This is a genomic window from Pseudomonas sp. MF6394 (assembly GCF_002018845.1).
Lineage (GTDB): Bacteria > Pseudomonadota > Gammaproteobacteria > Pseudomonadales > Pseudomonadaceae > Aquipseudomonas > Aquipseudomonas lactis.
This window is the reverse complement of sequence record NZ_MVOJ01000015.1, coordinates 57,672-115,342: the sequence shown is the minus strand read 5'-3', so window position 1 is coordinate 115,342 and position 57,671 is coordinate 57,672. Positions and strand designations below refer to the sequence as shown.

Annotated in this window: 51 protein-coding genes and 1 tRNA gene (2 of these 52 cut by a window edge); 28 read left to right on the top strand and 24 right to left on the bottom strand. The window is 59.8% G+C overall.

What is annotated here, in order from left to right:
- From rpoD to MF6394_RS33880, 4 genes are all read left to right on the top strand, one after another.
- A protein-coding gene (gene rpoD, locus MF6394_RS17210; protein WP_003194751.1) for an RNA polymerase sigma factor RpoD crosses the window boundary here: on the top strand, positions 1-1,463 show its 3' portion. 385 nt of this gene lie to the left of the window's left edge; the window shows 1,463 of its 1,848 coding nt (coding positions 386-1,848); its start codon lies off the left edge, out of view; it ends in the stop codon at positions 1,461-1,463.
- Between the two features lie 135 nt (positions 1,464-1,598).
- Positions 1,599-5,342: a bifunctional diguanylate cyclase/phosphodiesterase gene (locus MF6394_RS17205; RefSeq protein WP_078467130.1), complete on the top strand. Its 3,744-nt coding sequence runs from the start codon at positions 1,599-1,601 to the stop codon at positions 5,340-5,342.
- 15 nt (positions 5,343-5,357) lie between these two features.
- Positions 5,358-5,434 (top strand) — tRNA-Ile (locus MF6394_RS17200).
- A gap of 287 nt (positions 5,435-5,721) precedes the next feature.
- A complete protein-coding gene (locus tag MF6394_RS33880; RefSeq protein ID WP_127881594.1) occupies positions 5,722-6,219 on the top strand; it encodes a hypothetical protein in 498 nt (165 codons plus the stop codon).
- Positions 6,220-6,564: 345 nt separating this feature from the next.
- On the opposite strand, the gene MF6394_RS17190 is transcribed toward MF6394_RS33880, so the two are convergent.
- From MF6394_RS17190 to MF6394_RS17160, 8 genes are all read right to left on the bottom strand, one after another.
- Positions 6,565-7,089, bottom strand: a complete 525-nt coding sequence (locus MF6394_RS17190) for a hypothetical protein (RefSeq protein WP_078467128.1) — start codon at positions 7,087-7,089, stop codon at positions 6,565-6,567.
- Complete coding sequence (locus MF6394_RS34165) at positions 7,086-7,223, bottom strand: hypothetical protein (RefSeq protein ID WP_161952167.1); 138 nt, start codon at positions 7,221-7,223, stop codon at positions 7,086-7,088. Before MF6394_RS34165 ends, MF6394_RS17190 begins: the two co-directional genes overlap by 4 nt.
- Entirely contained in the window at positions 7,223-7,522 is a 300-nt protein-coding gene (locus tag MF6394_RS17185) for a hypothetical protein (protein ID WP_078467127.1), read from the bottom strand. Before MF6394_RS17185 ends, MF6394_RS34165 begins: the two co-directional genes overlap by 1 nt.
- Positions 7,523-7,832: 310 nt before the next feature.
- Entirely contained in the window at positions 7,833-10,178 is a 2,346-nt protein-coding gene (locus MF6394_RS17180; protein WP_078467126.1) for a phage/plasmid primase, P4 family, read from the bottom strand.
- On the bottom strand, positions 10,175-10,447 hold the full coding sequence (locus MF6394_RS17175; protein WP_078467125.1) for a hypothetical protein: 273 nt from the start codon (positions 10,445-10,447) through the stop codon (positions 10,175-10,177). The genes MF6394_RS17180 and MF6394_RS17175 overlap by 4 nt, the downstream gene beginning before the upstream one ends.
- Positions 10,444-10,761, bottom strand: a complete 318-nt coding sequence (locus tag MF6394_RS17170; protein WP_232527651.1) for a helix-turn-helix domain-containing protein — start codon at positions 10,759-10,761, stop codon at positions 10,444-10,446. Before MF6394_RS17170 ends, MF6394_RS17175 begins: the two co-directional genes overlap by 4 nt.
- Positions 10,762-11,397: 636 nt before the next feature.
- Positions 11,398-12,015, bottom strand: a complete 618-nt coding sequence (locus MF6394_RS17165) for a hypothetical protein (RefSeq protein ID WP_095020440.1) — start codon at positions 12,013-12,015, stop codon at positions 11,398-11,400.
- Positions 12,012-13,400 carry a tyrosine-type recombinase/integrase gene (locus MF6394_RS17160; RefSeq protein WP_078467123.1) on the bottom strand — a complete coding sequence of 463 codons (1,389 nt, stop codon included), beginning with the start codon at positions 13,398-13,400 and terminating at the stop codon, positions 12,012-12,014. Before MF6394_RS17160 ends, MF6394_RS17165 begins: the two co-directional genes overlap by 4 nt.
- Before the next feature lie 312 nt (positions 13,401-13,712).
- On the opposite strand from MF6394_RS17160, the gene MF6394_RS17155 reads away from it, so the two are divergent.
- The 9 genes from MF6394_RS17155 to pqqE all read left to right on the top strand — a co-directional run bounded on the left by MF6394_RS17155 (position 13,713) and on the right by pqqE (position 22,608).
- Positions 13,713-14,159: an Lrp/AsnC family transcriptional regulator gene (locus tag MF6394_RS17155; RefSeq protein WP_003194755.1), complete on the top strand. Its 447-nt coding sequence runs from the start codon at positions 13,713-13,715 to the stop codon at positions 14,157-14,159.
- A 147-nt stretch (positions 14,160-14,306) separates the two neighbouring features.
- Positions 14,307-16,010, top strand: coding sequence for a flavin monoamine oxidase family protein (locus MF6394_RS17150; protein ID WP_078467122.1), 1,704 nt, complete (start codon positions 14,307-14,309; stop codon positions 16,008-16,010).
- A 10-nt stretch (positions 16,011-16,020) separates the two neighbouring features.
- Entirely contained in the window at positions 16,021-16,815 is a 795-nt protein-coding gene (locus tag MF6394_RS17145) for a carbon-nitrogen hydrolase family protein (RefSeq protein ID WP_078467121.1), read from the top strand.
- A 48-nt stretch (positions 16,816-16,863) separates the two neighbouring features.
- A complete protein-coding gene (gene pqqF / locus MF6394_RS17140; protein ID WP_078467120.1) occupies positions 16,864-19,233 on the top strand; it encodes a pyrroloquinoline quinone biosynthesis protein PqqF in 2,370 nt (789 codons plus the stop codon).
- A 158-nt stretch (positions 19,234-19,391) separates the two neighbouring features.
- Positions 19,392-19,466 carry a pyrroloquinoline quinone precursor peptide PqqA gene (pqqA, locus tag MF6394_RS17135; protein WP_003194766.1) on the top strand — a complete coding sequence of 25 codons (75 nt, stop codon included), beginning with the start codon at positions 19,392-19,394 and terminating at the stop codon, positions 19,464-19,466.
- 71 nt (positions 19,467-19,537) lie between these two features.
- A complete protein-coding gene (gene pqqB / locus MF6394_RS17130) occupies positions 19,538-20,449 on the top strand; it encodes a pyrroloquinoline quinone biosynthesis protein PqqB (RefSeq protein ID WP_014720194.1) in 912 nt (303 codons plus the stop codon).
- Between the two features lie 11 nt (positions 20,450-20,460).
- Complete coding sequence (gene pqqC / locus MF6394_RS17125) at positions 20,461-21,213, top strand: pyrroloquinoline-quinone synthase PqqC (protein WP_047711927.1); 753 nt, start codon at positions 20,461-20,463, stop codon at positions 21,211-21,213.
- Positions 21,210-21,485, top strand: coding sequence for a pyrroloquinoline quinone biosynthesis peptide chaperone PqqD (gene pqqD / locus MF6394_RS17120; RefSeq protein ID WP_047711928.1), 276 nt, complete (start codon positions 21,210-21,212; stop codon positions 21,483-21,485). Before pqqC ends, pqqD begins: the two co-directional genes overlap by 4 nt.
- Positions 21,478-22,608 carry a pyrroloquinoline quinone biosynthesis protein PqqE gene (gene pqqE, locus MF6394_RS17115; RefSeq protein ID WP_019817403.1) on the top strand — a complete coding sequence of 377 codons (1,131 nt, stop codon included), beginning with the start codon at positions 21,478-21,480 and terminating at the stop codon, positions 22,606-22,608. The genes pqqD and pqqE overlap by 8 nt, the downstream gene beginning before the upstream one ends.
- Positions 22,609-22,613: 5 nt before the next feature.
- Here pqqE and MF6394_RS17110 read toward each other — a convergent pair whose 3' ends face one another.
- The 3 genes from MF6394_RS17110 to MF6394_RS17100 all read right to left on the bottom strand — a co-directional run bounded on the left by MF6394_RS17110 (position 22,614) and on the right by MF6394_RS17100 (position 24,688).
- Positions 22,614-22,772 (bottom strand): YqaE/Pmp3 family membrane protein, encoded by a 159-nt coding sequence (locus tag MF6394_RS17110; RefSeq protein ID WP_003194776.1) that lies wholly within the window; start codon positions 22,770-22,772, stop codon positions 22,614-22,616.
- A 93-nt stretch (positions 22,773-22,865) separates the two neighbouring features.
- The gene (locus MF6394_RS17105; RefSeq protein ID WP_034133912.1) at positions 22,866-23,183 is read right to left on the bottom strand and encodes a helix-turn-helix domain-containing protein; all 318 of its coding nucleotides are present in this window, start codon (positions 23,181-23,183) and stop codon (positions 22,866-22,868) included.
- A gap of 242 nt (positions 23,184-23,425) precedes the next feature.
- A complete protein-coding gene (locus MF6394_RS17100) occupies positions 23,426-24,688 on the bottom strand; it encodes an aspartate aminotransferase family protein (protein ID WP_057710294.1) in 1,263 nt (420 codons plus the stop codon).
- 209 nt (positions 24,689-24,897) lie between these two features.
- On the opposite strand from MF6394_RS17100, the gene MF6394_RS17095 reads away from it, so the two are divergent.
- A complete protein-coding gene (locus tag MF6394_RS17095) occupies positions 24,898-25,797 on the top strand; it encodes a LysR family transcriptional regulator (protein WP_032895007.1) in 900 nt (299 codons plus the stop codon).
- 226 nt (positions 25,798-26,023) lie between these two features.
- Here MF6394_RS17095 and MF6394_RS17090 read toward each other — a convergent pair whose 3' ends face one another.
- The 10 genes from MF6394_RS17090 to bioB form a co-directional block, all read right to left on the bottom strand.
- Positions 26,024-27,802 (bottom strand): acyl-CoA dehydrogenase C-terminal domain-containing protein, encoded by a 1,779-nt coding sequence (locus MF6394_RS17090; protein WP_078467119.1) that lies wholly within the window; start codon positions 27,800-27,802, stop codon positions 26,024-26,026.
- A 249-nt stretch (positions 27,803-28,051) separates the two neighbouring features.
- Positions 28,052-29,821 carry an acyl-CoA dehydrogenase C-terminal domain-containing protein gene (locus MF6394_RS17085; RefSeq protein WP_078467118.1) on the bottom strand — a complete coding sequence of 590 codons (1,770 nt, stop codon included), beginning with the start codon at positions 29,819-29,821 and terminating at the stop codon, positions 28,052-28,054.
- Between the two features lie 90 nt (positions 29,822-29,911).
- On the bottom strand, positions 29,912-31,201 hold the full coding sequence (locus MF6394_RS17080) for a GGDEF domain-containing protein (protein ID WP_069557410.1): 1,290 nt from the start codon (positions 31,199-31,201) through the stop codon (positions 29,912-29,914).
- Between the two features lie 317 nt (positions 31,202-31,518).
- Complete coding sequence (locus MF6394_RS17075) at positions 31,519-33,324, bottom strand: phenylacyl-CoA dehydrogenase (RefSeq protein ID WP_020302163.1); 1,806 nt, start codon at positions 33,322-33,324, stop codon at positions 31,519-31,521.
- 318 nt (positions 33,325-33,642) lie between these two features.
- Complete coding sequence (locus MF6394_RS17065) at positions 33,643-33,924, bottom strand: hypothetical protein (RefSeq protein WP_044271747.1); 282 nt, start codon at positions 33,922-33,924, stop codon at positions 33,643-33,645.
- A 107-nt stretch (positions 33,925-34,031) separates the two neighbouring features.
- A complete protein-coding gene (bioD, locus tag MF6394_RS17060; RefSeq protein ID WP_047711931.1) occupies positions 34,032-34,712 on the bottom strand; it encodes a dethiobiotin synthase in 681 nt (226 codons plus the stop codon).
- Positions 34,709-35,521, bottom strand: coding sequence for a malonyl-ACP O-methyltransferase BioC (gene bioC / locus MF6394_RS17055; RefSeq protein WP_078467116.1), 813 nt, complete (start codon positions 35,519-35,521; stop codon positions 34,709-34,711). The genes bioD and bioC overlap by 4 nt, the downstream gene beginning before the upstream one ends.
- The gene (locus MF6394_RS17050; RefSeq protein WP_078467115.1) at positions 35,514-36,245 is read right to left on the bottom strand and encodes an alpha/beta fold hydrolase; all 732 of its coding nucleotides are present in this window, start codon (positions 36,243-36,245) and stop codon (positions 35,514-35,516) included. Before MF6394_RS17050 ends, bioC begins: the two co-directional genes overlap by 8 nt.
- A complete protein-coding gene (gene bioF / locus MF6394_RS17045; RefSeq protein ID WP_069557412.1) occupies positions 36,238-37,419 on the bottom strand; it encodes an 8-amino-7-oxononanoate synthase in 1,182 nt (393 codons plus the stop codon). Before bioF ends, MF6394_RS17050 begins: the two co-directional genes overlap by 8 nt.
- A gap of 146 nt (positions 37,420-37,565) precedes the next feature.
- Entirely contained in the window at positions 37,566-38,621 is a 1,056-nt protein-coding gene (bioB, locus tag MF6394_RS17040) for a biotin synthase BioB (protein WP_014720209.1), read from the bottom strand.
- Between the two features lie 92 nt (positions 38,622-38,713).
- Between bioB and MF6394_RS17035 the strand changes: the two genes are divergently transcribed.
- The 5 genes from MF6394_RS17035 to rarD all read left to right on the top strand — a co-directional run bounded on the left by MF6394_RS17035 (position 38,714) and on the right by rarD (position 44,463).
- Positions 38,714-39,451, top strand: coding sequence for a ComF family protein (locus MF6394_RS17035; protein WP_078467114.1), 738 nt, complete (start codon positions 38,714-38,716; stop codon positions 39,449-39,451).
- 58 nt (positions 39,452-39,509) lie between these two features.
- Positions 39,510-40,274, top strand: coding sequence for a TOBE domain-containing protein (locus tag MF6394_RS17030; RefSeq protein WP_047711935.1), 765 nt, complete (start codon positions 39,510-39,512; stop codon positions 40,272-40,274).
- 79 nt (positions 40,275-40,353) lie between these two features.
- Positions 40,354-42,252, top strand: a complete 1,899-nt coding sequence (locus MF6394_RS17025) for a PhoX family protein (protein WP_057710288.1) — start codon at positions 40,354-40,356, stop codon at positions 42,250-42,252.
- A gap of 161 nt (positions 42,253-42,413) precedes the next feature.
- Positions 42,414-43,388, top strand: a complete 975-nt coding sequence (locus MF6394_RS17020) for a serine/threonine protein kinase (protein ID WP_003194811.1) — start codon at positions 42,414-42,416, stop codon at positions 43,386-43,388.
- 190 nt (positions 43,389-43,578) lie between these two features.
- A complete protein-coding gene (rarD, locus tag MF6394_RS17015; protein ID WP_044271758.1) occupies positions 43,579-44,463 on the top strand; it encodes an EamA family transporter RarD in 885 nt (294 codons plus the stop codon).
- A 222-nt stretch (positions 44,464-44,685) separates the two neighbouring features.
- Here rarD and MF6394_RS17010 read toward each other — a convergent pair whose 3' ends face one another.
- Positions 44,686-45,198 (bottom strand): glycine cleavage system protein R, encoded by a 513-nt coding sequence (locus MF6394_RS17010; protein ID WP_044271762.1) that lies wholly within the window; start codon positions 45,196-45,198, stop codon positions 44,686-44,688.
- Between the two features lie 362 nt (positions 45,199-45,560).
- Between MF6394_RS17010 and MF6394_RS17005 the strand changes: the two genes are divergently transcribed.
- Positions 45,561-47,738: a malate synthase G gene (locus MF6394_RS17005; RefSeq protein WP_044271764.1), complete on the top strand. Its 2,178-nt coding sequence runs from the start codon at positions 45,561-45,563 to the stop codon at positions 47,736-47,738.
- 275 nt (positions 47,739-48,013) lie between these two features.
- Here MF6394_RS17005 and MF6394_RS17000 read toward each other — a convergent pair whose 3' ends face one another.
- The gene (locus tag MF6394_RS17000) at positions 48,014-48,460 is read right to left on the bottom strand and encodes a response regulator (RefSeq protein ID WP_044271766.1); all 447 of its coding nucleotides are present in this window, start codon (positions 48,458-48,460) and stop codon (positions 48,014-48,016) included.
- 246 nt (positions 48,461-48,706) lie between these two features.
- On the opposite strand from MF6394_RS17000, the gene MF6394_RS16995 reads away from it, so the two are divergent.
- From MF6394_RS16995 to MF6394_RS16965, 8 genes are all read left to right on the top strand, one after another.
- The gene (locus tag MF6394_RS16995) at positions 48,707-50,629 is read left to right on the top strand and encodes a putative nucleotidyltransferase substrate binding domain-containing protein (protein ID WP_078467141.1); all 1,923 of its coding nucleotides are present in this window, start codon (positions 48,707-48,709) and stop codon (positions 50,627-50,629) included.
- A complete protein-coding gene (locus MF6394_RS16990; protein WP_044271768.1) occupies positions 50,626-51,333 on the top strand; it encodes a 3'-5' exonuclease in 708 nt (235 codons plus the stop codon). Before MF6394_RS16995 ends, MF6394_RS16990 begins: the two co-directional genes overlap by 4 nt.
- 100 nt (positions 51,334-51,433) lie before the next feature.
- Positions 51,434-51,952 carry an RNA polymerase sigma factor gene (locus tag MF6394_RS16985; protein WP_003194824.1) on the top strand — a complete coding sequence of 173 codons (519 nt, stop codon included), beginning with the start codon at positions 51,434-51,436 and terminating at the stop codon, positions 51,950-51,952.
- Positions 51,949-52,917: a FecR domain-containing protein gene (locus tag MF6394_RS16980; protein WP_078467113.1), complete on the top strand. Its 969-nt coding sequence runs from the start codon at positions 51,949-51,951 to the stop codon at positions 52,915-52,917. The genes MF6394_RS16985 and MF6394_RS16980 overlap by 4 nt, the downstream gene beginning before the upstream one ends.
- Positions 52,918-53,124: 207 nt before the next feature.
- The gene (locus MF6394_RS16975; RefSeq protein ID WP_078467112.1) at positions 53,125-55,563 is read left to right on the top strand and encodes a TonB-dependent siderophore receptor; all 2,439 of its coding nucleotides are present in this window, start codon (positions 53,125-53,127) and stop codon (positions 55,561-55,563) included.
- 62 nt (positions 55,564-55,625) lie between these two features.
- Positions 55,626-56,729, top strand: a complete 1,104-nt coding sequence (locus MF6394_RS16970; RefSeq protein ID WP_047711941.1) for a PepSY-associated TM helix domain-containing protein — start codon at positions 55,626-55,628, stop codon at positions 56,727-56,729.
- The gene (locus tag MF6394_RS34315; RefSeq protein WP_177345144.1) at positions 56,726-56,896 is read left to right on the top strand and encodes a hypothetical protein; all 171 of its coding nucleotides are present in this window, start codon (positions 56,726-56,728) and stop codon (positions 56,894-56,896) included. Before MF6394_RS16970 ends, MF6394_RS34315 begins: the two co-directional genes overlap by 4 nt.
- Before the next feature lie 106 nt (positions 56,897-57,002).
- On the top strand, positions 57,003-57,632 hold the full coding sequence (locus tag MF6394_RS16965; protein ID WP_078467111.1) for a glutathione S-transferase family protein: 630 nt from the start codon (positions 57,003-57,005) through the stop codon (positions 57,630-57,632).
- Here MF6394_RS16965 and MF6394_RS35030 read toward each other — a convergent pair.
- Positions 57,617-57,671, bottom strand: partial view of a hypothetical protein gene (locus MF6394_RS35030; RefSeq protein WP_161952166.1) — the final stretch only. Its footprint extends 128 nt past the window's final position; only the last 55 of its 183 coding nucleotides appear in the window; the start codon falls outside the window, past its right edge; its stop codon occupies positions 57,617-57,619. The genes MF6394_RS16965 and MF6394_RS35030 overlap by 16 nt on opposite strands.

The following is a 57,671-nucleotide window of genomic DNA, read 5'->3' as shown; positions in this document are numbered from 1 at the left end:
TCCGTGAAGTGATGGGCGCTATTGCGCACTTCCCTGGCACGGTTGACCACATTCTCTCCGAATACACCCGCGTCACCACCGAAGGTGGCCGCCTGTCCGACGTCCTGAGCGGTTATATCGACCCGGACGACGGCATTGCGCCGCCTGCCGCCGAAGTGCCGCCGCCTGTTGATGCGAAAGCCGCAAAAGCGGACGACGACACCGACGACGACGAAGCTGAAAGCAGCGACGACGAAGAAGAAGCCGAAAGCGGTCCAGACCCGGTTATCGCTGCCCAGCGCTTCGGTGCGGTTTCCGATCAAATGGAAATCACCCGCAAGGCCCTGAAAAAGCACGGTCGTGGCAACAAGCAGGCGATTGCCGAGCTGGTGGCCCTGGCTGAGCTGTTCATGCCGATCAAGCTGGTGCCCAAGCAGTTCGAAGGCCTGGTTGAGCGTGTTCGCAGTGCCCTTGAGCGCCTGCGTGCCCAAGAGCGTGCGATCATGCAGCTCTGTGTGCGTGATGCGCGCATGCCGCGTACCGATTTCCTGCGCCAGTTCCCGGGCAACGAAGTTGACGAAAGCTGGAGCGACGCACTGGCCAAGGGCAAGGCGAAATACGCCGAGGCCATTGGTCGCCTGCAGCCCGATATCATCCGTTGCCAGCAGAAGCTGACCGCGCTTGAGACCGAAACCGGCCTGACGATTGCGGAAATCAAAGACATCAACCGTCGCATGTCGATCGGTGAGGCCAAGGCCCGCCGCGCGAAGAAAGAGATGGTTGAAGCGAACTTGCGTCTGGTGATCTCCATCGCCAAGAAGTACACCAACCGTGGCCTGCAATTCCTTGATCTGATCCAGGAAGGCAACATCGGCTTGATGAAGGCGGTGGACAAGTTCGAATACCGTCGCGGCTACAAGTTCTCGACTTATGCCACCTGGTGGATCCGTCAGGCGATCACTCGCTCGATCGCTGACCAGGCCCGCACCATCCGTATTCCGGTGCACATGATCGAGACCATCAACAAGCTCAACCGCATTTCCCGGCAGATGTTGCAGGAAATGGGTCGCGAACCGACCCCGGAAGAGCTGGGCGAACGCATGGAAATGCCTGAGGATAAAATCCGTAAGGTATTGAAGATCGCTAAAGAGCCGATCTCCATGGAAACGCCGATTGGTGATGACGAAGACTCCCATCTGGGTGACTTCATCGAAGACTCGACCATGCAGTCGCCAATTGATGTCGCCACTGTTGAGAGCTTGAAAGAAGCGACTCGCGACGTACTGTCCGGCCTCACTGCCCGTGAAGCCAAGGTACTGCGCATGCGTTTCGGCATCGACATGAATACCGACCACACCCTTGAGGAAGTCGGTAAGCAGTTTGACGTGACCCGCGAGCGGATCCGCCAGATCGAAGCCAAGGCGCTGCGCAAGTTGCGCCACCCGACGCGAAGCGAGCATCTGCGCTCCTTCCTCGACGAGTGATACCAGAACCCCCGGCCCAGGCCGGGGGTTTTGCTTTCTACCGACCGCTTTCCACAGATTTACTGCCCCGCATCACCCCGCCCCCGCAATGCCCGTCTACACTCGAGACATTCCCCGTGCCATAACGAGACCGTTATGCCCAGATTGCCGACCGTGATACTGCTGTCGCTGCTGACCTGGACCGCAACGGCTGGCGCGTTGACTCTTACGGATGATGAGCGTAGCTGGTTGGCGGACCATCAGGAGCTGCGCCTCGGCGTGGACGCGTCCTGGCCTCCGTTTGAATATCGCGATGAAAATGGCCGATATCAGGGCCTGGCTGCCGATTACGTACGCTTACTCCAAGACCGTCTGGGCGTTCGAATCAAACTGATCGAACCAGTTAACTGGACCGCGGTGCTTGAACAAGCCCGCAATAACCAGCTCGACCTGCTGCCTGGCATCATGTCCACCCCCGAACGCCAGAATTTCCTGGCCTTTACACGCCCCTATCTCGACTTCCCCATTGTCATCCTGGCCCATGAAGGCGGCGCAAAACCACGCAGCCTCAAGGATTTGTACGGGCTGAAAATTGCCTTGGTGGAAAACTACGCGCCCCATGAACTGCTGCGTACCCACCATCCGGACCTGAATCTGGTGGCGATGCCCAACGTCAGTTCGACGCTGCAAGCCCTGGCCACCGATGAAGTGGATGCCGTAGTCGGCGACCTGGCCTCCAGCGTCTGGAGCCTGCGCCAACTCAAGCTCGACGGCCTGTACGTCAGCGGCGAAACGCCCTACCGCTACCAACTGGCAATGGGCGTGCCGCGGGATGAAAAAATCCTGGTGGGCATCCTGGACAAAGTCCTCGCCGACCTCAGCTCAGCCGAAACTGATGCGATCCAACAACACTGGGTCGGTAGTTTCACCGATCACCGCACCTTCTGGGCTGACCTGCTGACGTACGGCCTGCCAGCGGTGCTGCTATTGAGTACGGTGCTGGCAATCGTCATTCGGATCAATCGCCGGCTCAGCTCGGAAATTTCCCGCCGGGTCGCCCTTGAGCAAGAACTGCGAAGCAGCGAGTACCACTATCGCGGCCTGGTGGAGAGCTTGTCCGCCATCGCCTGGGAAGCAAGCATCAGCGATTTCACCTACAGCTACGTGTCACCCCATGCCGAAGACCTGCTCGGCTATCCCCGCGCTCATTGGCTGATTCCAGGTTTCTGGCGCAACATCATCCACCCCGCCGACCTGACTCGCGCCGAGGCCTATTGCTATCGGGAAACCCGTGCAAACCGCGATCACAGTATTGATTACCGAGTCATCACCGCTGATGGCCGCTGCCTGTGGGTACGTGACATTGTCAGCCTGATCGAACACGGCCATGAACCGGTGCTGCGCGGCCTGATGATCGACATCAGCGAAGCCAAGCGCACCGAAGAAGCCCTGCAACTGTCCGAGCAGAAATTTGCCTCGGTGTTTCAGCAGTGCCCCGACATTCTGGTGATTGCCCGGTTGTCTGATGGCTGCTTGCTGGAGGTCAACAAGGCATTCGAGGACCAGATTGGTCTACGCGCCGACGAGGTGGTGGGCAAAACCGCCCCCGACCTGAATATATGGGGCATTCAAGGGGGCGGCCCGGATTTGCTGCAACGAGTACAGACCACCAGCATCCGCAACCTGGAAATGCCCTTTCTGCGCAGCAATGGCCAGGCCTTTACCGGGCTGATCTCAGCCGAGCCGTTCCAACTCGACACCACCGAAGCCTTGGTGGTGGTGGTGCGGGACATCACCCAGCTCAAGGAAACCCAACAGCGACTGCAAACCTCCGAAGAAAAGTTTGCCAAAGCCTTCCATGCCTCCCCCGATGGCTTGCTGCTGAGCCGCCAGAGCGACGGCCTGCTGATCGAAGTAAACGAGGGTTTCAGCCACCTGACCGGCTTCACCAGCGCCTCTTCACTCGACCAATCAGCCCTGGACCTGGGCATCTGGGTCGACCTCAACGAACGCAAGCACATGCTCGAATTGATGCAGCGCGACGGTTTTGTCCGCGATTTCATCTGCCATATCCGTCGTGCCGACGGCCAGATTCGCCTGTGCGAAGTGTCCAGCCGCCCGCTGCCGATTGGCGACGAAGATTGCATGCTGACCATCGCCCGGGACATCACCGAACGCCAGTTAATGCAGGAAAAACTGCAGCAGGCCGCCACGGTGTTCGAAAGCACCGCCGAAGGCGTCTTGATCACCGACACACGGCAGAACATCAGCGCCGTCAACCGCGCCTTCACTGAGATAACCGGCTATAGCGAGGGTGAAGCCCTTGGTCATACCCCGCGTCTGCTTGCCTCCGGCCTGCATGACAGCGCGTTCTATGCGGCGATGTGGCACCAGTTGACGACCCACGGCCACTGGCAAGGTGAGATTTCCAACCGCCGCAAGAACGGCGAGGTGTATCCGAGTTGGCTGACCATCAGCGCCGTGCGTAACCGCGAACAATTGGTCACGCACTTCGTTGCCGTGTTCGCCGACATCTCCAGCCTCAAGCTGGCCCAGGCACGCCTCGACTATCAGGCCCACCACGACCCATTGACCGGCCTGCCCAATCGCACGCTGTTCGAAAACCGGCTGCAAGCCGCCCTCAACGGCCAGCAGGAAAGTGGCAAGCAGGGCGCGGTGCTGTTTCTCGACCTCGACCGGTTCAAACACATCAACGACAGCCTCGGTCACCCGGTCGGCGACCTGCTGCTCAAAGACATCGCCGTACGCCTCAAGGAGCAGTTGCGGGACGTGGATACCGTTGCTCGCTTGGGCGGCGACGAATTCATCATCCTGCTGCCCGGTTTGCAACAGGCCAGCGACGCCCAGCACTTGGCGAACAAACTGCTCGACTGCTTTACCCCGCCCTTCCAGGCCGGCGAGCATGAGTTCTTTATCAGCGCCAGTATCGGCACCAGCCTGTATCCACAGGACGGCACCGACGTGGCCACCCTGGTCAAAAATGCCGACGCCGCAATGTATCGCTCCAAAGCCAAGGGGCGTAACCGGGTCGAGCGCTATACCCGCGACCTGACTGCCCAAGCCAATGAACGCGTAGCGCTGGAGCACGAACTGCGCCGCGCCATCGAACGTGAAGAGTTGAGTCTGTATTACCAACCCAAACGCAGCCTGATCACCCAACAACTGATCGGCGCAGAGGCCTTGATCCGCTGGCATCACCCGACGCTGGGCGAGGTCCCGCCCGAGCACTTTATCGCCCTGGCCGAAGAGAACGGCACGATCCTGCAAATCGGCGACTGGGTACTGGAACAGGCCTGCCGACAGCTGCACGCCTGGCAAGCGGCTTTCGAGGACTTCGGCCCCCTGTCGGTCAACCTCGCAGGCGCGCAACTGCGTCATCCCAACCTGCTGTTACGCATCGAACAACTGCTGCGCGATTACCGCCTCGAACCCGGCTGCCTGCAACTGGAAATCACCGAAAACTTCATCATGAGCCAAGCCGAAGAGGCACTGGCGGTGTTGCACCAACTCAAGCGCCTGGGCGTACAGCTGGCGATCGACGATTTCGGCACCGGCTACTCGTCCCTCAGCTACCTCAAACGCCTGCCCCTGGACTTCCTCAAGATCGACCAATCCTTCGTCCGCGGCTTGCCCGACGACCCTCACGATGCAGCCATCGTGCGCGCCATCATCGCCCTGGGCCACAGCATGCAATTCACCATCATCGCCGAAGGCGTGGAAACCCCGGCGCAACAAGCATTCCTCGCGGCTGAAGGGTGCGAACAGATGCAAGGCTATATCGTCAGCCTGCCCCTGCCGCCGGAGCTTTTTGCCGCCAGCTTCCTTCGTACACGGCATGAGGATTTTTCGGATGGCACAGTGAACAAACCATCGTTATAATCCGCGACCTACTGAGGGCCTATAGCTCAGTTGGTTAGAGCAGGGGACTCATAATCCCTTGGTCGTAGGTTCGAGTCCTACTGGGCCCACCACACAAAACAAAGGCTTACGCTTAACGGCGTAGGCCTTTTTTGTTTTTTGACGAAAATTCTTAACGAATTGCTCAACGAATGCAGCCTGTGCCTATTCCCTGACAATTTGAGGGACCTCATTGATGGCACGTAGCCATTCTCGGAGCTATAATGGGAAAAAACGCAAAATCAGGGACGAAAATGACACCTCCTCCATTACTCCTGTTTCCTGCCTTGCCTAGCACTCTTGCTCGACAGGAATGTCTTCTACGCAGCAGTCACGACCACTTTAGTAACTGGAGTCGAATATGCTAAACCCTACGACCATATCATTGGCGATCATTGGCTTCGCACTTCTCATATATCTCCAGCACCAATTAAACCAAAATAATGGCCGCAAAGTAATAATCACCCTATGCGCCCTAGCAGTCTTATTCGCAGTATCGATAGGATGGGTCAAGCTCATATACAACAGCCCTGAAAATATTTCAAATAGAGCAGAAGTTCGCGCACAAGAAAAGAAAGAAAAAGATGCTGAAACCGCTCACAACATGTGCAACAACTCTATCTTGGCATACCTAACATCTAGAGACTTCGTAGAGCGCCGTTTAAAATCTCCAAGTACCGCTGAGTTCCCGTCATTCAGTGCCATACAATCAGTCTCACTAGGAAACTGCAAGTTTCAGGTGAGAGCCTACGTAGATGCTCAAAATGGTTTTGGAGCCACAACAAGGACACCATATCAAGCAACACTTGAATATATTCCTAAAGAACAATCATGGAAATTGTTAAATTTAGAAATCTAACAGGCATCTACGCCACCTTTTTATAGATATTAGGCCCACATCACGCCTGGATAAGGTGAGGCATCCCTGTTTGGCACCGGCTTAGTAGTCTGCGCAATGCCGCGCACCAGCGCGTTATAGCGGCTCTTCGGTCCACTCTTGCAGTGTCCCATGTGCGAAGTCAGCCAACCTCCGTGTTTCGCTAGCCAGCGCCTGGGCGGCATAGATTCAGCGGCCTCGATTGCCCATAGAAGTAGCTGTTCGTCGCTGGGTTGATCGTCATCTTCAAACTCGACTGCATCCTCAGGAACCATATTGTCCTGCACTCCTGGTATTGCCCGACCGGATTAGGATCGGGCGTCTAGATCAGATATGCCCAGCGGTTGCCAGCCCCATGCCCAGGTTCTGGCGAGTGCCAATCAGATTGTTCAGCGAGCTGACATTACCTAAGTCCAGATCCGTGATTTGCTCCAGCGCAGAACGAACACCAGCAAGCGTGACATAGCGCCCGGCTTCCTGAGCTGAATTGAAAGCTTTGGTGAACTCATCGGTATGAGCCTCGATCAACGGCTTCAACTTAGCGACCAAAGCGGAAATAGCCTTGCGATGATTTACTAGCCGTTCGATAGCTGCGATTGCATCAGCGACTTGCGCGGTGGCGGTATCCACTTTCGCTTGTTGCGCCTCGACTTCGGCCTGTAAGTGCAGGGCTTCCAGGCGAAGGTTTAGGCGTTTGGTTAGCCGGGCGGTGGTATCAATTTGATCCTCTAGCGCCGCCACGTCTTCACCAGCTCGGCAAGCTGACTCCCATTGTTCATTGAGGGACGCTAGCAACAGTTCGGCGTCGATTAGTTGCTGTTCATGCTGGGCGATCAATTCGACAGCGCTCATGCGCGGGCCTCCAGGCGAACCATGATGACCCCTAGGCTGGCCTCGATCAGAGCCATACGGTGCAGCAGGCTTTGCAGCAGATTGCGGTTACTGGTGCCCACAGGACGCCCAGGCTTACGGATTTCATCAGCCATTAGAAAGCTCTCCCGGAAAAGTACTCGTTAAAGTCAGGGGTGAGCTTTTCAATGATTGGCGCAGGTTGGGCCGCAAGTTTTGCTAATGCCTGAGCATTGCTTCCCATCCCTTTAGCTACTGTTTCTCCAAACTTATCGCTAACAATCTTTCGATTAGCCTCAATATTTTCTGATTTAAGGAAAGCCAGGTCCGACTTGATAGACGCAATGTCTTTTGTCAAACCTTCAAGAAGTCCAACCAATGATTCCAAGTCGCGAGGACTAAGCGAAGCTGAAGCGTTTACAAGCTGTCGAGCCATGTTGATTTACCTACATATAATTAATTAAGTCCGCTTATTATATCGCAAGTAAAAACACGCCTATTCATCTCTGGAATAACACCAAATATGCTTAGCTAGCTATCTATGTGGCGATATATCGGCCAGGATTTAGATAAGAATGTATGGCGTGCCGCGTGTGCCGGGTTTTTCGACATTCATTATCTTTCTGAAAAATAAATATTGATATTTCACTACTTATATTTTTTTGAAAGTTTGGGGTATCTCAGATAACCCGGCACAAGCGGCACACATTGCACAAAAGAAAAGGGGCCGCGATGGCCCCTTCTTGTTATTGCTGTTGAATGCTCCAACCTGGACGAATCTCCAGGCCACTTACATACTTCCCATGTCGATCACGTGTACGCCCGAAGCCTAGCCGCTCCAACCTATCTACAAAAGATTTCTGCTTAACCTTCTGACCGATACCCTGATCAGACGCCCAACTCGTGAACGTGTCATACAGCTTTTGAGATCCGACCTTCCCTAATGCGCTCCGCTCACACACATCATCGACGAACTGGGCCACCTGATCAGCCTCTAGGCGCCATTCCTCTTTAGCTTGGCGACTACTCTCAGGATCAGTAAACCCGCGCCCCAGTGCCTCGCTATAAGCAGCCAAAGACATGTTGAGAATGCCGGGAAGCTCAGCTAGCAGCTTCTCTTTGAGCATCGGGTCTGTCTGGCCCAAGCTGGCGTCGAACTTCCTGTTGAAGCGAATGACCAGAGCACGCCGGAACAAGGCATCGGAAAAGTCCCGCGTGTGCGGCATGTGGTTCGTACCAAACCAGCAAGTGGCATATGGGCGCATCACAAACGGGTCCTGGAACTTATGCTCAACCGTCGCAGGCTCGCCCGACACAATGCCCTTCAACGCCGCGTCAGCGATTATCTCACCTTCCCGGATCTCGGTAACAATGTTGGCTAGCTTCATATGCAGATGCGCACGAGAAAAAGCACGGTCGAACTGCGAAGGCTGCACACCGGATACATTCTCAGACCCTAGCAACGCCTCCAGCACCGACAACAGGACGGATTTACCGTTGCTGCCACCACCGATGAGCATAATGAATCGCTCATGCCTGCAATGCGTCATCAGCGTATACCCAAGCATTTCCAACAGCGCCCGCGCCTTGTCCTTACCATCGCTGTCAGGCTCGAAAATCTCACCCAGAAACTGAGAGAAGCGAGGTGCAGCGGCTTCAGGCTGGTACTCAATTGGAACTTGAGTGGTTCGATACTCCAGCTTGTTATGAGGCTCAAGCTCCCATTCACCCGTCAAATCATGCCGCACCAGAGCCCCAGACAGGCAATTCACAGACTCCGGGTCACCCAAGTTGAAGTCGTGGTCTTTGGTATAAATATCGGTTTTGAAAACATCCGCCACGTTATTAACCACGTTTGCTGTAATCGCGGTATGTGGTGCGAGCGCCGATTGAACCAACTGCTTTACCGCTCGATCCTCAGCAACCCTCCAGACACCACGCTCCAGCCACTCATAGACCAAGGGCCCAGTTGCCAGGATGTTATCTGACCCGACAGAGGCCAAAACACGCTGAGCCAACTCAAGATGATCCTCGTGATCGTCATCATTCGCAGCAGGCTTTAACTCGCGCAAAGCGCCCAGGGCGATTCCCGTTTGCTGCTTGATCACTCTGAGCAGTCGTTCACGCTCGATAGGGCTCCGGGACGAAGCCTCTGCCACGAGCCTTTCAATATCGGACGACTCGCTCTCTTCACTGAGTAATTTCACGTCCGCGCTGATTTCTGAATATAGCCGTAACGGGACTGGTGCATATCCTTTGCGGCGCGCCCCCTCAATCATTCCCGCCAGCTCTACACCCAATAGCGCCGACGCACGCTCTGCGCCTCGTTGTTTTGCCACTTCAGGAGCTACGGCAGAAAAAACCAGATGAATCAGTTGATCGTCGGCACCCTTTGCCACCAATCGCCCAACAATACGCAAAGCATTTTCGTGAACGCTCTCACCCTGCAATAACTCAGCTAACAGCTCTGTGTGATCACTGCTGCCACGCTCTCCAGATTCGTTAGCGGCGCTTCGTTGTGGCTCCTTGAACGTGCCCAGCCATTCCGAGAACTCAGCCCACGTGTAACGCTGACCGCCCTCATGAACAATGCTCGATCTTACCGGCTGAGCTTTTGTGTGGTTGAACCCAGGCAGACGCATTACACGCGGCAAGTCGTGAATGCTCTTGTCACTGTCTACTAGCGCAATCAACTTGCGCTGTGCGGCGTCAAACTCATTCAGCGGCACGCCATCAACGCACCAATAGGCATGATGCTTACCGGGTGACGACTCGACAATGATCGACGGGGAAAATGGGACAGCCGCCAACCTATCGAGGTGGTCGTCGATGATGTCGAAGTCCACATACAAGGCTCGGACGCGGGTAATGCTAGCGGCGTCATGCCCTCCCGCATTCACAACAGCGTATGCGCCCCACCCAGCAATATTTTTCGCCTGCAAGTCATACAAAGAGTTTGCCTTGCGTGCCCCTTGCATCGGGTGGATAGCTCGATAGTGCCAATCTTGCGGTTGCGAATCGGGGTCTAACAGCGCCAAGAATCGCAAAGCCTCATCAACGTCCGGCAACAGCTTTTGTGCAGTGATAGTCATTGCAAACCCCCATGGTAGCTGGCGATTATTTGCACACGTTCAGCCTCAATCAGACCGGCAAGCGCTTTGCCTGAATTGAAGGCAGCCACATAACGTCGATTGACCTCAACCACATCAAGTGGGGCGGACTTAAGAAGATCAAAAGCGTCCACGAAGACGCTAATTGCGAGCGCATCGTCGTTATCGTTAGCACTGATCAACGAGGCGTTACCGATCATTTGATACAGGCCTGCAAGGGCTTTCACTTGCGTGATTTGCTGAGCATTCATGCCACAAGCTCCTTTTGTTGAGCCAATCGAACCAACACGTAAACAGCAACACGCGGATGAATACGGCCGAAGCGATCAGAGAGGTTTCGACGCTGGGTCAAAATCTCGTGCCCTTGCTCTCGCAACTCAATCACACGAGCGGCTGGCATCATGACGCTATACCGATCTCGCAACTCAAAGGTGCTTGCGGGATGATCAATCAGCACGGCTAGGACACGCTGCCGTTGGGCATAGGCACTGGTAGCCTGAAGATCCATAGTTTTTTCAGGGCAATCCAAGGGCGCCCCCATATCGCAGGGTTGTTTAATCTCCATGATTAAGCCGCCTTTTGTTGCTTGGCGAAATACTGGGCTACTTGTTCGCGTGACCATCGAACGGCCCTGCCAATGCGAAGCGGTTGCGGAAAGTCAGACCGACTAGATACCCGCCACCAAGTGGTGCGACTCACAGCATAAAGCTTGCAGTAAAACTCTGCGGGGTGATGCGGAATGTTAAAATCAAGCATCGGATCTCCTTTGATCGCGAAGCCCGGAAAACCTGTTGACGGGGGGCCGTTGATTGCCTAACCTGCGTCATGTGGATACATGCTTTACCGGGTAAAACTAAAGTTATGTTTCGTTTTTCCCAAAATACGACTCCCCAAGACTAGACCTCTTGGGTTTCGTGTTTCTGGAACACACTCATTGTAACATGGGTAAAAACAGCCAAATTTCAGTTTAAAGTCACTCAACGACTACTCAGTCGCGCTTACTCGTAACTCCTTGATTTACTTAATCTAACGATCACTCGGTCAATTTATTGCGTGCGCCATATGTCGCATTTTTGACTTTGTCGTGTCGCATTAGCAGTAAGCCTCTGAACTATCACCTCCCTACACCCATCAGCGCGCTATGAACATGGGGAGATCTTATGGGACGCAAGAAGTCTTGGCGAAAGGGATAAATCGGCGACTAATCCCCCACAAGCAGACGCTCCAAATGAAGCTCCCAACGCGGATGTGCATGTAGGTGCTTCTTCCTTAGCTTCCAAATATCAGCTACCGACTTTGCCTCCATATTCAGTTGTGCGGCTAGAATGTCGCTTCCTGACTGCACACCTTCAGTAGCATCGTTGCGAGTGGGCTTTATACCGGCGCGCCTCAGTGCCTCCAGCGCTAGGCAAATCGTAAAGTTCCGCTTAAGGTCGGGCGGCTTGCCTTGTCGAGTTGGTCGTGGTCGTCCACCGCGCAGCACTTCAGCGATAAATACGCGGAAATACTCCGGTACCGGCTCCCCCCTCTCCACGTATGGAGCTGCGAACCGCGTTGCCTCATCCCATGCGTTCTGGTCGGTCTTAGCGGCCTCGATCAAATCCACGCCATCGACGTATGCACGCGTGACACCCTCAACTTTACGCCACGAGATAGACCGGACGTGCATCGGATAACCGTCCCAGTCCACGGGTTTACTAGGAAGAACACGGGAGAACATCGCCAGGACTCGGGCGGTAACTGCTACTGGGTCAAACGGTTGCTCTAGCAGCTTCTGGCGCTCTTGCAGGCGCGCCATTTCCTCAAATCGCCAGCTCATTGACGTACCACGCTACGTGTCGATAACTGCACCACTTCCGCACTCTGCGGCACTCCCGCCAACTCATCCAGATAGCGCGCCCACCTGTCTAAATCCACACGTTTTTCCGGTAGATAGTTCCACCGGTCATAGTGCTTTGCTTGCACACCTGACCGACCATGCGACAGTAACCATGCACGGCGCTCCTGATTCACCCCCAGCGCGGCTAGGTGCGTTTCGATGGTTGCGCGCAACGTGCGCCAAGTGAAACGGCGGGTCTCCCCCTTTGTCGAAAGCTGATCGCCAAGCGCTGAGAAAATATCTAGTGCAGTACCGGGTGTAATGCTGACTTTTCCACGCAGAGAGAACGGCCCAGGTGCTTTGCCTGCCTCTTGAAGCGCTAATAGCGGCGACAGGATTTCACAGAGTCGCTGAGTCATCGGCAACAGATGCTCACGCGGTGGAGTCCCTTTACCGCCCTTGAGGTCGATCAAGCGCATCACCTCACCATGTTCACCATCGTCGTAAAGGTCATCCCAAGTGACACGGCAAAGCATCTCTACCCGTTGCCCAGCTAGATAAAGCATTGCCCTTGCGATTGCACGGCGGCGCTCAGGCAAATCCTCAACGGCTAGAACAACCGCTTTCAATTCTTCCTTAGTCAGCGCCCAAGTGTTCGCCTGATTGGCGCCTTCAATAGTCGGCACATCACGCGCAGGATTTGTTTTGAGTCCGTATTGAACAGCGTCACCAGCACGAAGCGGGTTTAGGTCGCTCGCAAGCCCGAACGAAAACGCAGCTTGAAGGTAAGAGCGCAACTTATCAGCCTGCCGCTTCTTACCGTTGGTTGCTGAAGCCTTGGTCAAGCGCGTCCCCCGCCCTTTACTGGCGACTGATCGAGTCAGGCAGCGACGCAGGATGTTCGCAACATCGCTGGGTTCGACTTCCTTGGCCTTGCATTGCGACAATTCCAGGAATGGATCGAGAACATCCAGCTTTAGCGCTCCGCGCACAGCCCTGGCGCTGGACTTGCCCCTACGCTCCATATCGTCAACGTAGGCATTCAGCATTTGAGCCAACGTTCCCTGCCTTGCCTCAACATCCGCAGCACGTTGGGTTAGGCGTTGACGCTCATCTTCCGCTTTCTGATAGTCATCAATAGTCGGGAAGGCTCGAATCTCCAACGACTTCGCAGCGGCATAGGCTCGCCACTCAACCAGCGTTTTTTCGGAATAGTTCCCCAGCTTTAGCCGCTCCTGCTTTTTCTCTCGGCGCAGACTCAGATAGACCAACACGCCAGTAGCTCGGCGCTCAAAGAGAAGAGAACCCGTCCCTTTCCCTTCTAAGGCCTCAGAAAGCGTGGTTTTCAATGCTGTTATCTTGCTGTGAACCAGTTTCTGCGCCATTTTCAGCCCTATTCCTTTCTTAACGAATTGCTCAACGAATCATAGCAACTCTAGAGGATTTCAGGAAACAACGAGAAACGTAAAATCAAGCTATTAGCCCTATAAATAGGGACTTTCATATTTCACGAGGTAGCTCCAGATCACTAATCTTGTGACTCATAATCCCTTGGTCGTAGGTTCGAGTCCTACTGGGCCCACCACACAAGAAAGCCGCGCATTGCGCGGCTTTTGCGTATCTGGCCGAGTGATTTTTTCCGCAGGGCCAAGCCTGTAACATGCCTGCTCACTGCCCTCTCGCACTGGAGCTCCCCCTTGCCCGCCCTAGACGAAATCGACCGCCAACTGATCGCCGCCCTGCAGCTCAACGCCCGTGAAAGCGTGGCCATGCTCGCCCGGCAGTTGGGCATCGCGCGTACCACCGTCACGTCGCGTCTGGCCCGCCTGGAAAAAACCCAGGTCATCACGGGTTACGGCGTGCGCCTGGGCCAGCGCGTTGCGGATGGTGGGTTGCAGGCTTATGTGGGCATTACCGTGCAACCCCGTTCGGGCAAAGAGGTGTTGCGCAGGCTGAGCGCCATGGCGCAAGTGCAGCAGTTGTGCGCGGTGAGTGGGGAGTTCGATTACGTGGCGTGGCTGCGCACCGATTCGCCGGAGCAACTGGACCAATTGCTGGACCAGATCGGCAGTGTCGACGGCGTGGAGAAAACCACCACCTCGATCATCCTCAGTAACAAACTGGATCGCGGACAACCAATCTGATCACTATATTCGTCATATTGACTAAAACTAACGCAATACGACGACACATTGCGTCTTATTAACGAGCGCAACGCTCCCTAAACTGGCTGCCATCTTTTCCTATACTCAACGGGCCCTCCTCCCGCCGAGCCGTCAGTAAGGTCAGCCATGAGCATTCCGTCCAGCACCCTCAGCAAGCCTAATCGCCACCCGGGCGACGGCAAGAAACCCATCACTATCTTCGGCCCGGATTTCCCGTTTGCCTTTGATGACTGGATCGAACACCCCGCCGGGCTGGGCAGTATTCCTGCGGCTAACCATGGCGCCGAAGTGGCGATCGTCGGTGCCGGGATCGCGGGCCTGGTTGCGGCCTACGAGTTGATGAAGCTGGGGCTCAAGCCCGTTGTGTACGAAGCCTCGAAGATGGGCGGTCGCTTGCGCTCGCAGGCCTTTGAAGGCGCCGAAGGCATCATCGCCGAGCTGGGCGGCATGCGGTTCCCGGTGTCGTCCACGGCGTTCTACCATTACGTGGACAAGCTGGGGCTGGAAACCAAGCCCTTTCCCAACCCGCTCACTCCGGCGTCCGGCAGCACTGTGATCGATCTGGAAGGCCAGACTCACTACGCGCAAAAACTCGCCGACTTGCCTGCTCTGTTCCAGGAAGTGGCCGATGCCTGGGCCGACGCTCTGGAAGCCGGTTCACAGTTCGGCGATATCCAGCAGGCGATCCGCGACCGCGACGTGCCTAGGCTCAAGGAGCTATGGAACAAGCTCGTGCCGCTGTGGGATGACCGTACCTTCTACGACTTCGTCGCCACCTCCAAAGCCTTCGCCAAATTGTCGTTCCACCACCGCGAGGTGTTTGGCCAGGTCGGTTTCGGTACCGGCGGCTGGGACTCTGACTTCCCCAACTCCATGCTGGAAATCTTCCGTGTGGTGATGACCAACTGCGATGATCATCAACACCTGATCGTCGGTGGCGTGGCCCAAGTGCCCATGGGCATCTGGCGCCATGTGCCGGAACGCTGCGCCCACTGGCCGGCCGGTACCAGCCTGAGCTCGCTGCATAGAGGTGCGCCACGGGCCGGCGTGAAGCGCATCGCCCACGCCGCCGATGGCCGTTTCGCCGTTACCGACAACTACGGCGACACCCGCGAATACGCGGCAGTGCTGACCACCTGCCAAAGCTGGCTGCTGACCACCCAGATCGAATGCGATGAAACCCTGTTCTCACAAAAAATGTGGATGGCCCTGGATCGCACTCGCTACATGCAGTCCTCGAAAACCTTCGTGATGGTTGACCGCCCATTCTGGAAAGACAAAGACCCACAAACCGGTCGCGACCTGATGAGCATGACCCTCACCGACCGCCTGACCCGTGGCACCTACCTGTTCGATAACGGCGACGACAAGCCGGGGGTGATCTGCCTGTCCTACTCGTGGATGAGCGACGCGCTGAAGATGCTGCCCCAGCCTATCGACAAGCGGGTGAAACTGGCCCTCGATGCACTGAAGAAGATCTACCCCAAAGTCGACATCAAGGCGCGCATCATCGGCGACCCGATCACCGTATCCTGGGAGGCCGATCCGCATTTCCTCGGGGCCTTCAAAGGCGCCTTGCCCGGCCACTATCGCTACAACCAGCGGATGTATGCGCACTTCATGCAAAAGGATATGCCTGCCGAACAACGCGGGATCTTCATCGCCGGTGATGATGTATCGTGGACGCCTGCCTGGGTCGAAGGCGCGGTACAAACCTCGCTCAACGCGGTATGGGGCATCATGAACCACTTCGGAGGCAGCACCCACCCGCAGAACCCAGGCCCGGGCGACGTGTTCGATGAAATAGGGCCGATCGCCCTGGCAGAATAAGGAGTTGAGCATGCGTGTCGCCTTGTACCAATGCCCGCCACTGCCGCTGGATGTGGCCGCTAACCTGCAGCGCCTGCACCGGTTGGCCCATGAGGCACACGGCGCCGATGTGCTGGTGCTGCCAGAGATGTTCCTCAGCGGCTATAACATTGGCGCCGAAGCCGTTGGCGCACTGGCCGAGGCACAGGATGGGCCGTCGGCGCAGGCAATTGCCGAACTGGCGCAAGGTGCCGGGCTGGCGATTCTGTATGGCTACCCGGAGCGGGCCGAGGACGGCCAGATCTACAACGCCGTGCAGTTGATCGACGCCCACGGCAAGCGCCTGTGCAACTACCGTAAGACCCACCTGTTTGGCGATCTTGATCACTCGATGTTCAGCGCCGGCCCCGATGATTTCCCGGTGGTGGAATTGAACGGGTGGAAGGTGGGCATGCTGATTTGCTACGACCTGGAGTTTCCGGAAAACACCCGGCGCCTGGCCCTGGCCGGTGCCGAACTGATCCTGGTGCCCACCGCCAATATGGTGCCGTTCGATTTTGTTGCCGACGTCACCGTACGGGCGCGCGCCTTTGAAAACCAATGTTTCGTGGCCTATGCCAACTACTGCGGGCACGAAGACGAGATTCACTACTGCGGGCAAAGCAGCATTGCCGCGCCGGACGGCGAGCGAATTGCCCAGGCCGGCCTGGATGAAGCCTTGATCGTCGGCACCCTGGAGCGCCAATCGATCTTCGACGCCCGCGCCGCCAACCACTACCTGCAAGACCGTCGCGCCGAACTCTACGGCGCACTGCACAAGCCCTGACCCATTGGGTTTGCTAGCATAGGCACTTCCCACGCCTCGGAAGTGCCCATGCCTGCGCCGGTTCACCCTCATCCCCTTCACCTGACTCTCGCCAATGGCCTGCGGGTCTGCCTGCGCCATGCGCCGCGCTTGAAGCGCTGCGCCGCCGTTTTACAGGTGGCTGCCGGCAGCCATGACGTGCCATTGGCTTGGCCTGGGCTGGCGCATTTTCTTGAGCACTTGTTGTTTCTCGGTACCGAGCGCTTTCCAGCCGGCGAAGGGCTGATGGCCTACGTGCAGCGACACGGCGGGCAGGTCAATGCCAGCACCCGTGAGCGCATCACCGAGTTTTTCTTTGAACTGCCGGTGCCGGTGTTTGCAGACGGGCTGATGCGGTTGGCGGATATGCTGACTCACCCACGCCTGGCCCTCGATGATCAACAGCGTGAGCGCGAAGTGCTCGACGCGGAGTTCATCGCCTGGTCCCAGGATGCCAAGGCCCAACAACAAGTGGCGCTGCTGCAAGGCTTGGCAGCGGATCATCCGTTGCGCGGTTTTCATGCCGGCAACCGCGACAGCCTGCCGGTGGAAAGCGAGGCCTTTCAGCAAGCCTTGCGCGGGTTCCACGCACACTTTTATCAAAGCGGGCAGATGACTTTGAGCCTTGCCGGCCCACAATCGCTGACAGACCTGCAGGCCATGGCCCAGCAGTTCAGTGACCAACTGACACCCGGGCCATTGCACCCGCAGGCCGCTCCACCGGCCTTGATGCAAGGCTCGGCACGCCGCTATCAACACGTCGCCGGCCAACACCTGCATCAAGTCATTACCTGTAACGCGCCACGGGAAGCGCTGGCGTTTCTCTGCACCTGGCTCAACGCCTCGGCCCCCGGCGGGCTGTTCGCCGAACTGCAAGCACAACGACTGGCCATCGCGCTGCAGGCGTCCGTGCTGTACCAGTTTGCGGATCAAGCCGTGCTGGATATCCACTTCACTCTCGGCAGCGAGCGCGAACCGGCCACGCAGATCGAAGAGTTACTGCACGACTGGCTGAGTTTCTTCGCACACAGCGACTGGACAGCGTTACGCGAAGAATTCGCCTTGCTCAATGCTCGCCAGCAACAGGTCCAAGGCGCCCTAGTCTTGGCGCGCAACGACGCCCACGACTTGTCGGAACAAGGCGCCGCTGCCCTCAGGGCCATGCTCGATTCACTGCACCTGCCCGCCTCCCGGCACCCTTGGCAACTGCCGCCTAACAATCCTTTTCTTCGTGCGCCCGCCAAGGAAGAACGCGCCGGCCTGATTCGCGGCCAAACCAGCGCCCATCGTGGCTTGCGTACCTTTGCCCAGGATCGCTCACGGGGCCGACGGGAGCTGTCGGCGCTGACCTTCAGCCAGGCGTTGGCGGATGACACGGGCGAAGGTGCGCTGTACCTGCACTGGCGGTTTGACTCGGCGGTACCCACCGGGCTGGAAAGCCTGTTGCGGCCGTTGTGCGAACAGGCACGGCAGGCGGGCGTCGAGTTGTCTTGCGAAACGATCGCCACTGACTGGCAGGTGAAGATGCACGGCCTCCACGAGCCCATGCCGGCGGTGCTGGAAGCGTTGGCGCGGTGCCTGAGTGGCTCGGATGAACCGTCGCCCGCTCCCGCGCCGATGATCGCCATCCGGGAACTGCTCAAGGCGTTGCCTGCTTGCTGTGCCGGTGTTCAACCCGAGCCTCAGGGGACGACAGCGTCCTGGGCCACAGCACGCTGGCAGGGGCTGGGCGCAGGTCTGCCCGCCGCCTGTGAAGCGGCGATCAAAGCCGCAGCGGCCCGGTTGCCTGGGCAACCGGCAACTCAGCCTTTCACACCTCAGGCCCTTGACGGACAAAAGCGCTGGCACGCAGTCAACACCGAATCCAGCGAGGCGGCGCTACTGCTATTTTGCCCAGCACCGACGCGATCTCTCGCCGATGAAGCCAACTGGCGCTTGCTCGCGCATGTGCTCCAGGGGCCGTTCTACCAGCGCCTGAGAGTCGAATTGCAAATCGGCTACGCCGTGTTCAGCGGCATCCGACCAATCAACGGCCAAACCGGCCTGCTGTTTGGGGTGCAATCGCCCAGCACTTCCCTGGACGGCATCGTCGAACAGTTGCAGGCCTTCCTGAGGCAACTGCCGTCGTTGATCGCGCGCTGCCCCGACTTGGGTAACCAGGCCCTCGCGCAGCAGTTCTCGGCCCAGACGCTGCCCATCAACGAAGCTGCCGAGTTGCTCTGGCATGCGCACTTGGCAGGTCATTCGTCGGGTTATCTGGATCAGCTTCAACAGTTGATTCAACAGCGCACACGCGAGGATGTGCAGCACGCCGCGCACCAACTCAATGACGCAGCAGGCGGCTGGCGCTGCGTGGCCAACGGGCCGCGTATCAACGACGACTGGCAAGCAGCGCCGTGATCATTGCCAACCCTGCAACAGGCTTTCTCCACCGAGACAGCGCTAACTTGAATAAAATTGCGTAACATTGCGCAGCAATATCTGAACATCTCCAATGGGAGGTGGACTATATGTATTACTTGGTAGTGAACGTCCCATCCCTTGATAGGAGTAAGAATATGACCTGGTCCAAACCTGCTTACACTGATCTGCGTATTGGTTTCGAAGTCACCATGTACTTCGCCAGCCGTTGATTGGCTGAGTGATACAACGCCTCGGTTCGCCCGGGGCGTTTTTGTTTTGAGCTGTGCTTGATGGAGCGATCATGTTTGTCCAGATTCTAGGTTCCGCCGCCGGCGGTGGCTTCCCGCAGTGGAACTGCAACTGCGTGAACTGCGCAGGTTTTCGTGATGGCAGCCTGCGGGCCCACGCGCGTACCCAGTCGTCCATCGCGATCTCCGACGACGGCGTGAACTGGGTGCTCTGCAATGCCTCGCCGGATATCCGCGCGCAACTCCAGGGCTTTGCGCCCATGCAACCGGGCCGCGCCCTGCGCGATACCGGCATCAGCGCAATCATCCTGATGGACAGTCAGATCGACCACACCACCGGCCTGCTGAGCCTGCGCGAAGGCTGCCCGCATCAGGTGTGGTGCACCGACATGGTCCACGAAGACCTGAGCACAGGCTTCCCGTTGTTCACCATGTTGACCCACTGGAATGGTGGCCTGGCCTGGAACCGCATCGAGCTGGACGCCAGCTTCACCATCCCGGCCTGCCCCAACCTGCGCTTCACCCCGCTGCCGTTGCGCAGCGCCGCGCCGCCCTATTCGCCGCACCGCTTCGATCCGCACCCCGGTGACAACATCGGCCTGATCGTCGAAGACCTGCGCACCGGCGGCAAACTGTTCTACGCCCCTGGGCTGGGCAAGGTCGACGCGCCGCTGTTGGACATCATGGCCGGCAGTGACTGCCTGCTGGTCGACGGCACGATGTGGGACGACGATGAAATGCAGCGCCGTGGCGTCGGCACCCGCACCGGGCGTGAGATGGGCCACCTGGCCCAGAACGGCCCCGGCGGCATGCTTGAAGTGCTGGAGCAACTGCCCAAGCAGCGCAAAGTGCTTATCCACATCAACAACACCAACCCGATCCTCGATGAAGACTCTCCCGAGCGAGCGGAGCTGGTGCGGCGCAATGTCGAAGTGGCTTACGACGGCATGAGCATTGAATTGTAGGAGCGATCGAAATGACCGACACACCGTTGAGCAGGGCTGAGTTCGAAGCAGCCCTGCGCGCCAAGGGCGCCTACTACCATATCCATCACCCCTACCATGTGGCGATGTACGAAGGCCGCGCCAGCCGTGAGCAGATCCAGGGCTGGGTCGCCAATCGCTTCTACTATCAGGTGAATATCCCGCTGAAAGACGCGGCGATCCTGGCCAACTGCCCAGACCGTGAAATCCGTCGCGAATGGATTCAGCGTCTGCTCGACCATGACGGCGCGCCCGGTGAAGACGGCGGTATCGAAGCCTGGCTGCGCCTGGGCCAGGCTGTGGGTCTGGACCCCGACCAATTGCGCTCTCAAGAGCTGGTGCTACCCGGCGTGCGCTTCGCCGTGGACGCCTATGTCAACTTCGCCCGCCGCGCCAGTTGGCAAGAAGCCGCCAGCAGCTCGCTGACCGAGCTGTTCGCGCCGCAAATCCACCAGTCGCGCCTCGACAGTTGGCCCCAGCATTACCCGTGGATCGACCCGGCCGGTTACGAGTACTTCCGCACACGCCTGGGCCAGGCCCGTCGCGATGTGGAACACGGCTTGGCGATCACCCTGCAGCACTACACCACCCGCGAGGGGCAGGAGCGCATGCTGGAAATTCTCCAGTTCAAACTGGACATCCTGTGGAGCATGCTGGACGCCATGAGCATGGCCTACGAACTCAAACGCCCGCCCTATCACAGCGTGACCGAGCAGCGGGTATGGCATAAAGGGATCACCCTATGAGCTTTGATCGCAGCAACACCCCGAACTGGCGCCCGGGCTACCGCTTCCAATACGAGCCGGCGCAAAAAGGCCACGTGTTGCTCTACCCCGAAGGCATGATCAAGCTCAACGACAGCGCCGCATTGATCGGTGGCCTGATCGACGGCGAGCGCGATGTGGCGGCCATTATTGCCGAGCTGGACAAGCAGTTCCCCGGCGTGCCGGAGCTGGGTGACGACATCGAGCAATTCATGGAGGTCGCCCGTGCTGAGCACTGGATCACCCTTGCCTGAGAAGCCCGCCATCGGCCTGCCGCTGTGGCTGCTGGCCGAGCTGACCTATCGCTGCCCGTTGCAGTGCCCGTATTGCTCCAACCCGCTGGATTTCGCCGAGCAGGGCAAGGAGCTGAGCACCGAACAATGGATCAAGGTTTTTCGCGAAGCCCGTGAAATGGGCGCGGCGCAGCTGGGGTTTTCCGGCGGTGAGCCGCTGGTGCGCCAGGACCTGGCCGAACTGATCGGTGAGGCGCGCAAGCTGGGTTTCTACACCAACCTGATCACCTCTGGCATCGGCCTCACCGAGCAAAAAATCAGCGACTTCAAGAAAGCCGGCCTGGACCATATCCAGATCAGCTTCCAGGCCAGTGACGAGCAGGTAAACAACCTGCTGGCCGGCTCGAAAAAAGCCTTCGCGCAAAAACTGGAAATGGCTCGCGCGGTGAAAGCCCACGGCTACCCGATGGTGCTGAACTTCGTCACCCATCGGCACAATATCGACAAGATCGACCGCATCATCGAACTGTGCATTGCGCTGGAAGCGGATTTCGTCGAGCTCGCCACCTGCCAGTTCTACGGTTGGGCGCAGCTCAATCGCGTGGGCTTGCTGCCCACCCGCGAGCAGTTGGTGCGCGCCGAACGCATCACCAATGAATACCGCGCCAAGCTGGAAGCCGAAGGCCACCCGTGCAAGCTGATCTTCGTGACACCGGACTATTACGAAGAGCGCCCCAAAGCCTGCATGAACGGCTGGGGCAGCATCTTCCTGACCGTCACACCCGACGGCACCGCCCTGCCTTGTCACGGCGCAAGGCAGATGCCGGTGCAGTTTCCCAATGTGCGCGACCACAGCATGCAGCACATCTGGTACGACTCGTTTGGCTTCAATCGCTTTCGTGGCTACGACTGGATGCCCGAGCCGTGCCGTTCATGCGACGAAAAAGAAAAGGACTTCGGCGGCTGCCGTTGCCAGGCCTTCATGCTCACCGGTGACGCCAGCAACGCCGACCCGGTATGCAGCAAATCCGAGCAGCACGGCATCATCCTTCAGGCGCGGGAAGAGGCCGAACAGGCCACCCAGACCATCGAGCAACTGGCCTTTCGCAATGAGCGCAACTCAAGGCTCATTGCAAAAGGCTGAGGACCTCAACGCTTGGCGATGATGTACACCGCGTGGATGATGCCAGGGAAGTAACCGCACAGGGTCAGCAGGATATTCAGCCAGAAGGCACCGCCGAAGCCTACTTGCAGGAACACACCCAATGGCGGCAGCAGAATGGCGATGATGATACGAATGATGTCCATGGGTCAGCTCCAGAAAATCGGCTCGTGTGAGCCGTGTAGCTAATCGACATTGGCGGTTCGTGAGGGTTCAGTGGATTCTGGCATTGGGCCATCTCAGGCCAGAATCTCCAGCCCATGTTTTTGCACGATGCTCAATAACTTGAGCGCCATGCCACTGGGCCGTTTCTCTCCCGACTCCCATTTTTTGACCGTGGACGCGCTGGTGTTCAGGTAGCGGGCGAATACAGGTTGGCTGACATGGCTGCTTTCCCGTAGTTGCTTGATCTGTTCGGCAGGGATTTGGTCTGGCATGGATAAACATGCCTCATCATATTCTCGCAGAGTGGTTTTGCTGATGGCGCCGACAGCATGAAGCGCTTTGGCTGACTCGTGAATGGACTCAAACGCCTCGCTTTTATACTTTTTGGTCATGATGTATCTCCACAAACTCCTTGAGTCTCATAAAAACATACCACCCAGTGGTATAGATTGAAAGTCGAGCACGTCGTACCCCATCGGCAGTCCTTGCCGACGCCCGCTAAAAAACCACTGTTTCCAGAGAGACTCAATCAACGTTTTCACACCAGAAATTACCCAGACAAAAAAACGCCCCCAGCCAAAAGAATCAGGCTGGAGGCGCCGCGTATGCCGCGAGACGGTTCAGGAAACTGGGGTCAAACGGCGATGCCCTTGCGGCATTGCACTTGAGCGGTGCGCACCCGAGAAAAGGCGCGGGCAAGCCGCAGCAGCATTTCGTCGATGTGGGTTTTGCTGATGTTCAGCGCAGGGGTAAAGCGCAGGCAGTCAGGTTGTGAGGCGGTGAGAATCAAGCCTTCGTGCAGCGCGGCCTTGACCACTGCTGCGGCGCAATCGTCCGACAGTGTCAGGCCCCAAAGCAGCCCGTTGCCGCGCAAGGGCCCATGGTCGTAACGGTAGGCCAGGCGGGCAAGGCCTTCTGCCAGGTACAAGCCGGATTCGCGCAGATGCTCGAGAAAGCCGTTCGCCAATACAGCGTCGAGTACCGCGATACCCGCAGATGCCATCAGCGCATTGCCATGATGCGTACCGTCCAATTCGCCCGGTTCGAAGCAACAGGCAGTACCACGCGCCAGCAGCGCCGCCAGGGGCACGCCACCGCCGAGGCCTTTGCCCAGGGCAATGATGTCGGCCCGCACGCCGTATTGTTGTTCGGCCAGCAAGCTGCCACAGCGGCCCACACCGGTTTGCACTTCGTCGAAGATCAGCAGGATCCCCAGCTCACGACACAGGCGTTCGACGCCCTTGAGGTAATGTTCGGTCGCGGGGATGACACCGCCGCCGCTTTGTATCGGCTCCAGCATGATAGCGACGGTCTGCGCATCCACCGCTGCATGCAGGGCCGGCAGATCGTTGAACGGCACCTGGCTGAAACCTGGCAACTGCGGTTCGAAACGGTTTTCGCAGGCCACATCCGACGCCGACATCGCCCCCAAGCTACGGCCATGACAGCCGTTGCTTACGGTGATGATGTGGTAAGCGCCCCCGCGATGCAGTTGGCCCCACTTGCGTGCCAACCTGATGGCCGCTTCACAGGCTTCGGCACCGCTGTTGAGCAAATAGGCCTGGTCGCTGCCGGTGTGGTGGCACAGACGGTCGACGAGGTCCAGTTGCGCGCGGTTGTGCAAGCCCAGGCCGGGGTTGATCACGGTGAGCATCTGTTCGGCAATGGCGTCGCGCACGGCCTGGGGACTGTGGCCCAGGCTGTTGGCGCCGCCGCCTTGACTGAAATCCAGATAGGCGCGGTCGTCAGCGTCCGAAAGCCAGGAGCCGTGCCCCTGCACAAATACTTGGGGCGGGCGCGCCACAGTGGGCATCAGGCACTGGCTGGAAACCTCTGCACGCGGGGCATGCACAACCAGGTCATCCAGACTCGGCGCAGAGCGACGGAACAAGTTCACACTTCACCTCCGTTGGCAACCTGACCTTGGTCGATGCCGCCTGCCAATGAGGCCTTCAGATTTTTTGCCTTGCCTATGTAAACGCTATCAACAAAAACGCTGTTCATTGTCCGATCCGGCCCTGTAAGCCCTGCGAATAGGCGCTAGACTAGGCGCCTCGGGGGCCAGCGGCCATTTCGATTTTCCAGCTTTTTCGATAAGCAAACCTTATGGATTTCAAGCAACTGCGTTATTTCGTCGCGGTGTATGAGGAAGGCCACGTAGGCCGTGCCGCGGAGCGTCTGTCCATCTCCCAGCCAGCGCTGTCGCAACAGATTCGCCAACTGGAACAGAACCTCGACGTCAGCCTGTTCGAACGCAGCAGCAAGCGCCTGTTGCCGACCCTGGCGGCCCACACCTTATACAACCACGCATTGCCGCTGATTGATGGCATGCAGCAAGCCGTGGAGGCGCTGCGCAATTTCAAGGGCCAAGCCATGCGCACCCTGGCCATCGGCGTGCTGCAAACCGTGCACACCAGCCTGGTACCACAGATGCTTGAGCGCGTGCGCAAAGCCCAGCCCCATCTAGTGGTGCAGATCTACGAGCTGACCGGGCTTGAGATTGAGCGGCGGTTGCTCAATGGCTCACTCGATATTGGCATCAGCTACCTGCCACCCCGCCAGCCGGGCCTGCATGGCGTGCTGCTGTATGAAGACGAGTTGAAGGTAGTGATTCCTGAAGACCACCCCTTGCGCGAGTTCAAGAAAGTCTCGCTCAAACAAGCCGCCGAATTACCGATGTTGCTGCTGGGGGAAGAGTTTCAGGTTCGGCAGATCTGGCAAGGCCAACTGTCCAACCTCGGGCGGCGCCCGCAAGTGCAGGCGGAGCTCAATACCATGGTGGGCATTCTCGACAGCCTGCCTCACACCCGCTTGGCGACAGTGCTGCCTGGGCGCTCCCAGGACGAACACAACAGCAAGGCGCTGCTGTGGAAACCCTTGAGCGAGCCCAGGGTAGCGCTGAAAGTCGGGCTGGTATGCCGTGATGTGCAACGCCAGCAGGCGACGGTGGCGTTGCTGCGCACCCTGCTGGAAGACGTGATGAATGCCCCGCCGGCAAGCGCCTGACTTTTTCGCGGGCAAAAGAAAACCCCGCCGAAGCGGGGCTTTGCAGACTGTTTCCCTGACATCCATTTCACTCCGCCATCCTGGCAGAATCCTACGTGTCCGTGTTGTTGCTTTGCGCTTCCTGCGCGACGTCCATGTGAAGTAGATTAGCCGTGGATCCAATGTGGCGATAGAGGACGATTAGCAGCACGTCATGTAAGAGAATGCTTACACGCCCTCCGCGCCCTTAAAACAGGGCTTCATCCATCAGGAACAGTGATTCGCTACCGGCTTTTACCGACGCACTCAACGAGTGGATACGCGGCAACAGACGGGCAAAGTAGAAGCGTGCAGTTCCCAGTTTGCTGGCGTAGAAATCCTCCTCACCCTCTTTGCCCAACGCCGCCTTGGCCATGCGCGCCCACATATAGGCATAGGCCATGTAGCCGAACGCATGCAGGTATTCCACCGAGGCCGCGCCGATTTCATTGGCGTTGCTCTTGGCGCGGTCCAGCACCCAGGCCGTCAGCTCATCCAGGTTATCCACAGCCGCACTCAGCGGCGTGGTGAACTCGGCCAACTCAGGGCCCGATGCGGCGATGAACTGGCGGATCTCATCGGCGAACAAGGTATAGAACGCACCGCCGCTGCCGACGATCTTGCGCGCCATCAGATCCAGGGCCTGAATGCCGTTGGTACCTTCGTAGATCTGGGTGATGCGCACGTCACGCACCAATTGCTCCTGGCCCCACTCGCGGATGTAACCGTGACCACCAAACACCTGCTGGCCGAGTACGGTGGTTTCCAGGCCCAGGTCGGTGAGGAACGCCTTGGCAACCGGGGTCAGCAACGCCACCAGGTTATCGGCACGCTCGCGGGCCTGGGCATCGTCACTGAACTTGGCAATGTCCAACTGCGTCGCCACGTAGGTGGAGAACGCCCGGCCGCCTTCGTTCGCCGCCTTCATGGTCAGCAACATGCGACGCACATCCGGATGCACGATGATCGGGTCTGCCGGCTTGTCCTTGGCCTGCGCGCCTAGCGGGGAACGGCTTTGCAGACGGTCGCGGGCATATTCAATCGCGTTCTGATAGGAGCGCTCGCCCGATGCCAAGCCCTGAATGCCAACACCCAGTCGCTCATAGTTCATCATGGTGAACATCGCCGCCAAGCCACGGTTGGGCTCACCAACCAAGTAGCCCACGGCTTCGTCGAAGTTCATCACACAGGTGGCGGAGGCCTGGATGCCCATCTTGTGCTCAATGGAACCGCAGTTCACCGGGTTACGCGCGCCCAGGCTGCCATCGGCATTCACCAAAAACTTCGGTACCAGGAACAGCGAGATGCCCTTGGGCCCGGCCGGTGCGTCCGGCAGTTTGGCCAGCACCAGGTGGATGATGTTGTCGGTGAGGTCGTGCTCGCCGCCGGTGATGAAGATCTTGGTGCCGCTGACCTTGTAGGAACCGTCCGCCTGAGGCTCGGCCTTGGTGCGGATCATCCCCAGGTCGGTACCGGCATGGGCTTCCGTCAGGCACATGGAACCGGCCCACTCACCGGAATACATCTTCGGCAGGTAGGTGGCCTTGAGTGCTTCACTGGCGTGGGTGTTGATGGAGACACAGGCGCCGGAGGTCAACATCGGGTACAGGCCGAAAGCCAGGCTCGACGAGTTGATCATCTCTTCAACCTGCGCCGACACCGCCTTGGGCATGCCCATGCCGCCGTAGGTCGGGTCGCCGCCCACGCCTACCCAGCCGCCTTCGGCGTAGGTGCTGTAGGCCTGGGGAAAACCGTCGGGAGTCGTCACGGCGCCGTCCGCCCAGTGGCAGCCTTGCTCATCGCCGCCGCGGCTGAGCGGGGCAATGGATTTGGCGGTGACTTTGCCGGCCTCTTCCAGGATCGCTTCGACGGTTTCGGCGTCAACGCTGTCTGCCAATGCCGGTAACTGGGCCCAAGTATTAGCGACATCAAACACTTCGTTGAGGACGAAGCGCATATCACGCAACGGCGCTTTGTAATCAGCCATGGCAAACCTCGTGAGAACGTGAAAAGTGATTCGATAGGATCGGTTTTACAGGCGTCCAGTGTACCCGAACAACTTTTAAGACACATAGGGTCCGTTCGTGACCATTAAGTATTTATAAGTCACATACAAACCATTGTGGGAGCGGGCTTGCTCGCGAATGCGGCGTGTCAGTCGCTACATCTTTGACTGTACCAGCGCATTCGCGGGCAAGCCCGCTCCCACATTTTGACCCCGAGCAATCAGTGACCTCTACAGTGCAAAGGCCTGCGCCGGTAAGCTCATCAGGCATTCGCTCCCCGCCTCCACCGCAGCACGGTGCATGGCCGTACGCGGCAACAGGCGCTTGAAATAAAAGTCGCAGGTCGCAAGCTTCGCCTGGGCAAACCCTGGGTCATCCTGGGCTTGCGCCGCGATCGCCATGCGCAACCACAAGTAGGCAAGGATGATGTAACCGCTGTACATCAGGTAATCCATCGCCGCAGCGCCCACTTCGTCAGGGTTTTTCATCGCCGCCGTGCCGACCTTCAGGGTCAGCTCGCCCCACTGCTGGTTCAGCTCATTGAGCTGCGCCACATGGGCCTTGAGTTGCGCATGCTCGGCATTGGCCGCGCAGAACTTATGCACAATTTTGGTAAACCCACGCAGCAACTTGCCCTGGCTGCCCAGCACCTTGCGCCCGAGCAGGTCCAGGGCCTGGATGCCGTTGGTGCCTTCATAGATCGGCGCAATCCGTGCGTCACGGGCCAGTTGCTCCATGCCCCACTCGCGAATATAGCCATGACCACCGAATACCTGCATGCCGTGGTTGGTCACCTCCAGGCCGGTTTCGGTCATGAAGGCTTTACAGATCGGCGTGAGGAAGGCCAACAGGTCCTCGGCTTCCTGGCGTTGGCCAGCGTCGCTGCCAAGGTGCGCGGTATCGAGCAGTTGCGCGGTGAAATAGGTCAACGCGCGGTTGCCCTCGTTGAAAGCCTTCATGGTCAGCAGCATGCGGCGTACATCGGCGTGCACGATGATCGGGTCAGCGGCTTTCTCCGGAGCCTTGGCGCCGGTGAGCGAGCGCATCTGCAAGCGGTCGTTGGCGTACTTGATCGCGCCCTGGAAGCTCGCTTCACCGTTGCACAGGCCCTGCATTCCCGTGCCCAGGCGGGCGTGGTTCATCATGGTGAACATGCAGTTCAGGCCCTTGTTCGCCTCGCCAATCAAATAGCCTTTGGCGCCATCGAAGTTCAACACGCAGGTGGCAGAGGCCTTGATGCCCATCTTGTGTTCGATGGAGCCGCAGTGCACCGCATTGCGCTCGCCGGAGTCGGCATGGAACTTGGGCACGATAAACAACGAGATGCCCTTGGTACCCGCCGGCGCGTCCGGCAGCTTGGCCAGCACCAGGTGGATGATATTGGCGCTCATGTCGTGCTCGCCGGCCGAGATGAAGATCTTGCTGCCGGTGACCGAGTAACTGCCGTCCGCCTGCGGCACGGCGCGGGTCTTGATCAAGCCCAGGTCGGTGCCGCAGTGGGCTTCGGTCAGGCACATGGTGCCGGTCCATTCGCCAGCGGTGAGCTTGCTCAGGTAGGTGGCTTTCTGTTCGTCGGTGCCGTGGGCGTGGATGGCCGACATCGCACCGTGGGTCAGGCCCGGGTACATGCCCCAGGAGGTGTTGCTGGAGCCGATCATCTCGCTCAGCACCAGGCCCAGGGAATGGGGCAGGCCCTGGCCACCGTAGGCCGGGTCTGCCGCCACGCCATGCCAGCCACCCTCAACATACTGGGCAAAGGCTTGCTTGAAGCCTTTGGGCGTGGTCACCACGCCATTATCGAAATGGCAGCCCTCTTCATCGCCGCTGCGATTGAGCGGCGCGAGTACGTTTTCGCAGAATCTGGCGCCTTCTTCGAGGATCGCACTGACCATGTCCGGGCTGGCATCCGTGGCGCCAAGGGCCGCATAGTGGCCGTGGAAATCGAATACGGTGTCGATCAGAAAGCGCATGTCGCGCAAGGGAGCTTTGTACTCAGGCATGGCAATGTCTCCGGCAGCAGATAGGGTTAACCTACTGCCGGCCATGGCCGTGGACAATCACTGTAGCGCTGCTGAATACAGCGCCATTACTCAACCGGCAGCGCTTTGCATGCGCACCGCGCCACGGCGGGTTTGCCCGGCCGCGACCACACAATTACGCCCCGCCCCCTTGGCGGCATACAGCGCCTGGTCGGCGGACTTGAGCACCTCGTCGGGGCTGCGCTGCTCGGCCTGGCGCTCGGCCACGCCGATGCTTACCGTCACCGACACACTGGATGCTCCGCTGCCCGCACGGCGTTGGCGGCCTTGATGGTCGTCCTGGGGGCGGTCCGGGTTGCGCAACTTGATGTCGTAGCTGGCGATGATCTCGCGGATCTCCTCCAGGTGCGGCATGCACTCATCCAAAGTCTTGCCGGCAAACACCACGGCAAACTCTTCACCGCCGTAACGGTAAGCCCGCCCACCACCGCTGACCTTGGACAGCTTGCTCGCCACCAGGCGCAGCACCTGGTCGCCCACGTCGTGGCCGTGGGTGTCATTGAAACGCTTGAAGTGATCGACGTCGCTCATCGCCAGCACATAGTTACGCCCCAGCCGCTGCATGCGCTCGTTGAGCGCACGGCGCCCCGGCAAGCCGGTGAGTTCATCACGGAACGCCATTTGATACGCCTCGTGCGCCACCCCCGCAGCGATCATCAGCATCACCTGGCTGCACATGATGTTGAGGGTGAACGGCAAGATGAACGTTTGCGGCAACATCCAGAACATCCCCAGCAGCCCCACCAGTTGTGCGGCGTGCAGCGGGCGCGGCTGGTACCAGTATTGGGCGGCCAGAGTGAGAAAGCCGATCAGGAACATCGGGTACGAGAGTTGGATCAGGCTCATCCACGCGCCGTGCAGCATCGGCCAGCGAATCTCCGCCAACCAGCCCAGCAAGGCCTGGGGAAAACTCTGTTCCAAGGCCAGCGCCACACTGCCCACCGCCAGCAGCACCGCGCAGCGGGCGACGAAGTCACGGAACAGATGGGTCTTTTCCTGCCACAGCGCATAGATGCTGAACAGCAAGGGCAACAGCAGGCAGCACAGGTGGAACACCACCGCAGCGTCTTCACGCACGCGGCCGTTGTCACGGTAGAAGTCGGTCTGGGTATCCAGCAGGAAATAGGCGACGTACACCGTGACCATCAGGAACAGTTCACGCTGACGTCGATACACCGCGCAATAGGCACCGCCAAGCAACAGGACCAGGGTGGGCAACACGTTGAACAGCGAGGTGAAGAAGACGCTGAGGTCCTTGACGTACGCAGCCGAGAGCCCGGCCAGCAACAGCAGCAGCGAAGGTAGGAAATGGCTGAAACGTACAGCGGACACGCGTGACAAGGGTAAAACTCCGACCCGCAAACAAATAATAGCACTGTGCCTCTAAGCGGTCAGTTAAGCACAACCGACCGGGCATGTATCACATTGCCATCACTGTAACGGCAGCTCACCGCAATCCCTGAGTGCATCACTGCGGTTTTTTATGCGCGCCTTCTGTAGGAGCGAGCTTGCTCGCGAAAATGTCACCGGCACCGCGTTTAATCAGGCCGCCCGCATTATCGTTAGCGGCCTTCGCGAGCAAGCTCGCTCCTACAGGAGTGCAAAAAAACCGCCGCGTCCCGAAGGAGGCGGCGGTTTTTAGAAGAGCCCGGTAAGGCTTAGTAAGCCAGGCCGAAGTCTTCTTCTTTCATGTCCATCAGGTTGTTGGCGCCCGACAGCATGGTTGCCACGTGGGTGCGGGTACGCGGCAGGATGCGCTGGAAGTAGAAGCGCGCAGTCTGCAATTTGGCGGTGTAGAACGCCTCTTCGCTGGTGCCAGCGGCCAGTTTCTCGGCGGCCAGGCGTGCCATGTCGGCCCAGAAGTAAGCCAGGCACGCGTAACCGGAGTACATCAGGTAGTCCACCGAAGCGGCGCCGACTTCTTCACGGTCTTTCATCGCGGCCATGCCGACCTTCATGGTCAACTCGCCCCACTCTTTGTTCAGTGCCGCCAGCGGTGCAACGAACTCTTTGACCGCTTCGTTGCCTTCGTTGGCCTGGCAGAACTTGTGCACGATCTTGGTGAAGCCCTTGAGCGCTTCGCCTTGGGTCATCAGCACTTTACGGCCGAGCAGGTCCAGCGCCTGAATGCCGGTGGTGCCTTCGTACAGCATCGAAATGCGGCTGTCGCGAACGTTCTGCTCCATGCCCCACTCAGCGATAAAGCCGTGGCCACCGTAGATCTGCACGCCGTGGTTGGCCGATTCAAAACCGACTTCGGTCATGAACGCCTTGGCGATCGGGGTCATGAAGGCCAACAGGGCATCGGCCTGCTTCTTGGCTTCGTCGTCGGTGCCGTACTTGACGATGTCCACTTGCTTGGCGGTGAAGTACACCATCGCACGGTTACCTTCGGCGAAGGCTTTCATGGTCAGCAGCATGCGGCGTACGTCAGGGTGCACGATGATCGGGTCAGCGGCTTTGTCCGGTGCTTTCGGGCCGGTCAGGGAGCGCATTTGCAGGCGATCACGCGCATATTTCAAGCCGCCCTGGAAGCCGATCTCGGCGTGGGCCAGGCCTTGCAGCGCGGTGCCCAGGCGAGCGGTGTTCATGAAGGTGAACATGCAGTTCAGGCCTTTGTTCGCCGGGCCGATCAGGAAACCGGTGGCCGCGTCGAAGTTCATCACGCAGGTGGCGTTGCCGTGGATGCCCATCTTGTGTTCCAGGGAACCACAGGTGACCGCGTTGCGCTCGCCCACCGAGCCATCGGCATTGGGCAGGAACTTGGGCACGATAAACAGCGAGATGCCTTTGGTGCCAGCCGGTGCGTCCGGCAGGCGGGCCAGTACGATGTGGACGATGTTGTCGGCCATGTCGTGTTCGCCGGCCGAGATGAAGATCTTGGTACCGGAGACTTTGTAGGAACCGTCAGCCTGAGGCTCGGCCTTGGTGCGCAGCATGCCCAGGTCGGTGCCGCAGTGTGGCTCGGTCAGGCACATGGTGCCGGTCCATTCGCCCGACACCAGCTTGGTCAGGTAAGCGTCTTGCTGCTCGGGGGTGCCGTGCTCGGAAATGGTGTTCATCGCGCCATGGGACAGGCCAGGGTACATGCCCCACGACCAGTTGGCTTCGCCGACCATTTCGCTCACAGCCAGGCCCAGGGATTCCGGCAGGCCTTGGCCACCGTGCTCCACGTCGTGGGCCAGGCTTGGCCAGCCGCCTTCGACGAATTGTTTGTAGGCTTCTTTGAAACCTGCTGGGGTTTTAACGCCTGACTCACTCCAGGTACACCCTTCGATGTCGCCCACGCGGTTCAAGGGTGCCAGTACTTGCTCACAGAACTTGGCGCCTTCTTCGAGGATGGCGTCGACCATGTCCGGGGTAGCGTCCTGGCAAGCCGGCAGGCTCTGATAGTGCGCTTCATAACCGAGCAGTTCGTCACGAACGAAGCGAATATCACGCAAGGGGGCCTTGTAGTCAGGCATAGCGATAAACCTCTGCTGATGTAGCTGGGATGAACAACCGCGTGGATTTGTTATGGCGGTCAAACAGGTGTTTGAAACATACGTTTACGACCCAGGGTTGTCAAGCGTCGGCCAGATGCCGTTTGTCTTGACGCGGGTCAGCGTCAGGCACGCTAAGGCCTGCGGCGGGATGCCACACAGAACTTTTAGGAAAGATGAAGTTTTTTGTAGGAGCGAGCTTGCTCGCGAAGGACATCAGCACACCGTGCTAGTCCAGGCGGTACGCGTTATCGTTGGCGTTTTTCGCGAGCAAGCTCGCTCCTACAGGGTGGGACGGGATCAGGCGTAGGTATCGATCAAGGTACCGAGCATTTCATCCGAAGCCTTGGCGACTTTCGCCCCCAGCTCGACTTGAAACTTGCCCTGGGCCATTTCCACCATGTTGCTTGCCGAGTTGGACGCTTGGGCGCGGTCATTGGCTTGCAGACGGTCGCTTTGCGCGGCCGATGGCTGGGTGGTCGCGGCGCTGGCAATCTTGCCGGCCGCCTGGTCGACACGGTTCTGCCCGGTCTGAATGCTGCTCAGGCCCGAATAAAACGCGCTGCTTCCAGAGATGTCCATGGCGTAAGCCTGCCTTTGAGAAAATCGTGAAGCCCGATTGAACCAGACATCCTGGCAAAAGGCCCGTCAAAAACACTAATGGCATATTGCCTTAGCGATAGCCAAAATCAGTCAAGCAGGTCCAGCTCCAGGTACTCGGCCACTGCGGCGGCCCCGGCATGTTTGAGTTTCGGCACTCGCCCCAGGCAAGGCGCGGGCAGGCGCTCAGCCAGGGTGGCGAGGTTTTCTTCCAGACGGGAGGTCTTGGGGTCGATGATATTTGCCACCCAGCCCGCCAGCGGCAAGCCATCCCGTGCGATGGCTTCGGCGGTGAGCAACGCGTGGCTGATGCACCCCAGGCGCACGCCTACCACCAGGATCACCGGCAGTTTGAGCGCCATGGCCAGGTCCGACAGGTTGGCCTGGTCGGCCAAGGGCACGCGCCAACCGCCCGCCCCTTCGATCAAAGTGAAGTCCGCGCCCCGTGCCAGGATCTGCTGCATCGGTTTGAGCAGCGATTGCACCGTGAGCCCGACGCCCGCCTCGCGCGCCGCCAGATGCGGCGCGATAGCCGGCTCGAAGGCCACCGGGTTGACTTCGGCATAACTGAGCGGCACGGAACACTCGGCCAGCAGCGCCAACGCATCGGCATTGCGCAACCCCTTGGCCGTCAGTTGGCAGCCCGACGCCACCGGCTTTCCGGCGGCCGTGCTTTTGCCGGCGAGCCTGGCGGCATGCAACAGGCCGGCGGCGATGGTGGTCTTGCCAACATCGGTGTCTGTACCGGTGATGAAGTACGCGGCGCTCATAGCGGTTTCTCCAGTACGGCATACACCACTTGGTAAGTGGCGGGCAGGCCCTGGGCCTGGCGGAACTGCTCGTAGGCCTCTACCAGCGCGACAATCCGCGCACGGCCCGTCAACCCTCCCGGGCGGCCTGGGTTGAGGTTGTGGGCGCCCAATGCCTTGAGCTCATGGGTCAGGCTGCGCACATCCGGGTAATGCAACACATGGGGCTGTCGCTCCAGGCTGATCACGCGCAAACCACTGGCTGCACACAGTTGCTGATAAGCCTCGAAGGTGCGGAAGCGATTGACGTGGACCAGGCCGTCCGCCGCCCGCCAACTTTCGCGCAACTCATCCAGGGTGCCTACGCACAGGCTGGCAAAGGCCAGCACGCCACCTGGTCGCAGCACACGCTGGGCTTCGCTGAGCACCGCATCAAAATGGGCACACCACTGCACCGCGAGGCTGGAGAAGAGCAGCTCGAAGCCGTCAGCTGCAAGCGGCAAGCGTTCTGCATCACCGGCTATAAAGGGCGCGGCGCCACCCAGCGGACGCGCGTGGTTGAGCATGCCCTCGGCAATGTCCAGCGCCACACCTTGGCTACCGGGCAAACGCTCGCCCAATACGCGGCTGAAGTAGCCCGTGCCGCAGCCCATGTCCAGCCAACGCTGGGGCACCAGACCGTGCGGCAAGCGGCCGAGCAGTTCATGCCCGACCGCACGCTGCAACTCGGCGACGCTGTCGTAACTGGCCGCCGCACGGGAGAACGAGGCCGCGACCTGGCGCTTGTCCGGCAAGCCCCCAGGCAAGGGCGGGTGGGATAGGTCAGTCATCAACACACTCATGCAAAAAAGCCTGGATAGCCCCGGCTACTCCGTTAGGGTCTTCCAGAAGAAACGCGTGACCGGCCTGTTCAATCAGGCCGATTTCCACATCGGGAAGCAAGGCCAGCAGGTCGCTGGCGGCTTCGGCAGGCACCAGCTCATCCAGGCCGGCAAACAGGTGCAACTGTGGGCCGCGAAAAGCCTGCAAGGCCGCCCGCGTATCCAGTTGGGCCAGCAGTTCCAGGCCGGGCATCAAGACGCTGGGGGAGGTATTCGGCGCGCCGCTGACCAATAAGCGCGACAAGCCGCGTGGGTCTTCGGCCCCCTTGGCACACAACAGGCCAAAACGCTTGAGCGTGACTTGGGAATCAGCGTGACAGCCGGCCAGAAATGCATCGAAGGTTTCGGCAGGCATCCCGTGAGGCCAGCCATCATGGGCGACGAAACACGGGTTGCTCGCCAGGGTCAGCAAACCGCAGCACCGCTCGCCACGGCGCGCCGCCAACTCCGACGCGAGCATGCCGCCCAGCGACCAGCCCCCAAGCCAGGCGTTGTCCGGCAGCGTCGCATCGAGTTCGTCGAGCCATTCACCGAGTTCGCTGGCCTCAAGCGCCGGCAAGGGTTCGATCTGTACCTGCAAGTGCTCGTTCAGGCCATGCAACGCGGCGGCCAACGGTTCCAGCGGTGACACACCCAGGCCCCAGCCCGGTAGCAGGATCAGTCGATTACGCATGGCCAGACTCCGAGTCGCCTAATAAGCGAAAACACGCTTGCAACCCTTCTAACAGTAGCTGCACCTGCGCTTCGCTGTGGGCTGCCGTCAATGTCACCCGCAGACGGGCACTGCCGGCCGGCACGGTCGGTGGGCGAATGGCAGTCACCATCAGGCCGCGCTCGCGCAGCATCTGCGACAGGCGCAGTGCCCGGGCGCTGTCGCCAATCAGGATCGGTTGGATCGGCGTAAAGCTGTCCATCAACGCCAGGCCTATCTGCTCGGCGCCGCAACGGAACTGGCGGATCAGCGCGTTGAGGTGCTCGCGTCGCCACTGTTCGCTGCGCAGCAGCTCCAGGCTTTTGAGGGTGGCGCAGGCCAGTGCCGGTGGCTGGCTGGTGGTGTAGATATACGGGCGGGCGAATTGGATCAGGCTCTCGATCAAGTCCTCACTGCCGGCCACGAAGGCCCCGGCAGTGCCGAACGCTTTGCCCAAGGTGCCAACCAGCACGGGCACGTCGTCCTGGCTCAAGCCGAAATGCTCGACGATACCGCCGCCATTGGCGCCCAGCGGGCCGAAGCCATGGGCGTCATCCACCATCAGCCAGGCCCCTTTGGCCCGGGTTTCACGGGCCAGCGCGGGCAGGTCGGCAAGGTCGCCGTCCATGCTGAACACACCGTCGGTGACCACCAAGGTATTGCCGGTGGCTTTCTCCAGGCGCTTGGCCAGGCTGCCCGCGTCGTTATGCAGGTAGCGGTTGAAACGCGCACCGGACAGCAAGCCGGCATCCAGCAAGGACGCGTGGTTAAGCCGGTCTTCCAGTACCGTATCGCCCTGCCCCACCAGCGCCGTGACCGCGCCGAGGTTGGCCATGTAGCCGGTGGTGAACAGCAAGGCACGCGGGCGACCGGTCAAGTCAGCCAGGGCTTCTTCCAGTTCATGGTGCGGCGTGGCGTGGCCCACCACCAAATGCGAAGCGCCACCGCCCACGCCCCAACGGGACGCACCGGCGCGCCAGGCTTCGATCACTTGCGGGTGATTGGCAAGGCCCAGGTAATCGTTATTGCAGAAGGCCAACAACGGTTGCCCGTCCACCACCACCTGCGGGCCTTGGGGGCTCTGCAGCAAGGGGCGCTGGCGGTAAAGATGGTCGGCACGGCGGGCAGCGAGGCGCGCGGCGAGATCGAAAGACATGCTGGCCTCGATTTAACAGGTTCAACTGCGTCCAATGTGGGAGCTGGCTTGCCTGCGATAGCGGTCCTTCTGACACTTCTACGTTGAAAGTGCCGCCGTCACCGCAGGCAAGCCAGCTCCTACACTGGGATGCATTCCAAAGGTGGTTACACCACAGCGTTGTAGAACTGCTCGCTGCTCTTTTGCTCCACCAACGCCTGCTCGATCGCCGCCTGGTGCACTTCGTCGGCATGCTCTTCACGGGCTTCGGGCAAGATGCCCAGGCGTGCGAACAGTTGCATGTCTTTGTCAGCCTGGGGGTTGGCGGTGGTCAGCAGTTTGTCGCCGTAGAAGATCGAGTTGGCGCCGGCAAAAAACGCCAGGGCCTGCATCTGCTCGTTCATGGCTTCGCGGCCGGCCGACAGGCGCACGTGGGACTGCGGCATCAGGATGCGCGCCACCGCCAACATGCGGATGAAATCGAAGGGGTCGATGTCATCGGCGTTTTCCAACGGCGTACCCGCTACCTTCACCAGCATGTTGATCGGTACCGATTCCGGATGCTCCGGCAGGTTGGCCAGTTGGATCAGCAAGTTGGCGCGGTCATCGAGAGATTCGCCCATGCCGAGGATGCCGCCCGAGCAGATCTTCATCCCCGAATCACGTACATACGCCAGGGTTTGCAGGCGCTCGCTGTAGGTGCGGGTGGTGATGATCGAGCCGTAGAACTCCGGGGACGTGTCGAGGTTGTGGTTGTAGTAGTCCAGGCCGGCCTGGGCCAGGGCTTCGGTCTGGTCCTGGTCGAGGCGACCGAGGGTCATGCAGGTTTCCAGGCCCATGGCCTTCACGCCTTTGACCATTTCCAGCACGTAGGGCATGTCTTTGGCCGATGGATGTTTCCACGCCGCGCCCATGCAGAAACGCGTCGAACCGATGGCCTTGGCACGAGCGGCCTCCTCGAGGACCTTCTGCACCTCCATCAGCTTCTCTTTTTCCAGGCCAGTGTTGTAGTGGCCTGACTGCGGACAATATTTGCAATCTTCCGGGCAGGCGCCGGTCTTGATCGACAGCAGGGTCGAGACCTGCACGCGGTTGGCGTCGAAATGCGCGCGGTGCACGGTCTGCGCCTGGAACAACAGGTCGTTGAAGGGCTGCACGAACAGGGCTTTGACTTCAGCTAAAGACCAATCGTGACGCAGGGTGGCAGAGGTGCTGGCGCTCATGGGCGATTCCTTGATTATGCTTTGGCAAGCGCTGTGGGTAGGGCAATACCCACAGGCACGACACGGATGCTCGGCATATTTAAGGAAGATTCATGCACTGTCAACCTGAGTACAATCACCAAGTTTACATCTGGTTAAAAAGCATACAACCCTGTCTGATTTGCGATGAGAGCACCGAATCAGCCGAGGCCGTGTGCAGCGCCTGCGAAACAGAGTTGCCATGGCTGATGGAACAATGCGAGCGCTGCGCACTGCCCTTGCCCATGGATGGGTTGATCTGCGGCCAGTGCCAAAAACAGCCTCCGGCCTTTCACCAAGTGGTCGCGCCATGGACCTACAGTTTTCCCGTGGATACTCTGGTCAGCCGCTTCAAGCATCAGGCGCGTTGGCCGCTGGGGCATCTGTTGGCGCGCCTGCTGGGACAGCACTTGCAACATCGCCTCGATAACGCCGAACTGGAGCGCCCCGACTGCCTGCTGCCCGTGCCCATGGCGCGTAAACGCCTGCGCGAACGCGGCTTTAATCAAGCGTTGATGCTGGCCCGCTGGCTCAGTCACGCCCTAGACATTCCCGTTGATGAACATGCGCTGCTGCGCCCCCATGAAACCGTGGCGCAGCAAGACCTCGATGCCAAGACCCGCAAACGCAACCTGCTCAACGCCTTCGCCCTGGCCCCCGGCATCCAGGTTGCCGGGCAACATCTGGCGCTGGTAGACGACGTCCTCACCACCGGCGCCACGGCCCACAGCCTGGCGCGCTTGTTGATAAACGCCGGCGCCCGCCAGGTGGACGTGTATTGCCTGGCCCGTACGCCCAAGCCCGGCAGCTGACTTGACTCCCCCGCGCCAGCGCGGCAACGTCGGCGCATCTCACCCAAGCGTATCTGCCATGTCTGTGCCCAGCCCTCTCAACCAACACATCATCCGCCGCCCTCAGCGTATTGCCTTGCTGGGGCACATCGCCGAGCAGGGTTCCATCACCCGTGCGGCCAAGAGTGCCGGGTTGAGTTACAAGGCCGCCTGGGACGCCATTGACGAGCTGAACAACCTGGCGCAAAAACCGCTGGTGCAACGCAGCGTCGGTGGCAAGGGCGGTGGCGGCGCCAAACTGACGCAAGAAGGTGAGCGGGTGCTGCGCCTTTATCAGCGTCTGCAACTGCTTCAGGCCGAGATCCTTGGCTCGGACGAAGCGGCCAGCGACTTCAGCCTGCTGGGCCGCTTGATGCTGCGCACCAGCGCACGCAACCAGTTGCACGGCCAAGTCAGCGCCATAGAGAGCCATGGCCACAACGACATGATCCGCCTGCAATTGGCTGGCGGCCTGCATCTGGATGCACAGATCACCCACGACAGCACCCTGCGCCTGGAACTGCAGACCGGTGTGGAAGTGGTCGCGCTGATCAAGGCCGGATGGCTTGAATTATTGGCGGAGGGGCAAACCGAAACACTTGGACACAATTGCATGAGCGGTGTGATCGAGACCATTCTCGCCGCCGAAGACGGCCCCAGCGAGGTGCGTATCGCCCTGCCCAACGGCCAAGTGTTGTGCGCACTGGCGCAGCCCGTCGCACTCAAGGCCATCGACGCAGCGCAGGGCCAGCCGATCCGCGTGCAGTTCGCACCCAGCCATGTGTTGCTCGGCACCCCGGTGTAACGGGCCCGCGTCTTCAAGCTGCAACAATTCGGTCACAAGCGCTGCTTAAGGTGTCTGCAAAAACCTTAAGGAGCCTGTGATGAGCCTATTAGAAGAAAACCAAGCCACCGACCTTGAACAGATGGTGGGCCTGACCCGCCGTCGCTTTATCGGCGCAGGCGCCTTGTGCGGCGCCGCGATGTTCCTCGGCGGTAACCTGCTGAGCCGTAGCGCCCTGGCGGTGAATGCCGCTTCCGCCAGCCCGCTGCTGGGGTTCACCAGCATCGCCGCCGCCACCAGCGACACCATCACCCTGCCACCGGGCTACAGCGCTTCGGTGCTGATCAGTTGGGGCCAGCCCCTGCACAAGCACGCCCCAGCCTTCGACCCGTCCGGCCATGGCACCGCCAAGGCCCAGGAACAACAGTTCGGCGACAACAACGACGGCATGAGCCTGTTTCCATTCTCCGGCGACGACAACCGCGCGCTGATGGCGATCAACAACGAATACACCAACTACCGCTACCTCTACGCCCACGGCGGCGCGCCGCAATCGGCCGAAGACGTGCGTAAGGCCCTGGCCAGCGAAGGCGTGTCGGTGATCGAAGTACGCCGCCAGGGTGACACTTGGCAGTTCGTCCAGGACTCGCGCTACAACCGACGCATCCACGGCAATTCACCGCTCCGCTTGAGTGGCCCTGCTGCCGGCCATGATTGGCTGAAAACCAGCGCCGACAAGACCGGCAAAAAAGTCCTCGGCACGTTCCAGAACTGCGCTAACGGCAAGACGCCGTGGGGCACTTACCTGACCTGCGAAGAAAACTTCACCGATTGCTTTGGCAGCAGCAACCCGCAGCAAACCTTCGACGCCGGGCAGAAGCGCTACGGCGTGGTGGCCGCCAGCAAGGACATCAACTGGCATCAGCACGACCCGCGCTTTGACATGGCCAAGAACCCCAACGAACTCAATCGCCATGGCTGGGTGGTGGAAATCGACCCGTTCGATCCGCAATCCACCCCGGTCAAGCGCACGGCCCTGGGCCGCTTCAAGCACGAGAACGCAGCCCTCGCCGAAACCCGTGACGGCCGCGCCGTGGTGTACATGGGCGACGATGAGCGTGGTGAATTCATCTACAAGTTCGTCAGCCGCGACCAGATCAACCACAACAACCCCAAGGCCAACAAAGACCTGCTCGACCACGGCACTTTGTACGTGGCGATCTTCGACGCGGGCGACGGCAACGCCGACCACCCCAAGGGCAAAGGCCAGTGGGTTGAACTCACCCATGGCAAAAACGGCATCGACGCCAGCAGCGGGTTCGCCAACCAGGCCGAGGTGCTGATTCACGCGCGCCTGGCCGCCAGCGTGGTGAAAGCCACACGCATGGACCGCCCGGAATGGATCGTGGTCAGCCCCACCGACGGCCAGGTCTACTGCACCCTGACCAACAACGCCAAGCGCGGCGAAGAGGGCCAGCCGGTGGGCGGCCCCAACCCACGGGAGAAGAACGTCTACGGCCAGATCCTGCGCTGGAAAGCCGACGCCGATAACCACGGTGCCACGGACTTCACTTGGGACCTGTTCGTGGTGGCCGGCAACCCCGGCGTACATGCCGGCAACCCCAAGGGCGGCTCGTCCAACATCAACCCGCAAAACATGTTCAACAGCCCCGACGGCCTGGGCTTCGACAAAGCCGGGCGCCTGTGGATCCTCACCGATGGCGACTACAGCAACGCCGGCGACTTTGCGGGCATGGGCAATAACCAGATGCTGTGTGCCGACCCGAGCACCGGTGAAATCCGTCGTTTCATGGTGGGGCCGGTGGCGTGTGAAGTGACGGGGATCAGTTTTTCGCCGGACCAGAAGACGCTGTTCGTGGGCATTCAGCACCCAGGGGAAACCGGTGGTTCGACCTGGCCGGAACACCTGCCCAACGGCAAGCCGCGCTCCTCGGTGATGGCGATTCGACGGGATGACGGCGGGATCGTAGGCGCCTGATAGGCCGCTATCGCAGGCAAGCCAGCTCCCACATCTCGATGTGTAAATACATGCCAGTGTGGGAGCTGGCTTGCCTGCGAAGGCGTCCGCACAGCCACCGCCTATCTATGCTGTTACCATACCCGGCCGGACGCGGCGCCCTGCTGCGCGCAGGAGTTCGCATGGCCCACCCGTTTGAAACACTCACCCCAGACCTGGTGCTCGACGCCGTCGAAAGCATCGGTTTCCTCAGCGACGCGCGAGTTCTGGCGCTCAACAGCTACGAAAACCGTGTGTACCAAGTGGGCATCGAAGACGCCGAACCACTGATCGCCAAGTTCTATCGCCCCCAGCGCTGGACCAACGAGGCGATCCTGGAAGAACACCGCTTCACCTTCGAACTGGCCGAGTGCGATGTACCGGTGGTCGCCCCGTTGGTCCACAACGGCGAGAGCCTGTTCGAACACGCAGGTTTCCGCTTCACCCTGTTCCCCCGCCGTGGCGGCCGCGCGCCGGAGCCTGGCAACCTCGATCAGCTTTATCGGCTTGGGCAACTGCTCGGGCGTTTGCACGCGGTGGGCTCCACCCGCCCGTTCGAACACCGCGAAGCCCTGGGGGTGAAGAATTTCGGTCACGACTCCCTTACCACCCTGCTTGAAGGCAACTTCATTCCCAAAAGCCTGTTGCCGGCCTATGAGTCCGTAGCCCGCGACCTACTCAAGCGTGTGGAAGAGGTTTACAAGGCCACGCCGCACAAGAACATCCGCATGCACGGTGACTGCCACCCCGGCAACATGATGTGCCGCGACGAAATGTTCCATATCGTCGACCTGGATGACTGCCGCATGGGCCCGGCGGTGCAAGACCTGTGGATGATGCTGGCTGGCGACCGCCAGGAATGCCTGGGCCAGCTCTCGGAGCTGATGGATGGCTACCAGGAATTCCACGACTTCGACCCGCGCGAACTGGCGCTGATCGAACCGCTGCGCGCCCTGCGCCTGATGCACTACAGTGCCTGGCTGGCGCGACGCTGGGACGACCCCGCATTCCCCCATAGCTTTCCGTGGTTTGGCAGCGAGCGGTATTGGGGTGATCAGGTGCTGGCATTGCGCGAACAACTGTCGGCGCTCAATGAAGAACCGCTGAAGCTCTTCTGAGCAACACGACGCTCTCCTGTAGGAGCGAGCTTGCTCGCGAAAAACCCGAGAGCGCCATTGGGTGACAGGCCTGCCGCATTATCGTTGACGATCTTCGCGAGCAAGCGCGCTCCTACAAAAAGCGGCGCCCATTGTCTGACAAATATCCTTACAATTGCGCTTTGTTAGCTGCCTAAGCAAGGATTCTGCAATGCAAGCCGCCAACCCTCGCAAGGGGTACATCCTGGGCCTGAGCGCCTATGTCATCTGGGGTCTGTTCCCGCTCTACTTCAAAGCCATCGCCAGCGTACCTGCCGCCGAGATCATCGTGCACCGTGTGTTGTGGTCGGCACTGTTCGGTGGGCTGTTGCTGATGGTGTGGAAACACCCCGGCTGGTTTCGCGAGCTGCGCGACAACCCCAAGCGCCTGGCGATCCTGGCCCTCAGCGGTTCGTTGATTGCCGCTAACTGGCTGACCTATGTGTGGTCGGTGAACACCGGGCGCATGCTCGAAGCGAGCCTGGGTTATTACATCAACCCACTGGTGAATGTGCTGCTGGGCATGCTGATCCTCGGCGAGCGCCTGCGCCGTTTGCAATGGGTGGCTGTCGGGTTGGCTGCGGCGGGTGTGGCGCAGCAGGTGTGGCAGGTTGGTAGCCTGCCGTGGGTGTCGCTGGCGCTGGCGCTGACGTTCGGTTTCTACGGTTTGATCCGCAAGCAGGCGCCGGTCAAGGCGCTGCCAGGGCTGGTGGTGGAAACCTGGATGCTGGTACCCATTGCCATCGCCTGGTTGCTGTTCAACCCGACCGCCCACAGCGCGCAACTGGCGTTCTGGAGCACCTCCGAGGCCTGGTGGCTGGTGGCCGCAGGCCCGGTGACGCTGATTCCCCTGGTGTGCTTCAACGCCGCTGCACGGCATTTGCCCTACACCGCCCTGGGCTTTTTGCAGTACGTGGCGCCGACGCTGGTGTTGCTCGAAGCCGTGCTGTTGTTCGGTGAACACCTGGCGCCGAGCACGTTGATCGCCTTCGCCTTTATCTGGGCCGGGCTGGTGGTGTACAGCCTGGATGCCTGGATGACCGTGCGCAAACGCTGATCAAATAACGTACAAACCTCTGCAAGCCACAGCATTCGTGGCTTGCAGCGTTCCACCCCAAGGTTATCCACAACCTGATCCCCGCCATTTGTGCACAAGCCCTTGAAACTGCTCGTTTTTTGCTCAACTTGCGCAGATGCCCGGCGGGCGTGGCCTGGCGTCGGGTCTCTACAGGTTATCCACAGGCCCATGCAAGATTTCGATGCATAACCCTGTGGATCGTTACTCCTCCTGACGTAACTCCACCATCAAGTCATCGGCCAAGGTTTCCAAAGCCTCTTGCAAGGTTTCCAACGACAGCGTGGCCGGCACTTGCAACAACGCCTCGGCGTTGAACAGCGGATCACCACTCATGGGCGCCGGGCGCACATCGGTGCTCAGGCGTTCCAGGTTGACACCCTGCTGGCTCAACAGCGCGGTGATCTCGCGCACGATGCCCGAGCGATCATTGCCCACCAGGGTCATCAGGATCGGCTTGGACGCCGATGCCTGGCCGCTGCTGCCCTCACCCACCAACACGCGAATGCCGTGGGTGGATAAATCCTCCAACGATCCCACCAATGCCTGGCGCTGCTCGCTCGGCACACTGACCCGCAGAATCCCGGCAAACTGCCCGGCCATGTGCGCCATGCGGCTTTCCAGCCAGTTACCACCATGGCTGGCAATGTTCTGCGCGATGCGTTCAACCAGGCCGGGTTTGTCGGCGGCGATAATAGTGAGTACAAGATGGTCCATGGCGAAATACCTCGGTGCTATTCCTGTAGGAGCGAGCTTGCTCGCAAAGGTCGTCAACGATAACGCGAAAAAACTGACACTTGCGGTGCTCTCAGGTTTTTCGCGAGCAAGCTCGCTCCTACAAAGTGGACGCGCGGTCGCTTAAAGACAAATCGTGTACCATTTTGATATTTATCTGGAACAATCTAATAGTTTTTTGAGAACATCCGGTTCTCCGCTGTGACCGTACGACCAAAGTGGGTCGCTAAACGACGTATTTAGTCTAATTTTCACAACCGCAAGTCATCATGTAGTATGCCCAACCGTGCACTACATAATGAAAATCTGAAAAAGCGCATAAGCTCCGCAGAGTGAGGCAAGCAATGACTGAACACGTTCAAGTCGGTGGCCTGCAGGTCGCCAAAGTCCTGTTCGACTTCGTGAACAACGAAGCCATTCCCGGTACCGGCATCACTGCCGACCAGTTCTGGGCCGGTGCCGACAAGGTCATCCATGACCTGGCCCCGAAGAACAAAGCCCTACTCGCCAAACGCGACGACTTCCAGGCGCGGATCGATACCTGGCACCAGACCCACGCAGGCCAGGCCCATGACCCGGTGGCCTACAAAGCCTTCCTGCAAGACATCGGCTACCTGCTGCCAGAAGCCGCAGACTTCCAGGCCTCGACCCAAAACGTCGATGACGAGATCGCACGCATGGCCGGCCCACAGCTGGTCGTGCCGGTGATGAATGCCCGTTTCGCCCTCAATGCCTCGAATGCGCGCTGGGGCTCGCTGTACGACGCGCTGTATGGCACCGACGCCATCAGCGAAGCCAACGGCGCCGAGAAGGGCAAGGGCTACAACAAAGTACGTGGGGACAAGGTCATTGCCTTCGCCCGCGCCTTCCTCGACGAAGCCGCACCGCTCAGCGCCGGCAGCCACGTCGATTCCACCGGCTACAAGATCGTCGATGGCAAGCTGATCGTGAGCCTCAAAGGCGGCAGCAACAGCGGCCTGCGTGACGATGCCCAGTTGATCGGTTTCCAGGGCCCTGCGGCCGAGCCGATTGCAATCTTGCTCAAGCACAATGGCCTGCACTTCGAAATCCAGATCGACGCCAGCACCCCAGTCGGCCAGACCGACGCTGCCGGCGTCAAAGACGTGCTGATGGAAGCCGCGCTGACCACCATCATGGACTGCGAAGACTCCGTCGCCGCCGTGGATGCCGATGACAAAGTGGTGATCTACCGCAACTGGCTCGGCCTGATGAAGGGCGACCTGGCCGAAGAAGTGGCCAAGGGTGGCCAGACCTTCACCCGCACCATGAACCCTGACCGCGTCTACACCGGCGTGGATGGCAGCGACGTGACCCTGCACGGCCGTTCGCTGTTGTTCGTGCGCAACGTTGGCCACTTGATGACCATCGACGCCATCCTCGATAAAGACGGCAACGAAGTGCCCGAAGGCATCCTCGACGGCCTGATCACCAGCCTGGCGGCGATCCACAGCCTCAACGGCAACAACACCCGCAAGAACAGCCGCACCGGTTCTGTGTACATCGTGAAACCGAAGATGCACGGCCCGGAAGAAGCCGCGTTCACCAACGAACTGTTCGGTCGCATCGAAGAGGTGCTGAACCTGGCGCGCAACACCCTCAAGGTCGGGATCATGGACGAGGAGCGCCGCACCACGGTCAACCTCAAGGCCTGCATCAAGGCGGCCAGCGAGCGTGTGGTGTTTATCAACACCGGTTTCCTCGACCGCACCGGCGATGAAATCCACACCTCCATGGAAGCCGGCGCGATGGTGCGCAAGGCGGCCATGAAGGCAGAAAAATGGATCGGCGCCTATGAGAACTGGAACGTCGATATCGGCCTGAGCACTGGCCTGCAAGGTCGTGCACAGATCGGTAAGGGCATGTGGGCCATGCCCGACCTGATGGCAGCGATGCTCGAACAGAAAATCGCTCACCCACTGGCCGGCGCCAACACCGCCTGGGTACCTTCGCCAACCGCCGCGGCCTTGCATGCGTTGCACTATCACAAGGTCGATGTGTTTGCCCGCCAGGCCGAACTGGCCAAGCGCGAGCGCGCCTCGGTGGACGATATCCTCACCATTCCTTTGGCCAGCAACACCGATTGGTCCGAAGAAGAGATCCGCAACGAACTGGACAACAACGCCCAGGGCATCCTTGGCTATGTGGTGCGCTGGATCGACCAGGGTGTGGGCTGCTCCAAAGTGCCGGACATCAACGATGTCGGCCTGATGGAAGACCGCGCCACCCTGCGTATTTCCAGCCAGCACATCGCCAACTGGCTGCGCCACGGCATCGTCAACGAAGCCCAAGTGATGGAAAGCCTCAAGCGCATGGCGCCGGTGGTAGACCGTCAGAATGCCGGGGATGCGTTGTACCGCCCACTGGCTCCGGATTTCGACAGCAACATCGCGTTCCAGGCAGCGGTGGAGTTGGTGATTGAAGGGACCAAGCAGCCTAATGGCTATACCGAGCCGGTGTTGCACCGCAGGCGTCGGGAGTTCAAGGCCAAGAACGGCCTGTAATGGTAGGAGCGAGCTTGCTCGCGAAAAACGTTAACGATAACGCAGGCACCTTGGACAAACGCGGTGCCTGTGCATTCTTCGCGAGCAAGCTCGCTCCTACAGATGCAAAAAAGCCCTGATCGAAAGATCGGGGCTTTTTAGTTCTTAGGTCGAATGTACTGACGCCTTCGCGAGCAAGCCCGCTCCCACATTTGACTGCATTCAGTCGGGTAAGAATGCGGTCGAATGTGGGAGCGGGCTTGCTTGCGAAGAGGCCATCACACTCACCACAAGAATCAGGCAACCATCCCCAACTCCCGCTTCACCAACTTCGCCAACTTCACGCTATCAATCGGCTTGAGCAAGAAATCCACCACGCTCAAATGCATCGCATCAATCACATCCGGCGCTTCCGCGTCCCCCGACATGATGATGATCGGCAACGCCGCACGGGTGGACTCACGCACCTGGCGGATCAATTCCAGGCCATTGCTGGGCGCCATGCGCAGGTCGGTGATCAACAAACCGATGGAACTGTGCGTCTTCAACAACTCCCACGCTGCCTCGCCACTTTCGGCTGTCATGCAGCGAATACCGTCGAGCCCAAGGATTTCCGCCAACAGTTCACGCGCGTCCTTGTCGTCGTCCACGATCAATACGCGTTGGGGGGGTAAGTCGGGCTCCAGCATCACGGCGCTCAGCGCCTCGCGCTCGGCATCACTCAAAATATCGTGGTCGGACATACGTTTCTCAGCAGTTCTCATCAATCTCCCAGCACACTCGTCAGACATCTGCGGAAGGGCGATCAATGTGCACTTCGTCGGAAAGTTTGCCTAGTGGGCGTTCTACGGGTTTTGGACGATTGTCATGTAAGGTTTTTCCCTAGTTTTGCGCGGTATTCCTCGACCTAGACTTACGTCCAATGGGCACCCACCTCGCAGGAGTCGACCATGCAGCACGATAACGACAAAAACACTGCGGTCACTGTTATGAGTAAAGCTGATGCATTCGCACAGGCGGGTAAAACCGCGGTGTTGCAGAACATCCACGGCACCCTGCAATTCCTGCAACGCTTCCCGCCGTTCAACCAGATGGAACAGGCGCACCTGGCCTTCCTGGTGGAACAGTGCCAGCTGCGTTTCTACGGCCCTGGCGACAGCATCCTCAAACCGTCGGGCGGCCCGGTCGAGCATTTTTATATCGTCAAACAGGGGCGGGTCGTGGGCGAGCGCCCAGACTCGGCGGACACCACCTTTGAAATCGCCACCGGCGAATGCTTCCCCCTCGCCGCCTTGCTGGGTGAACGCGCGACCCGCACAGAACACAAAGCCGCTGAAGACACCTTTTGCCTGCAACTGAACAAGCCGGCCTTTATCAAGCTGTTCGCGCTGTCCAGCCCGTTTCGTGATTTCGCCTTGCGCGGGGTCAGCAGCCTGCTCGACCAGGTCAACCAGCAGGTACAGCAAAAAGCCGTGGAAACCCTCGGCACCCAATACTCCTTGAATACCCGCCTGGGTGAATTGGCCATGCGCCACCCGGTCACCTGCAGCCCGCACACGCCGTTGCGCGAAGCGGTGACCTTGATGCACGAACAGCAGGTCGGCAGCATTGTGATCGTCAACGAACACAAGGCGCCCCTGGGCATCTTCACCCTGCGCGATCTGCGCCAGGTGGTCGCCGATGGCACCAGCGACTTCAGCCAGAGCATTGCCGGGCACATGACCCAGGCACCGTTTTACTTGAGCCCGGAGCACAGCGCATTCGACGCAGCTATCGCCATGACCGAGCGGCATATCGCCCATGTGTGCCTGGTGCAAGACCAGCGCCTGTGTGGCGTGGTCTCCGAGCGTGACTTGTTCTCCCTGCAGCGCGTGGACCTGGTGCACCTGGCCCGCACCATCCGCAACGCCCCCCGGGTGGAAAACCTGGTGGCGATTCGCGGTGAAATCGGCCAGTTGGTGGAGCGCATGCTCGCCCATGGCGCGTCGTCCACCCAGATCACCCACATCATCACGCTGCTCAACGACCACACCGTGTGCCGGGTGATCGAGCTGACCCTCGCGGAAAAAGGCGACCCCGGCGTGCCTTTCAGTTGGCTGTGTTTTGGCAGCGAAGGCCGCCGCGAACAAACGCTGTACACCGACCAGGACAACGGCATCCTGTTCGAGGCCAAGGACGCCGTCGAAGCCGCCGACTTTCGTGGCCGCTTGCTGCCTCTGGCGCAGCACATCAACCAAAGCCTGGCGCTGTGCGGCTTCAGCCTGTGCAAGGGCAATATCATGGCCGGCAACCCCGAGCTGTGCTTGTCCCGCGTGGAGTGGGCGCAGCGCTTCGGCGCGTTCATTCGTGAGGCGACGCCAGAAAACCTGCTGGGCTCAAGCATCTATTTTGACTTGCGCGTGGTGTGGGGCGACGAGCGCGGTTGCGAGCAACTGCGCCAGGGCATTCTCGATCAGGTGGCGGATAACCGCTTGTTCCAACGTATGTTGGCCGAGAACGCACTGCTACGACGCCCGCCGGTGGGGCGTTTTCGCGAGTTCGTGCTGACCCGCAAAAATGGCGAAAAAGCCACCCTCGACCTCAAGGTGCAGGGCCTCACGCCCTTTGTAGACGGCGCGCGCCTGTTGGCCCTGGCCCATGGCATCCACGCCAACAACACCCTGGAACGCCTGCGCCAATTGGTGGACAAGGCCGTGATCGAGCCCCTGGATGGCGCCGCCTATGAAGAGGCCTACCACTTTATCCAGCAGACCCGCATGCAGCAGCATCAATTGCAGACCCGCGAGAACCTGCCCTATTCCAACCGCGTCGACCCCGACAGCCTCAACCACCTGGACAGGCGCATCCTGCGTGAGTCCCTGCGCCAGGCCCAACGCCTGCAAAGCAGCCTGAGCTTGCGGTATCAGCTGTGAGTTTGTTTGGCTGGCTGCGCGCCAAAAAGCCTGGGCTCAACGCTGCGCAACAGCAGCGCCTGGAGCAGTTACCCAAGCCCGCCGAGCTGGGCAACGGCCCAATGCGCAGCCAGCGCTGGGTGGTGGTGGACCTGGAAACCAGCGGCCTGAACCTTCACCGCGACCAGGTGCTGTCGATCGGCGCCGTGGTCATCGAAGACGGTGCGGTGGATTTTTCCCAGCTGTTCGAACGCACGCTGCAACGCACCGACACCAAGCTCAGCCCCAGTGTGCTGATCCACGGGCTGGGGCCCAGTGCAATCGCCGCCGGCAGCGACCCGGCCGAAGCGTTGCTGGATTTCATGGCGTTCGTGGGCGACAGCCCTCTGCTGGCTTTTCATGCGCCGTTTGATCAACACATGCTGTGCCGGGCGCTCAAGGACAGCCTGGGGTATCGCCTGGCCCATCCATTCCTGGATGTGGCTGACCTGGCCCCGTTGTTGTGCCCAGAGGCGCATATCCGCGAGGCCGGGCTGGATGATTGGCTCAACCACTTCAGGCTACAGGCCGGCGAACGCCATCACGCCAGCGCCGATGCATTGGCGACGGCGGAGCTGATGCTGATCCTGTTCAGCCGTGCGCGGCAGCAACAGATCGACACGCCCCAGGCGCTGCAAGCGCGTTTGGCCCAATGGAAACGGCGCAAACAGGCGCCATCGTTTTAATCTCATCTCCCGACAGACGCCAATTGCGCCCACCCCACGCCTCTGCGACAATCGCGAATAATTCTCGTTAGTTTAAACCTCTTGTTTATTCGGTGATGCCTTGTCGTCGGTCCAGACCCCACGCAGTGAGCTTGTTGGTGCGTTATATCGCGACCACCGTGGCTGGCTGTTGGCTTGGCTGCGACGCAATGTGGCGTGCCCGAGTCGTGCCGAAGACCTGAGCCAGGACACCTTCATGCGCCTGCTGGGCCGTGATGAGTTGCGCGAGCCCCGCGAACCGCGGGCGTTCCTGGTGGCCATCGCCAAGGGTTTGCTGTTCGACTACTTCCGTCGTGCGGCTTTGGAGCAGGCCTACCTCACCGAATTGATGCTGATCCCGGAAAGCGAGCAGCCTTCGCCGGAAGCACAGCAACTGATCCTCGAAGACCTCAAGGCCATCGACCGCCTGCTCGGCAAACTGTCGAGCAAGGCCCGCGCCGCGTTCCTCTATAACCGCCTCGACGGCCTGGGCCACGCTGAAATCGCCCAGCGCCTGGGCGTGTCAGTGCCCCGCGTGCGCCAATACCTGGCCCAGGGCATTCGCCAGTGCTACATCGCACTGTATGGCGAGCCGTCGTGACCGCCATCGGCTCCAAACCGGTGTCGTCGCGCGTGCTGGATGCCGCGATTGCCTGGCAACTGTCCCTCGACTCGGGCGACGGCAGCGCGGTGGAACGGGAAGAGTTCAGCAAGTGGCTGGCCAGCGATGAGGAACATGCGCGCGCCTGGCGCCAGTTGGGCATGCTCGACCAGCGTTTCAGCGTGGCCTCGGGCCCGGCCCGGGCGGCGCTGCTGCAGTCGCGCCACGGCATTCGCCAGCGCGTGCGCAAACTGGGCCGGGGCCTGGCCAGTATCGTGCTGGTGTGCGGCCTGGCGCTGTTTGCCGGTGAGCGTTACGTACCTATCCACTATTGGCTGGCCGACCAGCGCACTGCTACCGGTGAGCAGCGCACGCTGAAGCTGGCGGACGGCACGCGAATAAACCTCAACACCCACAGCGCCATTGATGTGCGCTTCGACGAAACACGCCGTTTGATCGTGTTGCAGGCAGGCGAAATTCTCGTCGAGACCGGCCACGACGATTCACGCCCGTTCTACGTGCAAACCCGCGACGGCAGCCTGCGGGCGCTGGGTACCCGGTTTATCGTCAAACGCGAAGACGATGCCACGCGCCTGAGTGTGTTGCAGTCAGCCGTGGCCGCCCAGCCCGAGGCGTTGCACCAGGAACAGGTGTTCAAGGCGGGCCAGCAGGTGCTGATGCGCAGCGACGGCCTTGGCCCGCTGCTGGCCGTCACCCCGGCAACCGATGCCTGGACCCGCGGCATGCTGGTGGTCGACAACGCCCGGCTGGGGGATGTGATCGAGGAATTGGCGCGCTATCGCACCGGCTACCTGGGTGTGGATAAGTCCGTGGCCGACCTGCGCATCACCGGCAGTTTCCCGCTGCACGACACCACGTTGGCATTGAATGCGCTGTTGCCGACCTTGCCGGTGCAGATCGAGCAGCACACGCCGTGGTGGGTGACCGTCAAGGGTAAGCCTTAGGTCCTGCAGTGCCTGGGCGATTGCTATCGCAGGCAAGCCAGCTCCCACATTTTGAACTGCGAACACCATCAACTGTGGGAGCTGGCTTGCCTGCGATGAGGCCCTCAAGCACACCTGCGAAAAATATTTTCACCCGGCCCTATCACTTTTCGATTCTCACTCGGCACCTAGGCAATTGAGAAATATTTCCATTCAGGAGCCGCCCTTATGTCCCGCACGCTAGACACCTTGTTGCGCCCCAGCCTGTTAGCCGTGGCGATCGCCCTCAGCGCCCCGCTGGCCAGCACCACGCTGTATGCCGCAGAACAAGCGTCCAGCGTGCGCGCCTACAACCTGCCGGCTGCGCCCCTGGCCAGCACACTGAACCAGATCGCCAGCCAGGCCGGCCTGGCGCTGACCCTCAACCCTGCACTCGCTGCCGGCAAGACCTCGGCGCCGGTCAAAGGCCAGTTCGATGCGCAGGGCGCGTTGCGTGAGGCGCTGCGGGGGACGGGGTTGCAGTTGGAGCAGAGTACGGCGGGGACTTTTACCTTGGCCGCGATTCCGCAAGGGGTTGTGGCGTTGCCCGAGACCAGCATCATTGCCCAGGGCAACTATGAAAGTGCCTGGGGGCCGGTGGATGGCTATGTCGCTACTCGCACAGCGGCGGGCACAAAGACTGATACTCCTATCGCCGAACTGCCCCGTTCCGTCACGGTCATTACTCGCCAGCAAATGGAAGACCGCTCCGTTCTCAACCTTAATGACGCCCTGCGCTACACGGCCGGCGTGCAGAGCAGTGGCTATGGCTCCGACTCGCGCAGTGATTGGTTACTGATTCGCGGTTTTGTCCCGACCCAATTCCTCGATGGTCTGCCTTTGCCCAAGGGTAACTACGCCACGCCGAAAATCGATACTTGGAATCTGGAACGCATCGCCGTGCTGCGAGGCCCCGCTTCGTCGGTTTACGGGCAAACCCCACCCGGCGGCTTGCTGGATATGGTTAGCCGTCGCCCCGAGGCCGAAAGCTCAAACGAAATTGAAGTGCAGGCAGGCAGCAACAACCACAAGCAGATCAACTTCGATAGCACCGGCAAAATCGACGACGAAGGCCAGTTCCTTTACCGAATCAGTGGCGTCGTGCGCGACAGCAATACGGCGGTAGACCACATCCCGGACAAGCGATACAACGTTGCCCCCAGTCTCACATGGAATATCAACGACGACACCAAGCTGACCTTGCTCACCCAATTCACTCGCGACGATACCGGTATCACCGGTCAGTTCCTGCCGCTGCAAGGCACCAAATTGAGCTCGCCAGCCGGCAAGATTTCCCATCATAAGAACCTGGGCGATCCAGACTGGGAGTTCTATGACCGCACTTACTACGCACTGGGCTACGCGTTTGAAACGCGCTTGAACGACATTTGGCAGTTCCGTCAGAACCTGCGATATACCAAGAACGACTTGTCGTTCCAGGGCCTTACCGCCGGGGGAGCGTTTTTCCCGAATGGCCCGGAAGCCGCAGTTGATGCCGACGGCAACGTAAGTCGCTCCGCCGGCAAGGTCGATGAGGACATCGGCCAGTTCGCAGTCGATAACAATTTTCAAGCTAACTTCCAGACCGGTCCTGTAAGTCATACCCTGTTGCTTGGTCTCGACCACCAGCGCTCCGACAGCAATGCACGCTGGCTATGGGGTTCAGGCGGTGTACCCACTATTAACTTCAATCGACCGGTGTACGGACAGGACTTTTCCAAGGTTCAGTACTTCACCATGTATGACTACAACCAAAAAACCCAGCAGACCGGTCTGTATGTTCAAGACCAGATGGCCCTCGATAACTGGCGCTTGACCCTCGGCGGACGCGAAGACTGGGTACACACAGGCACCACCTTCCACAACTTGAACGACGCCACCAATACTCAACGTGACAAGCATTTCAGCGGTAACGCCGCGCTGAGCTATGTCTTCGACAACGGCATTACTCCGTACCTGTCTTACGCCGAGTCATTCCAGGCGGGTTCAGGCACTCAAGTAGCCAGCACGGGGGCTTTCAAACCAACTGAGGGCAAGCAATACGAAGTCGGTGTCAAATACCAGCCACCTGGCACCAAAGCTTTGTTTACCGCAGCGGTGTTCGACCTGACTCAGCAGAACACCTCGGTTACAGAAGGCAGCATCACGCGCCAAGTTGGCGAGGTTCGGGTTCGCGGCTTGGAACTTGAAGCCAGCGCAGACGTTACTGAAAGCCTAAAGCTGGTGGGTTCCTACACCTATAACGATAGCGAAATCACCCAAGGCGCAGCCGCTGAAAAAGGAAATCGTCTGAACCAGTTGCCTCGCAATCAAGCCACAGGATGGGCCGATTACACTTGGCGCAGCGGCCTGCTGGACGGTTTCGGTGTAGGTGCGGGCGTACGGTATGTCGGTGACACTTACGGCAACGCTGCCAACACCGAACTCGGCCACGTAGGGTCCTACACCGTCTACGACGCCTCGGTGCATTACGATCTTGGCCGTGTAAGCAATGCCATGAAGGGCGTAACGGTGGCCGTCGACGCCAAGAACATCTTCAACAAGGACTACCTGTCCACCTGCGATGGTTTCTACTGCTACTACGGCGACCAACGTAACGTAGTAGCCAGCGTGAACTACAAATTCTAAGACGGTGAAAACCGCTGATGAAGGGCCGCCTGAACCGCGGCCCTTTTGCCTTTGGAGCCGTGATGAAAAGCAAAACCATCCGCCGCTGGTCCTTCATCCACACCTGGACCAGCCTGATCTGCACCGTATTCCTGCTACTGCTCGCTCTCACCGGCCTGCCGTTGGTGTTTCACCACGAGATCGACCACCTGCTGGGCAATGAGCCCGAACTGGCGCAGATGCCTGCCGATACGCCCCGGCTCAACCTCGAGCAGCTTGTAGCCAAAGCCCAGGCCCATCGCCCCGGCGAGGCCATGCAGTACCTGGCCTGGGACGAAGACGACAACAACGGCGTGATCGCGATCATGGCGGCCACCGCCGGCACGGAGCCGAACTCATCGCACACCTTCATGCTCGATGCCCGCACTGGCGAAACCGTCGAAATGCCGTCTGCCAATGGGGGCTTCACCCTGTTCCTGCTGCGCCTGCATGTGGATATGTTTGCCGGGCTGGCGGGCAAGTTGTTGCTGGCGTTCATGGGCATTCTGTTTGTGCTGGCGATTATCTCGGGCACGGTGTTGTACCTGCCGTTCATGCGCCGCTTGAAGTTCGCCACCGTGCGCCAGGACAAGTCCACTCGCCTGCGCTGGCTCGACCTGCACAACCTGATCGGCGTGGTCACTTTGACCTGGGCGCTGGTGGTGGGGGTGACTGGCGTGATCAGCGCCTGCGCCGACCTGATCATCGCCGCCTGGCGCCAGGACAGCCTCAGCGCCATGATCGAACCCTACAAGAACGCCCCGCCGCTGACCCAGCGCGCACCCGCCACCGAGCTGTTGAGCATTGCCGCCAAGGCCGCACCGGGTATGGAGCCAGACTTTATCGCCTTCCCCGGCACGCGCTTTTCCAGCGAACATCACTACGCTGTGTTCATGAAGGGCAGCACCCACTTGACCTCCCATTTGCTGACACCGGTACTGATCGACGCCAGCACCCTTGCCGTCACCGCCATCGCCGAACGGCCGTGGTACATGGACGCCATGGGCATGTCCCAACCCCTGCATTTTGGTGATTACGGCGGCATGCCGATGAAGGTCCTGTGGGCGGTGCTGGATGTGTTGACCATCATCGTGCTGGTGAGCGGCATTTACTTATGGATCGTACGGCGCAAGGCGGCCAGGGTATGAAGCCGCGGCAGTCGAATTTCTGGAAGGTGTTTGCCATACCCCTGGGGATTGGCCTGCTCAGTGCCGCCGGGTTATTTGCAGCGCTGCTGGGGGATGGGTGGTGGGATTCGTTGAGTTGGATCGGGTTAGGCATACCCGCGACCATTGCCGTCTACAAACTCCTGTAGGAGCGAGCTTGCTCGCGAAAAACCCGAGAGCACCGCGTTAAACCCGGTGAGCTGCGTTATCGTTGGCGTTATTCGCGAGCAAGCTCGCTCCTACAGAGGAATGCCCATGTCCGCGCCTAGCATGACCTTGTTCCACAACCCGGCGTCACCCTTCGTGCGCAAAGTCCGCGTGCTGCTGATAGAGACCGGCCAACAGGACCGCGTGGCCCTGCACGCTTGCATGCCCACGCCCATCACCCCGGACGCCGATGTGGTGCAAGGCAACCCCACCGGCAAGATCCCGGCCCTGCGCCTGGCCGACGGTTCGGTACTGCACGACAGCCGGGTGATCCTCGATTACTTCGACCACCAGCATGTCGGCAACCCGCTGATCCCCCGCGACGGCTCGGCCCGCTGGCGGCGCCTGACCCTGGCCTCGATGGCTGACGGCATCATGGATGCCGCCGTGCTGGTGCGTTACGAGACCGCCATGCGCCCGCCAGAAAAACACTGGGCGCCCTGGCTAGATGAACAGCGCAACAAGATCCGCCGCGCCCTCGCCGAACTGGAGCGGGACGCCATTGCCGAACTGGCCAGCCACTTCGACATCGCCGCCATCAGCGTGGCCTGTGCCCTGGGCTATATCGACTTTCGCCACCCGGATCTGCAGTGGCGCACCGACAACCCAAGGCTCGCCGCCTGGTACGCCGAGGTCAGCCTGCGGCCTTCGATGCAGCAGACTCAACCGTCTCTGTAGGAGCGCGCTTGCTCGCGAAAATCGTCAACGATAACGCGG

Excerpts from the sequence above, each read along its gene's own strand:
- MF6394_RS17205 (WP_078467130.1), top strand. The coding sequence starts at position 1,599 with ATGCCCAGATTGCCGACCGTGATACTGCTGTCGCTGCTGACCTGGACC.
- MF6394_RS33880 (WP_127881594.1), top strand. The coding sequence starts at position 5,722 with ATGCTAAACCCTACGACCATATCATTGGCGATCATTGGCTTCGCACTT.
- MF6394_RS17190 (WP_078467128.1), bottom strand. The coding sequence starts at position 7,089 with ATGAGCGCTGTCGAATTGATCGCCCAGCATGAACAGCAACTAATCGAC.
- MF6394_RS34165 (WP_161952167.1), bottom strand. The coding sequence starts at position 7,223 with ATGGCTGATGAAATCCGTAAGCCTGGGCGTCCTGTGGGCACCAGTAAC.
- MF6394_RS17185 (WP_078467127.1), bottom strand. The coding sequence starts at position 7,522 with ATGGCTCGACAGCTTGTAAACGCTTCAGCTTCGCTTAGTCCTCGCGAC.
- MF6394_RS17180 (WP_078467126.1), bottom strand. The coding sequence starts at position 10,178 with ATGACTATCACTGCACAAAAGCTGTTGCCGGACGTTGATGAGGCTTTG.
- MF6394_RS17175 (WP_078467125.1), bottom strand. The coding sequence starts at position 10,447 with ATGAATGCTCAGCAAATCACGCAAGTGAAAGCCCTTGCAGGCCTGTAT.
- MF6394_RS17170 (WP_232527651.1), bottom strand. The coding sequence starts at position 10,761 with ATGGAGATTAAACAACCCTGCGATATGGGGGCGCCCTTGGATTGCCCT.
- MF6394_RS17165 (WP_095020440.1), bottom strand. The coding sequence starts at position 12,015 with ATGAGCTGGCGATTTGAGGAAATGGCGCGCCTGCAAGAGCGCCAGAAG.
- MF6394_RS17160 (WP_078467123.1), bottom strand. The coding sequence starts at position 13,400 with ATGGCGCAGAAACTGGTTCACAGCAAGATAACAGCATTGAAAACCACG.
- MF6394_RS17150 (WP_078467122.1), top strand. The coding sequence starts at position 14,307 with ATGAGCATTCCGTCCAGCACCCTCAGCAAGCCTAATCGCCACCCGGGC.
- MF6394_RS17145 (WP_078467121.1), top strand. The coding sequence starts at position 16,021 with ATGCGTGTCGCCTTGTACCAATGCCCGCCACTGCCGCTGGATGTGGCC.
- pqqF (WP_078467120.1), top strand. The coding sequence starts at position 16,864 with ATGCCTGCGCCGGTTCACCCTCATCCCCTTCACCTGACTCTCGCCAAT.
- pqqB (WP_014720194.1), top strand. The coding sequence starts at position 19,538 with ATGTTTGTCCAGATTCTAGGTTCCGCCGCCGGCGGTGGCTTCCCGCAG.
- pqqC (WP_047711927.1), top strand. The coding sequence starts at position 20,461 with ATGACCGACACACCGTTGAGCAGGGCTGAGTTCGAAGCAGCCCTGCGC.
- pqqD (WP_047711928.1), top strand. The coding sequence starts at position 21,210 with ATGAGCTTTGATCGCAGCAACACCCCGAACTGGCGCCCGGGCTACCGC.
- MF6394_RS17110 (WP_003194776.1), bottom strand. The coding sequence starts at position 22,772 with ATGGACATCATTCGTATCATCATCGCCATTCTGCTGCCGCCATTGGGT.
- MF6394_RS17105 (WP_034133912.1), bottom strand. The coding sequence starts at position 23,183 with ATGACCAAAAAGTATAAAAGCGAGGCGTTTGAGTCCATTCACGAGTCA.
- MF6394_RS17095 (WP_032895007.1), top strand. The coding sequence starts at position 24,898 with ATGGATTTCAAGCAACTGCGTTATTTCGTCGCGGTGTATGAGGAAGGC.
- MF6394_RS17090 (WP_078467119.1), bottom strand. The coding sequence starts at position 27,802 with ATGGCTGATTACAAAGCGCCGTTGCGTGATATGCGCTTCGTCCTCAAC.
- MF6394_RS17085 (WP_078467118.1), bottom strand. The coding sequence starts at position 29,821 with ATGCCTGAGTACAAAGCTCCCTTGCGCGACATGCGCTTTCTGATCGAC.
- MF6394_RS17075 (WP_020302163.1), bottom strand. The coding sequence starts at position 33,324 with ATGCCTGACTACAAGGCCCCCTTGCGTGATATTCGCTTCGTTCGTGAC.
- MF6394_RS17065 (WP_044271747.1), bottom strand. The coding sequence starts at position 33,924 with ATGGACATCTCTGGAAGCAGCGCGTTTTATTCGGGCCTGAGCAGCATT.
- bioD (WP_047711931.1), bottom strand. The coding sequence starts at position 34,712 with ATGAGCGCCGCGTACTTCATCACCGGTACAGACACCGATGTTGGCAAG.
- bioC (WP_078467116.1), bottom strand. The coding sequence starts at position 35,521 with ATGACTGACCTATCCCACCCGCCCTTGCCTGGGGGCTTGCCGGACAAG.
- MF6394_RS17050 (WP_078467115.1), bottom strand. The coding sequence starts at position 36,245 with ATGCGTAATCGACTGATCCTGCTACCGGGCTGGGGCCTGGGTGTGTCA.
- bioF (WP_069557412.1), bottom strand. The coding sequence starts at position 37,419 with ATGTCTTTCGATCTCGCCGCGCGCCTCGCTGCCCGCCGTGCCGACCAT.
- bioB (WP_014720209.1), bottom strand. The coding sequence starts at position 38,621 with ATGAGCGCCAGCACCTCTGCCACCCTGCGTCACGATTGGTCTTTAGCT.
- MF6394_RS17035 (WP_078467114.1), top strand. The coding sequence starts at position 38,714 with ATGCACTGTCAACCTGAGTACAATCACCAAGTTTACATCTGGTTAAAA.
- MF6394_RS17030 (WP_047711935.1), top strand. The coding sequence starts at position 39,510 with ATGTCTGTGCCCAGCCCTCTCAACCAACACATCATCCGCCGCCCTCAG.
- MF6394_RS17025 (WP_057710288.1), top strand. The coding sequence starts at position 40,354 with ATGAGCCTATTAGAAGAAAACCAAGCCACCGACCTTGAACAGATGGTG.
- MF6394_RS17020 (WP_003194811.1), top strand. The coding sequence starts at position 42,414 with ATGGCCCACCCGTTTGAAACACTCACCCCAGACCTGGTGCTCGACGCC.
- rarD (WP_044271758.1), top strand. The coding sequence starts at position 43,579 with ATGCAAGCCGCCAACCCTCGCAAGGGGTACATCCTGGGCCTGAGCGCC.
- MF6394_RS17010 (WP_044271762.1), bottom strand. The coding sequence starts at position 45,198 with ATGGACCATCTTGTACTCACTATTATCGCCGCCGACAAACCCGGCCTG.
- MF6394_RS17005 (WP_044271764.1), top strand. The coding sequence starts at position 45,561 with ATGACTGAACACGTTCAAGTCGGTGGCCTGCAGGTCGCCAAAGTCCTG.
- MF6394_RS17000 (WP_044271766.1), bottom strand. The coding sequence starts at position 48,460 with ATGTCCGACCACGATATTTTGAGTGATGCCGAGCGCGAGGCGCTGAGC.
- MF6394_RS16995 (WP_078467141.1), top strand. The coding sequence starts at position 48,707 with ATGAGTAAAGCTGATGCATTCGCACAGGCGGGTAAAACCGCGGTGTTG.
- MF6394_RS16975 (WP_078467112.1), top strand. The coding sequence starts at position 53,125 with ATGTCCCGCACGCTAGACACCTTGTTGCGCCCCAGCCTGTTAGCCGTG.
- MF6394_RS16970 (WP_047711941.1), top strand. The coding sequence starts at position 55,626 with ATGAAAAGCAAAACCATCCGCCGCTGGTCCTTCATCCACACCTGGACC.
- MF6394_RS34315 (WP_177345144.1), top strand. The coding sequence starts at position 56,726 with ATGAAGCCGCGGCAGTCGAATTTCTGGAAGGTGTTTGCCATACCCCTG.
- MF6394_RS16965 (WP_078467111.1), top strand. The coding sequence starts at position 57,003 with ATGTCCGCGCCTAGCATGACCTTGTTCCACAACCCGGCGTCACCCTTC.